This window comes from Paraglaciecola aquimarina (assembly GCF_032464635.1).
In the GTDB taxonomy this organism is placed as follows: domain Bacteria; phylum Pseudomonadota; class Gammaproteobacteria; order Enterobacterales; family Alteromonadaceae; genus Paraglaciecola; species Paraglaciecola aquimarina.
On record NZ_JAWDIO010000002.1, the window covers coordinates 1,557,130 to 1,614,800 of the forward strand.

Here is a 57,671-nt window from a genome sequence, read left to right on the forward strand (position 1 = left end):
CAATTGAGTTTGTTATGCACACGCTGGGCTGCACCGTCCATTGCGGCGTTTGCGCGACAGCATCCAAGTGGTACAGGAAACTGATTGTTAATAAAATTTTAGACCATTTAGCTGTCATTAAAAACGATATGCAGCACCTATAAAAACACGTTGTATGGACGATTCTTCTACGATCGGACTTGATGTCATGGCAGAAGGCAATTTCTTGTAACTCATGTTAGCCAAAAGCGACCAGTCTTGGGTAATGGGTTTTAACAAATGCAAAGACAAATAGGGTTCAAGGCTAGCAGTTCCTTGATAATGGGTAGTGTCATCGCTATTGTCTCTGTCACTAATACCGTAATAGTAATCAATTAATTTTTCACTTTTCCAATCGGTACCTAGTTGAAGTTTCAATTGGGTTTTATTGAGCAACCATTTGTGGCTGTAACTTAAAGAAATAACATACCCTTGATGAACATTGCTTATGTCGTTTTCTATGCTGGCTTGCCATTCTGAACTTTCTGAGTAGTAGTGCCCGCGGATCCCGCCATTGATCGCCCACTTACGTTTAGCAATATTATTTATTGAGATTTTTTGGCTGCTGGGGTATTTGAGTTTTTCTTCGCCGCTTCTATCGAATTCTTCGTCAGATTCATCTGGTGTCTCGGGCAATAAAGGCTGAAGTGAACTAACATCTTGGCTTGGGTTTAGAATATTGGCAGGGTGATAAAAACTAAAAAGTGCTCTTTGTTGGTCGAGCCGAATAAATGTCTCAAAGGAATAGTGATTGTTAACCTGCCATTGATAGCCCAACTCGCCGTTGTCAAAATAGCTGTTTTTTGCATACCAAGCTATATCCGGTAAAATGACCAAAGGGATATTATCGCCATCTACCAATGGATTTGAGCGTATACCGATCCCTATTGCTACTCCTAACTGCCAGCTGTTTTCTTCAATGCAATTTTGTTGGCTGCAGGCATAGGCTCCATTCATGGCAAATGCGAACAAAACAAAGGCTAAATAGCGTAACAGTGGGTACAACTTTGGGCTCCGAAGATTAGAATACGCCTATAGCCTAACAGAGTTTTTAGTTGACTGAAGTGGCAGTTACAATTATTCACATTTAGTGGCAAATTGTCGCACAAATTCGATAGTTGCTTCACTACACTTGTTAGGTACTTTAATTGAATGGATATAACACTATGCAACCCGTACAGAAAAATATCGGTAACCAACTTTGTTTAGTTGTCATTGTTTTGATTATATTTACCTTAGTCGCTTGCTCTAGTGATGACAAAAATGCGTCGACCTCTGGTCAACAAAAGCCGACGGAAGTACCCGAGCTAAATGCTGCTACTACATTTAATGGTCCTTTGACGAAGGCAGGCGCAACCTCTGTATCTCAATTTATCAAAAATGGTATTTATTCGGCAACGTATGAGTATTCTACTAACCAACGACTTGAAGATAGCGCTTCGCCGACCGTTAATGACAGTGATTCTGCTCCTGGATTTTCTACGACCAATACTCAAGAGGCTGGAGTCGATGAGGCGGATCGCCTTAAGTATAATGGCGGCACTATGTTTTTGGCGGCTCATGCAGAATGGCAAAGCGATCATTACAAGCCCGCACATGTGCGAATATTAGAAAGACAAAATGATTTCTCGCTTTCTGAGACTGCAGAAATTTTAGTTGAGGAAGCGTTTCCCGAAGTGGCAGGTATTTACCAGCATAATGAGAGGTTGGCGATACTAAGCAATAGCATACAAATGTATAGAATAGATGATTTTTCCCCAGAGCCTTGGATACCACACGAAGAAAAGTGGTCGTTACAAATATATGATACGAGTGTGCCAACGACCCCTGTTGTCAGTAGTCAAATAGAAATAGATGGCACTATGTTGTCCAGTCGCAGAATAGGTGACAACCTATTTATCGTCAATGGCTATACAGCTGCCGTCAATGGGTTGAGTCCAACAGCCAGTACCGATAAAGAATTGTTAGATAATTACTTAACGATCATTAATACACCTATGTCTGAGTTAATGCCTAAAATCTACTTTGATGGGGCTGATGGTGTCCTGTTGAATCAAGCCGCTGATTGTTCAATGCCGGCAGCAGCCACAGACAAAGATGGTTATGCGCACTTGTTAACTGTGGTACGGATCAATTTACTTGACGTCTCGGATTATAGTGCCAGCTGTATTAGCTCTGTTGCTGATGTTATGTACATGTCTACGGATAATTTGTATTTAACAGCTTCTGTGAATAATCAAACCGTGATCCATAAAGTGTCGTTAGACGAAAACTTAAGTTACCAAGCAACTGGAGTCGTAGATGGCGTGATTGGGTGGCGCAGCTCGCCCAATCTTCGCTTGAGCGAATATGACAATCATTTACGAATAATGTCAAGCGACTACACCAGTGGCGAGCCCGTACACAGATTATCTGTGCTCGCTCAGCAAGGCAGTCAGCTCAATGTTGTTGGTCAGTTGCCTAACGACACGTCGCCTGAACCGATTGGTAAACCTGGTGAAGACATTTATGGGGTGCGATTTTTCGCCGACCGAGGATATGTTGTTACATTTGAGCGCATTGACCCTTTGTATGTGTTTGACTTATCTATACCCACCGCACCACAAATGTTAGGAGAGCTGGAGATCCCAGGTTTTTCTAATTATTTACATCCTTTGGATAATGGTTATTTGTTAGGTGTAGGGCAACAAGTAAACATTGAAGACATATTAGAAAATGGCTCTGATGCTGTCGCGCCCGTAGCACAAAATGGCATGAAAGTGAGTTTATTTGATATAACCGATCCGACTCAGCCCTTAGAAGTGAATAGTATTGTTACACCAGATAGCTATACGCCAGTAGAGTATGATTATCATGCATTGACAGTGTTGAACACGAACGGTCGTTATCAATTCGCCTTACCGATAGAAAAGTGGGGGAGTAATATCACTGGCGTAGCAACTAGGCGGTGGTCTCAAAATAGTCTCGCGTTGCTTGAAGTTGACACTAATGCTGCGCAACCAGAGCTTGTTAAAAGGGCAGAGATAGTGGCCCCTATCAACGACGAGCAATATATTTATGGTGGCCAAGATCGCAGCGTGATCCATGGAAGTACTGTTTACTATATTCATGGCAATCAAGTGTGGCGCTCGTTATGGGCTGAAAATGCCGACATATTTGGCCCGTATTGATTGTATTAAGTGGGGGGAATACTTGAGAGTGAAATACGCTATGCTTTGGCCCGTTCTAGTCTATTACATAGCAACAAAAAGGTGGATATTATGAAATTTACACTGTTCATTGCCTACTGTATCGCCTTGGCTTTTGCGCCAAAGGCATTGGCGCAAAGTGATGTCGAGGTTAACTGGGATAATCCTGCCGAATATAGAGATGTTCGGCCGGCAAATGGTTCTAAACAGAAATTTATGCAATCCACTTTCACTAACATTGATAAGTATATTGTTAAATTAGCCAAGGCTTTGCCGAAAGATCATAAACTAGTGCTAACTGTTAATGATCTAGATTTAGCGGGGCAGGTGTGGCCCGCTTCATTCGCTGGTATAGGTAGAAGTATGTCTGAAATTCGAGTGGTCAAATCTGTCGATATTCCTAGCATGGCATTTAGTTATCAATTACTCGACCAAGATGGCGCAGTTGTGCAGCAAGCCGAAGTGAAACTTAAAGACATGTTATTTATGCAAAGAGCGCACTCACGATTTCATAATGACAGCTTACGCTATGAGAAGAACATGTTGAAACAATGGTTTGATCAAGAGTTTAAACCATTGTTAGGCCAAGTATCCGCAGGTTGATAGAGTGAAAAAAACGCGATGAGTTAAATCGCGTTTTTATTTGTGCTACCAACAGTAAGTGTTAAAGGTCAATAATTGTTTGTTGTTGTTCCTTTAGCTTCTCTATTTGCATCGTCATGTCTGTTAGCTTGCTTTGTTCTTTTTCAATGACAGCGGCAGGTGCATTGCTAACAAACTTCTCATTAGATAACTTACCGGTAGTGCGGGCAAAGTCTTTGTCTAGTTTATCTAACGCCTTAGCTATGCGAGCTAATTCTGCGTCTTTATCAATTAAACCGGCCATAGGGATCATGATTTCTAATGAACCTAATAAAGACGTTGCACAAGCAGGGGCTTGTTGGTCTGTTGTTAACGGCGTAACGGCTTCTAATTTGGCTATCGATTGCAAGAACAGTTGATTCTCTGCTAAGCGTCGATTGTCTTCGGCAGAAGCATTTTTTAACAACACTGATAAAGGCTTGCTTGGCGCAATATCCATCTCGCCTCGAATGGTTCTTATCGCGAGAACAAAACCTTTAACCCATTCTAAATCAGCCATCGCGGCTGCATCGACTTTACTTGCATCATATTCAGGGTAAGCCTGATTCATAATAGTGGCTGCTTGGCAATTGGCTAGTGGTGACACACTTTGCCAAATGGTTTCGGTGATAAATGGCATGATGGGGTGCATCAATCTAAGTAAAGACTCTAATACCGTTACTAAGGTATGACGAGTGCCTCGTTGCTGTTGTGCGTTACCTTTAAGTATCACAGGTTTAGTTAATTCTATATACCAGCCGCAGAATTGATCCCAGGTGAATTTATAAAGTATTTGCGCGGCAATATCGAAACGATAAGTGTCCATCGCTTCACGATAGGCTTTAATGGTTTGCTGGTACTCGCCAACAATCCATTTGTCAGCTAACGATAATTCCATTGCCGTCTCAGAATCAAAGCCACAATCTTGCTGTTGGGTATTCATTAAGACAAAGTTACTGGCGTTCCACAATTTATTACAGAAATTACGATAACCTTCTAAACGCTTCATATCCCAATTGATATCACGGCCAGTAGAGGCTAGCGCTGCTAGAGTGAATCGTAGGGCGTCAGTACCATGAGATTCAATACCATCAGGAAATTGTTTAGAGGTTTGTTTTTTGATTTTTTCAGCCAACTTAGGCTGCATCATATTTCCCGTACGTTTTTCCAATAAGTCGTCGAGAGAAATACCGTCAATCATATCCAAAGGATCAATCACGTTACCTTTAGACTTAGACATTTTGTTGCCTTCGTCATCACGAATAAGGCCGGTGACATAAACCGTTTTGAATGGTACTTGAGGTTTGCCATTTTCATCTTTAATAAAATGCATGGTCATCATGATCATTCTGGCTACCCAGAAGAAAATAATGTCAAAGCCTGTAACTAGTACGTCTGTTGGATGGAAGGTTTTTAAATCTTCGGTATTTTCTGGCCAACCCAAGGTAGAGAATGTCCACAGAGCTGACGAGAACCAAGGTGTCGAGTACATCGTCATCTTGCCTCAGTTTTATTTCGGCAGCTAAATTATTTTTTGCGCGTACTTCGGCTTCATCGCGGCCTACATAAACCTTGCCATTTTCGTCGTACCATGCGGGTATTCTGTGTCCCCACCATAATTGACGAGAAATGCACCAATCTTGAATGTCGTTCATCCAAGAAAAGTACATGTTTTCGTACTGCTTTGGAACGAACTGAATGTCGCCATTGGTGACTGCTTCTGTGGCAACTTTGGCAAGAGGTGCTGCCCGCACGTACCATTGATCAGTTAACATAGGTTCAATTACTACACCGCCTCTATCGCCATAAGGGACGGTGAGATCGTGATCTTTGATTTCGTCTAGTAAGCCAATTTCTTCAAATTTGGCGACAATAGCTTTACGCGCTGCGAATCGTTCTAACCCTTGAAATGCTTCAGGTAATGCCGCGCTCGCGGCGTCACTTGGTTCACCGTTAGTATCAAATACTTCGGCTTGTTGACGGATTTCTGCGGTAAAAGTCAGAATGTTAATCATAGGTAATTTATGACGTTTACCTACTTCATAATCGTTAAAGTCATGGGCAGGGGTGATTTTTACGCAACCTGTGCCTTTTTCCATGTCAGCATGTTCATCGCCTACTATTGGAATACGACGATCTACTAAAGGTAAATCAATGAATTTACCAATCAGGTCTTTGTATCTGGGATCTTCCGGGTTAACGGCCACGCCTGTGTCGCCTAGCACGGTTTCTGGACGTGTAGTGGCGACAACTAGATAGTTCTTTCCATCGGCTGTCGTTACGCCATCAGCAAGTGGATAGCGGAAATGCCACATGTGACCTTTCTTATCTTTGTTTTCGACTTCTAGATCAGAAATGGCTGTGTGTAATTTAGGATCCCAGTTGACCAAGCGTTTGCCGCGGTAAATCAAGTCTTCAGAGTAAAGGCGCACAAACACTTCTTGTACTGCGTTAGATAAGCCCTCATCCATAGTAAAGCGCTCACGATCCCAATCTACAGAGGCACCTAAGCGTCGCATTTGGTTGGTGATAGTGCCACCTGATTCGGCTTTCCAATCCCAAATCTTTTCAATAAATTTGTCGCGACCTAATTCTTTTCGAGTTGGACCATTTTCGGCGGCTAGCTTACGCTCTACAACCATTTGTGTCGCAATACCAGCGTGATCCGATCCCACTTGCCACAAAGTATTATTGCCCGACATGCGTTTATAACGAGTAAGAGCATCCATAATAGTTTGTTGAAAAGCGTGTCCCATGTGCAAGCTGCCAGTGACATTGGGCGGTGGGATCATGATGCAATAGGGCTCGCCTTCTCCAGACGGTTTAAATTGCCCGCTTTCTTCCCATTGTTGGTATATATTTCGTTCAATATTTTGTGGATTAAAAGTCTTATCCATCGTTACTCTCACTAATTATGGTACTGGCGGGTAGGGTATCTAATTGATTGCCGGCCGCTCTGTATTGTTTGTATCGTTCTCTTGCCTGAGCTTTAAGTGTTTCTAGCGCAGGCACAAAATCAATGACTTGTCTAAATCGTTGATGAAAAACGGGAATGGTGTCGGTTAAGTTGATTAGCAGTGGGCGATTAAATTGATTAGGTGGCTGCCAACATATTTCAACAGGAGCGCCTCCCACTGGGCCTTCGCCTGCCAAATTATGGGGAACAAAAGCATCATTGGGCAACTGCCATAACAATTCATCAAATTGTTCTGCTTGCTGTTGGTTTTGACAATAAATCAAACATTTTTGTTTTTGCCGATAACTACGGGTCGCTAATAAACAAGCCAGTGCAAAATGCGCTGGCTGGTTATGAGCTTCGGCTGTTTCATCTAGTAGGTAAAATACTACATTCGACATAGCAATTATTGGCCTTTATTAAGCTGTAAACTGGCGTTAATCTTCGGATTCGATGCCAGCACGATTCATCAAGAATTGCGACAACATAGGCACGGGCCTGCCTGTCGAGCCTTTATTCTTACCTCCAACCCAAGCTGTGCCAGCAATATCCATGTGGGCCCAATTGTACTTGCGGGTAAAGCGCGATAAGAAACAAGCGGCCGTGATGGTACCTGCACCTCGTCCACCTAGATTAGCCATATCGGCGAACGGGCTTTCAATTTGCTCTTGGTATTCGTCCCAAAGAGGTAAACGCCACGCTTTGTCGCCACTTTGCTCTGAGGCATTAATTAACTCATGAGCCAAAGGATTATGATTGCTCATCACTCCAGTTGCATGCTTACCTAAGGCAACAACACAGGCACCGGTTAAGGTGGCTACGTCTATCACTAATTCGGGATCAAATCGCTCTACGTAAGTTAAGGCGTCACATAATACCAATCGCCCTTCAGCGTCGGTATTAAGTACTTCTACTGTTTGCCCAGACATAGTGGTTAATATGTCACACAGGACGATATGCATTGGCATCGGGCATGTTTTCACAACCCGCTAGAACACCTACTATGTTAATCGGTAAATTCAATTCACAAACTGTATGCATTGCGCCTAACACACCTGCGGCTCCCCCCATATCGTATTTCATTTCATCCATCGCCTCTCCAGGCTTAATAGAAATACCACCGGAGTCAAAGGTTAAGCCTTTTCCAACCAGTACAACGGGAGCTTGGCCTGCGGGTCCGCCATTGTGTTCCATTATGGTCATAATAGATTCATTGGCTGAGCCCCGACCTACCGCTAGGTATGAATGCATTCCCAATGCATCCATCTGTTGCTCATTGACCGAGCTAACTTGTAGGTTTGAATACGTTTCTGCAAACTTTTCAGCCTGAGCGAGTAAATAAGCTGGATTGCAAATATTAGGTGGCATATTGGCCACGTCTTTCGCAGTTTTACTTCCGGCTGCTACGGCTAAGCCGTGCGCTAAGGCTTTCTCACCAGTAGGCAGTTCTCGACGAGTCGGCACGTTAAATACAATTTTACGCAAAGGACGGCGTAACTCATCCTTTTTGGTTTTAAGTTGTAAAAAGGTATATAAAGAATCTTGTGTGGCCTCTACTGCTTGACGGACTTTCCAGTAGGTATCGCGGCCTTTAACGTGTAGTTCAGTTAAAAAACTAACCGCTTCCATCGAACCTGTTTCATTCAGGGTTTTAATGGTTTTAGAAATTATCTGTTTGTATTGGCGTTCGTCTAACTCTCGTTCTTTGCCACAACCAACCAACAACACTCTTTCACTCAGAATATTAGGCACTTGATGGAGCAACAGCATTTGCCCAGCTCGACCTTCTAGATCGCCCCGTCTTAGTAAATTGCTAATGTAGCCTTCACTAATTATATCTAGTTGCTCAGCAACTGAAGTTAAACGTCTGGGTTCAAATACACCAACGACAATACATGCACTGCGTTGTTTTTCTGGGCTACCACTTTTAACGCTAAATTCCACTACTATTCCTCGGTATTGTGATGTGACAACTAACATTTCACTGCTTGGTTCAATATACCTATTACAATTTTTAGCAAGGCATGATTGGGTAATACAGCAATAATATTGTAAGATTGACTTTAGTCAGACTTAATCTGTAAATTAACAGAGATGTTAGACCCTAAATTCGGGCTATTTTTAAATTAAACTTGTGAAAACACTAAGTTTACTTAAAAATTCCTATTGTGCCACTAAAAATACTACTTTCCTATGGATGCATTGTGCTTATTTTCCGCTATTTAGTTGTAGAAACCTTAAAGTCTCAAGTAGCTGTTTTCATGTTACTGATGGCAATTTTTATTACTCAGAAGTTTGTTCGAGTGTTGGCTGAGGCCTCTAATGGCGAAATTCCCGCCGGTTTGGTGTTAGGTTTTTTGGCATTGAGCATGCCTGTGCTGGCGTCACTTATTTTACCCCTTAGCTTGTTTCTTGGCATCATGTTGGCACATGGCAGATTATACGTAGATAGTGAAATGAGTGTGATGCGAGCCTGTGGGATTAGCGAATGGTACATTACTCGCGTGATGATGGTGTTGGCTGTAACCATGTCTTTAGTCACTGCTTTGTTGACGATGTGGCTGGCACCTCTAGCGGTTGAAAGTGAATACCAATTAGAAGATGAATTAGGTGCGCAAAGTGGTTTAACCACGTTAATTCCTGAGCGATTTCAACAGACAGCCAATCAGCAAGCAGTAATCTTCGTGCATGATATTGATAATGGAGAAAACGCTTTGAGAAAGGTGTTTTTAGCGCAAAAAGAAGTGGACTCTGAAAATGTACATATTGTGTATGCTGATAATGGCGGTGTTTTAGCAGACAGTAATGGCTCTGAGAAGCTGATATTAAATCAGGGGAAACAGTATGAAGGTAAGTTGGGGCAACAAGATTATCGGGTGGTAGAGTTTGATGAGTATCAGATTCAAATCGCTGAGAAACAAGCGGAGAAAAAACGTCGCAAGTTAACAGCTTACTCTACCCAAGACCTGATGCAAGATGATTCAATTGAAGCCATTTCCGAACTACATTGGCGCATCGCCATTCCTTTGTCGTTGCCATTCTTAGTCTTAATTGCCGTACCCATGAGTGCGGCAGATCCAAGGCAAGGGCGATTTGGTAAAATGTTTCCGGCGTTGATGTTGTATCTGGGATATTTTTTATTGTTAATGGCGGGCCGAAAAGCCCTCGAAGAAGGCAACATTCCTGCGGAGCTAGGGCTTTGGTGGGTGCATGGTGTATTGCTGCTGATTGGTGGGATCTTGATCCTAAAAGGTCGGCCAATAGGCGTAAAATTGCGTGCCAGACTGCGAGGAGATGCCCGTGTTTAAAATTCTAGATCTGTATATCGCCCGCACGCTATTGGCAACTACCGCCTTAAGTTTGAGTGTGCTAGTGGGCCTAAGTGCACTGATAAAGTTTATCGAACAAATGAAGCAAGTAGGCCGTGGCAGTTATGATATGACGACGGCTGGCATCTATGTGCTGCTAAGTTTGCCTAGAGAAGTAGAGCAGTTTTTTCCAATGGCGACCTTGATTGGCGGTTTGATTGGCATGGGGATTCTAGCTAGCAATAGTGAACTTGTTGTTATGCAATCAGCAGGGCAGAGTCGGTGGAATATCATTACATCGGCGATGAAATCGGCTTTGCTGATGGTGTTGTTTGTGATGTCAATTGGTGAATGGGTGGCCCCTTTGACTGAAACCAAAGCCAAAGAAATTCGCACCCAGGCAATATCTGGCGGTAGTTTATTTGCCGCTGATAAACTAACTTGGGCTAAAGATGGGGATGACTTTGTCAGTATTGGTGAGGTAGTTGACCGAGATAATTTACGGGACATAAATATTTATGAATTCGACAACAAGCTCGTACTGAGACAAATAACCACCGCTGAAAAAGCCCATTACGGCGGTGATGGTTGGGAGCTGGAGCAGGTTAAGTATACTTTTATCGGCCACCAAAAAATACGTTCTGAACAAATTGACAAAGGCATTTGGAATTCTACTCTTACGCCGGATAAATTAGGAGTAGTAAAAGTAAAACCTGAAGCACTATCTATCCGAGGGTTAGTTGAGTATGTTAACTATCGCAAAAACAATAGCTTAGATCCTAGTCGCTATGAATTGGCATTATGGCGTAAGATCCTGCAACCGATATCGGTTGGGGTGATGCTGCTGATGGCGTTGTCTTTTATTTTTGGCCCATTGCGCAGTGTGACTATGGGCGCAAGAATAATATTAGGTGTACTAACGGGCTTTGGTTTTTTCGTTAGCAATGAAGTGTTTGGTTCGATAAGTTTAGTATATAGCCTCCCGCCCATTGTCGGAGCTGCATTACCTAGTGCTGTGTTTGCTGTTATGTCTGTGTACCTGTTACAGAAAAAAGGCTAAGCTCAAGCTTGCTATTGAGCTACTCTTGTAATTCTTTCCAAGCCGCATGATGGTTAGCATCTTTACTCAGGGCTAAAATTTCTGTTTGGCAGATTCTATCTTGTAAAGATTGCTTGTGTTTCCAGTCAAGCAAGACCAAAAGAGTGCCTAAACCACCCAGTGAGCATACGAGTCGTAATAACGCTCGACCATAGCCGAATGGCTTGTCATTAGTGCTAAATAATCGTAGACGCTGAGACGCGCATACCAATAGTTTGCCCACCGTTTCGCCAAAACCACAAAAAGAAAGTGACGATCCAAAGGCTCACCCAAATTTGCAAAATAGTTTTGTATAGAAGAGACTGCTGAAAAAGTCCATGAAATGCTGGTACTCACCGCCACCGACTAATTCATTGCTGAATGCCACAAGGAGCACTACCATATAAAGCAGTGCTGCACACATACCAATCGCTACAGCAACGAGTAGATCATATATCATTGCTGCAAGACGGCGAAAAAAGCTGGCTCGCGGGAAAGAGGCAGAGGTAGAATTAGTCAAAATAATCACTTCGTAAAATAAAAGCAATTCTATCAGTTATTTAACTCAGATAAAAAACTTTGGCGTAGCCTATTTAGCTAATCCCGACAATTTACTACTTAAAAGTACTAAATTACAGGCGGTAGTGAAGTACGTTTAAGTGGTAAGACAGGGAGGATAAAAATTTAACAACTTATCGCTGTTGAATACTCAAATCTTCTTGGGTTTACATTTTGTTAACAGTTTTTTATTTTCATTAAAGTTATTTGGTATTACCAAATGTAAATAATTGGTTGACAACACTTTATCTATTGGTTACTTTTGTCGGGCAAACTTGATTGGTCTTGATCTGTATAGGCGGCGCTGAATGTCTGTTGGTTACCAGTTATAAGTTTAATTTTATCTATCAATTTGAATATTCATCGGAGAACGTTATGACAATGAAGGGCAAAGTAGCAATCGTAGCAGGCGGCGGTAGAGATATTGGCCGAGCTAGTGCAATTGAATTGGCAAGTAAAGGTGCTAATGTTGTAATTACCTACCATTCAAGTGGCGCAACTGCAGAAAGTGCAGTGAAAGAAATAGAAGCATTAGGCGCTAAAGCGGTAGCCATTCAAGCTGACTTAACGACAGTTGAAGGCGTTAAGAAAACAGTAGACACGACGCTTGAAGCATTTGGCAAAATTGATGTGCTAGTGCATGTTTCTGGTGGTTTATTAGCACGTGTAACTATTGACGAAATGACTAATGAACATTGGGATAACGTTATGGATGTTAACCTTAAATCATTGTTTATGATGTGCCATGCTGTGATTCCACATTTATCAGCAGGTAGCTCAATTGTTACCTTTTCATCACAAGCTGCCCGTGATGGCGGTGGCCCTGGTTCAGTTGCTTATGCTGCATCTAAGGGCGCAGTTACAAGTTTCACTCGTGGTTTGGCAAAAGAGTTGGGACCTAAAGGCATTCGAGTTAACTCACTGTGCCCAGGTATGATCAGTACTGGTTTCCACGATACATTTACTAAAGACGCGGTACGTACAGCAGTGGCTGGTATGACTGCCCTTAAACGTGAAGGCACATCTGAAGAAGTGGCTAAACTAGTTGGTTTCTTAGCTAGCGATGACGCATCTTACATGACCGGCACCAACGTTGATATTAATGCTGGCTTAATTTTCTCTTAACAGTTAATGATAGTTTAATAATAAAAGTAGATAACGCTAACTACTGTACCCTGCGAAAGGCCCTAATTGGGCCTTTTTATATTTTAGGGAACTATATAACCTGAATCCTGAATAAGCCGGACCTCTGGATAACGCTCTTTTTATATCTAGCGCGTTGGACTTGTTTAGTAATAACACCTTATGACGTACAACAATCCGCCTTGCTATACATGAGAAATTTCGTTACCGAATAATATTTAGCTGAGGTTATGTAGACAAAAATTTATTAAGCCATTGAATTATATTGATATTGCTTAGCATAAACTAGTGTGTAGCTTAAACGATACTTCTTATCCAGAATTTAGGTTAAATATCTTAATTGGTTCGATAAAGGAATGTTACTCATTATTAGAGTGTTTGGTTTATTGTTTTGGAGAGAGCAAGAGTGGAAGTTCACTCAGAAAACCCTAAAGATTGTCTGAGTGAAAAATGAATCAATACAATGATTTTTAAGACACTAAATGACTTAATGAATATAAATCACGCGTCTGGCTTGTTTGTTTACGTACTTCTTCTAATGCTTTCTTTTCATTTGCTTCGAATAGAGCGTTAATTAAACGATTGAAGTGATGATGCATGGCTGCTCTAGCAGCTTGTGAATCACGGTCTGCCAAAGCTTGATAGATACTAGTGTGCTCTGCCAGCCTTTTTTCATCACTTTGGCTACACACATCTTTATAAGCGGCTTTAACCAATGGGCTCGTTTCTCGTAATTTCCACAAGTCATTGACAGCCATTAAAATAGCATTATTCCGTGTGGCGCTAGAAATAATCGAATGGAACTCTTTATCAGCTAGTTCTGGATTTATTCCTTTGCCCATTTCTACTAAGGTTTGCTTTAATCGCACCAACTCTTCTTCGGTAATAGTAGTGGCAGCTAATGCGGCGGCCTCACCTTCTACTAACGCACGTGCTTGAGTTAGTTCAAATGCGCTGATAGACAGGCTTGAGCACGGTTTAGTGTGCTCTAATACATAAACGCCTGAGCCCGTTTTAACTTCAACCCGTTCTAGCACTTCTAGCGCTATAATTGCTTCACGAATAGTTGGGCGGCTCACTGCAAAGTTCTCTGCTAATTCCCGTTCAGGTGGCAAGCGACTACCTGGCGGATACTGCCCTGAATCAATTAATTCCTCAATTTTGGCTACTATATTCCAAAACAGTCGACGGTTTTTCATCCTCAATTCCTCTACTAAACGGTACCTGTCTTTATTTCAAAGTTGGTCCGAAGATACAACGATAAACAAGGGTACTTACATATTATGCTGTTCGTTATAGCATGATTTTAACAAAATTAAAATTGGTTACATTGTCTCGCTGTTTTTTGGTAATTCCAATTTGTTGGATATTGGTAATAATAAAAATGTTAAATTGGTTAATATTTATTTGACAAGTCGTTGAGCTATTGGTTACATTGTGTTGTCTCCACCTAAAAAGTCACGCGAGAAATAACACATGTTAACAACGCCAAAACTAAATAAAATAAACCGTGGAATAGTGGCATATTATGCAAGACGTAATATTGCTCATTCACTCTTTGCCTCATCATTAGTATGCATGATGGCAACGCCAGTATTAGCCCAAGAAACGCCTTCAGCCGACACCAGTAATGACGATAGAGTTGAAGTCATAGAGGTGTCTGGTTTGCGAGGAACAATTACGCGTTCTTTGAATGAAAAGAAAAATAACACTTCTATTGTTGATGCGATCGCCGCTGCAGATTTTGGAGAACTGCCGGGGTTGTCTCTATCGGATATAATTGAAAATATTGCTGGTGCTTCTGGTCATAGATTGAAAGGGAGCCAAAACGAAATTTCGATTCGTGGTTTAGGTTCTTATTGGGGGTATTCAACCTTTAATGGTCGAACTATCACCAATGCTGGCCCCGGTCGAGCGGTTAACTTTAAGAAATTCCCATCTGATTTAGTCGACAAAGTCGTTATATATAAATCACAACAAGCTAATTTAGTTGAAGGGGGCACGTCGGGAACAATTGACGTGACTTCTTTACGTCCAATTGATTACGGAAAAAGTTTAACCACCGTTGAAGCGAGTGGGATTTACAACAGTTATTACAACGATGTTGATGGTGGTGACACTAATCCGTGGGGATCAAAATTTGTGATTTCGACTGTAAGACAGTGGGAAACAGATGATTTCGGCGCCATGGGTTTTAGTTTGGGGTATGTAGACAATAACGACTCCAATCCAGAAGAAAACTACGGTGGTAGCTCACAAATGCGTGTTTGTGCGTTGCGTGGGGCTGACGGTTCGGTTTTAGATGGAGAAAATGGCGACCTAGTAAAGGGTGGTCGCGATTGTGATGATACCGCGCAAGGTGTTTCAGCCGGTCGCCAAGGTAGTTCCCCCATCATTGGTAATCATACTGATCTCGCTGACTTTGATGAAAGCTCTGTGTTTTATGTGCCAAGCAACCTGTATTGGCGTACAGGGGAAGATACGGATGATCGAGAAAATGTGGTTGCCACTTTTCAATGGCAACCTAATGATGAATGGGATATCAATTTTGATTTTGAATACAGTCATTTATTCTATGAAGAAAAACGTATGGAACTGGGACTTTCAAATAATTTAGAAAACCTAACCAATCATGTTATTGGCGACGATCATACTTTACTTTATGTTGAAGGTAGAACCGAAGCACAGTTAAATGGCGAAAACCGTACCCAAAAAGACGTGTATAAGGGCGGCGGTTTTAATGTCGCTTATTTGCCAAATGATGACTTAACAATCGAAGCAGACTTTTCATACTCTGAATCTTACCGTTACAGATTGCGTCATAGAAGCCAAATGCGCTCTAAAGATTTTCATGATTACTCATTGGATCGCAGAGATACCAACGTTGGCACGTTGACGTTTACCGATGGCTTTGATCCGAGCGATATGAGCAATTTTGTAAATGACAACGGCGTGGCTCGACTTGACTACAGACGTACTCATGAAGAACGAAATGATGATATTTGGGCGTTTAAATTAGACGGCGAATATGCTCTCGAACATGATATTTTTTCTTCGCTTACGGCTGGTTTTCGTTATTCAGAAGAAAGTCTATACGACGAACAAACGACAGATAATTCGATTACTTTCGAAGGCGTACAAAGAAACGGCAATACTGATACCGACGATAATAGTTGGGGCAATAATAACCCCGAGACACATGCTGCTTTGACAGCTAGCATTGTCAATAATTGTGGAAATGATCACAATAACAGCGGTTTGTTTGATGAAGAAAATGCCGGATCGGCAAGCAACTTTGCTACCTACGATACTAAGTGTTTCATCGGGGAAATATTAAATATTATTCCTAGCTCCCAAGGCAATGGATTTTACGATATTGGTGAGCGTCCAGATTTACGAGATGGCGCCGACCGTTATGTTGACGAAGATATTTTCTCTGCCTATGTGATGGCAAACATTGATACTGAAATTGGCAATGTTGGTGTGACAGGGAATCTTGGCTTGCGCATGGTGCAAACTACGACTCATTCTGATGGTTTTGGTGATAAAGCCTATGTGACCACGGAAGATGATGGCACATTCAGCACGACCACAGTCAGCCCTAATGGTGATTCTATTTCGGAATTAACCTTAGATTCTAAATATACCGAATGGTTACCGAGTTTGAATTTGAGCTTTGCTGTTACAGACGAGTTTATCGTTCGTACAGCAGCCTACCAAGCAATCTCACGTTTTCAATTAAATGCGATGTCTGCTGGGGTTTCACTTAACACCTGTGGCGTCGACAATGATGACTGTAATACTGACTTTAATCAGGCCGTATTATCAAGCTCAGCAAGCGGCAACCATTTACAACCATACCGCTCTGATAACTATGATTTATCTTTAGAATACTATCCAAGCGAAGATGCGGCCGTCACCTTAGCGTTTTATTGGAAAGACTTTACCGGTGGCTATGTGTCTACCACTGAACTACGAGATATTGTCGTTAGTTTAGACGGTGTCGATACGGTGATTCCTAATGTGGGTACCACGGTAAATCAAACTGCAGATGAATCTTCAACAATAAAAGGGTATGAATTCACCGCTCAGAAAGCGTTCACTGAATTGCCAGCACCATTTGATGGCTTAGGTGCAAGTGTGGCGTACAACCATGCTATCTCCGATTTTGTTTCGCCAGAAGTGGGTAGCCCAGGCATTGTACCTGATGCAAACTTATTTGGATTTTCTAAAGATGTGGCATCGGCCTCGGTGTATTGGGAAGGTGATGATGTGACGTTACGTTTACTATTTAAACATCGTTCTAAGTATTTCCAACCGAATAACTTGCCGTTCCCGAGTCGCTCTCATCGATATGTTCAAGAGCAAAACTATGTGGATTTTTCGGCCAAATATAAAATCTCCAAAAAAGTATCGGTGTCTTTTAAAGCGCTTAACTTGCTAAACGAACCACAAGTGATGACGCGAGGCAATGACACGACAGTATCTGATTACTCTCGTACCGGTGCTAAGTTTAATTTGGGAATTAAAGCTAAGTTTTAAGAGCAAAAGCTAAGTTGTTGATTTTTTTGTCTACACTTAGTTCGTTTAAAAGCTCTCTATGACCGCACTTGTAGGGAGCTTTTACCTTTAATTTAATCTTCAGTAACACAAGTAGAAAAATATGCAGCCTAACTCAAATTCTGTTTTCTTCACGCTAACTAGTGTGTTTTTAATGTTGTTAATGGTGGGATGTTCCTCATCTACACCTAATGTACAGTCTGTGACTAATGAGTACTTAGTCTCCACCCCCGAAGAGTATCGAATTGCGCTGAATAATATTAAACCTGGTGGCAGCATCGTGCTAAAAAATGGCACTTGGCGCGACTTCGAAATAGTATTCAAAGGTAAAGGAAGTGAGTCATCTCCTATCACTTTACGAGCGCAGACTCCGGGGAAAGTTATTTTATCTGGGCAATCCAATTTAAGTTTAGGCGGGGAGTATTTAGTTGTTTCTGGCTTAGTGTTTAAAAATGGTTATACGCCTACAGGCGAGGTCATTTCATTTCGACTAAACGAAGATGAATTAGCTTACCACAGCAGAGTAACTGAAGTGGTGATAGACAACTACAGTAACCCAGAGAAATTTGAGCAAGATAAATGGGTCGTCATGTATGGCCAACATAACCGCTTTGATCACAGCAATTTAGTCGGTAAACGTAATGCAGGTGTCACTATGACAGTGCGTTTGAATACCGAATCTAGTCAGCAAAATTTCCATAGAATCGATCACAACTATTTTGGGCCTCGTCCAACTTTGGGGTCAAACGGTGGCGAAACTTTGCGTATTGGTACTAGCCATTATTCACTAACAGATTCTTTGACCACTATCGAAAACAACTATTTTGACCGTTGCGATGGTGAGGTAGAGATTATTTCCAATAAATCTGGAAAAAATAAAATACTCAATAATGTCTTTTACGAATCTCGTGGCACACTGACTTTGCGCCACGGAAATGGCAACCTAGTAGAAGGTAATGTGTTTTTTGGCAATGGCGTTGATCACACGGGTGGTATTCGAATCATCAATAGTGATCAAATTGTACGCAACAACTATATGGAAGGTTTAACCGGTTACAGGTTTGGTAGTGGCTTTACTGTAATGAATGGTGTGCCCAATTCTAGTATCAATCGATACCACCAAGTCAATAACGCATTAATTGAAAACAACAGTTTATTCAACGTCGACCACTTCCACCTGGCTGCAGGCAGTGATGCGGAACGCACAGCTGCGCCAATTAATTCTAGAATGATCAATAACCTAATGGTGAATGAGAACGGCAGTGATGGAATTAGTATTTTCGATGATATTAGTGGTATTAATTTTGTAGGTAACGTTTTACCTACTGGCACTAAACCTACAATCGAGAATGGATTTAGCGTACAAGACGTTGAACTAAAACGCGCCGAAAATGGACTGTTGTATCCCACGTCAACCAGCTTAGCAGATAAAGGTGTGAGCAGAGATATTCAGCCAATTAGCAAAGATCAAGTAGGCGCTCCATGGTATCCAAAAACAGAATCAGAGGTGGACTTTGATTCAGGTAAAACGATTAATGTTGCTAACCAAAAAGGCGCATTGCTTGACGGGATTCAACAAGCTCAATCTGGTGATGTTTTACTTCTAGCCGATGGTGACTACCAAGTGAGTAAAGTTATTAAGCTCACTAAAACCCTTACGATAAAAGCAAGTCATCCAGGAAAAGTGACACTTTATCCTCAACGCTCTACGTTTGTGGATATTGCAGATTTTGGTAATTTGAAACTAGTAGATTTAATTATTGACGGTAAACAAGCGCCAGATTCTGCGGGCAATACCCTAATCCGAACGTCTCGTATTCCAATGCAACGTAATTATCGGTTGGAATTACTAGGAAACGAAGTGACCAATCTAGATGTTAATCACTCTTTTCACGTGTTTGACGCCGGCTTTAGAAGCTTTGCTGACAACATTGTTTTCAATGCTAATACCTTCTCGAATATCACAGGTGACATTCTTAGGTTAAATAAAGAAACTGACGATTTAGGCATTTATAATGCAGAGTATATTTATGTAAAAGGTAATGTTTTCAATAATGTAGAAGGTGCAATCGCCAAAGTTTATCGTGGCGGAACTGATGAAAGTACATTTGGACCTCATTTGCTTATGAGCAAAAACATCCTGAAAAATGTGGGTAAAGGCAAACGAAATACCAGTCAAGCAGCGGTGAAATTGCACGGAGTGCAAGTTGCGACTATAGAACAAAATCAATTCAACCAATCAGCGCCAGTGGACGTTGAGCACACCGTTGGGCAACCTATTACTAAAATTATTGATAATGATTTTAGTCAAACAGCGGCACCCAAAATTGTTGAGTTGAGAGTTGCTGGCCAGCACACAGCTATTCTCAAAAATAACAAAGTACATTGATGATTTGGCACCCTGCGGTAAGTTTAGACTGGTTTCTAAATGGATATTAGGGGCTTCAGCATTAGCTGTTGCTATAAAGCTTTTAGCTCTTTAGCCATATCAAGAGCAACAATGAGTTATGTAAGTGCGGAGTTGGCGGGAAATTGAGTCGTTAACAAGAGATTTTTAATCTGGCAATGATGCTAGGTAAACAAGAGTACAAAAATATGAAAATGAAAAACTTACGCTGGTGGATAGTCTTTTTAGTCGCCTTAGCAACTGTAATCAACTACATTGACCGCTCGGCGCTCAGTGTGTTGTGGCCTGATATTGTAGAAGATTTGTTTCCCGATGAAACCGCTTTAGAGCGTAAACAAATTTACGCCAATATCTCGATTGTTTTCATATTATCTTATGCATTTGGTCAGGCTATTTTTGGAAAAATATTCGACTGGGTCGGGACTAGACTTGGCTTTGTGCTGTCTATTGGTGTGTGGTCTTTGGCTACCGCAGCTCATGCTTTTGCTCAGGGCGTTTTGAGCTTCAGTATTTTCCGAGCGGTATTGGGTGTTGCCGAAGCTGGTAACTGGCCTGGAGCAGCTAAGAGCAATGCTGATTGGTTTCCTACTAAAGAGCGTGCTCTAGCGCAAGGTATTTTTAATTCCGGTGCGGCAATTGGCGGTATTATTGCTATCCCTTTAATTGCCTTAATGACGGTTTACTTTAGCTGGCAAATGGTATTTGTCATTATTGGTTTAGTGGGGCTGTTATGGCTCATTCCTTGGATTATTCTCGTTAAAGCGCCACCTAAATCTCACCCTTGGATCACTGAAGAAGAGCGTGAATACATTTTAACCGGCCAGAGAACTGTTGATGCAAAAGAGTCTGATGGTGATGAAGATGAATACAACCCTTCGACCGGCGAGCTACTTTCTCGCAAACAAAGCTGGGGAGTCATTATTGCGTCAGCGGCGATTGATCCTATTTGGTGGTTATTTGTGTTCTGGATCCCTATCTACCTGAATGAAGTTTATGGCATGGACGTTAAAGCCATTGGCATATACGGATGGGTTCCTTACGTCGGAGCTATGCTTGGTGCGTGGTTTGGCGGACTGCTAGCCCAAAACAGACTTAAAGCTGGCTGGAACGTCAATAAAACTCGTAAACTAATTATCACTTTAGGTTGTTTGATTATGTTGCCTGCACTGTTAGCGATGGCAAACCCAGGTGGACCTACTACGGCTGTGATTATTATGGCTGTGATCTTATTTGGATTCCAAACTGTAATTGGTAACGTACAAACCTTACCAAGCGATCTTTACGGTAAAAAAGCAGTAGGCACCTTGTCTGGATTTTCAGGCATGGCCGCGAAGTTAGGGGCTTTGGGTTTAACCGCGTTAGTGCCTATTTTGACTGCAGACGGTAACTATACTCCTGCATTTATTATTGGCGCGTCGTTAGCTGTGATAGCCATGTTAGCGGTTTGGATTTTGATTCCTAACGTTGAACGATTGAAAAGCCTCAAATAACATTTTGATTTAGTCTTAATTAACTGTTCATCGACCTACGGCCAAGTTCGTTGGAATTACACGGCGGCAGATCGCTGCTGCCGCCAAGTGTCAACTTTCAAAGGGGAATATAGATGAACGACAACCAAGGTTGCTTATGCAAAAAGTAGTACTATTTGGCGAATGCATGCTTGAACTAAGACAAGGTGGCACACATTCAATGAGCCACTCTTTTGCAGGCGATGCGTTCAATACAGCCGTATATCTTAAACGATTGTTTGGCAACATGGACGTTAGCTTTATGACTGCAATTGGTGATGACAGTATCAGTAAACAAATGCATGAGAACTGCCTAAATGAAGGGCTCAACAACCAATTTGTTTTCACCGATAATGAACGAGCGCTAGGGATCTATTTGGTACAAACCGATGAACAAGGAGAGCGTTCATTTGTATACTGGCGTGAAAATTCTGCTGCTCGGCATGTAATGCAACACGTGACGCAAAATGTCATCGATCAGCTTTCGACCGCCGATTTATTTTTCTTTTCAGGAATAAGTTTGGCCGTCATAGTGCCAGAGCAGCGTGCCGTTTTTTGGGATATGTTAAAACAGCTGAAACAAGCGGGCGTTAAAATTGTGTTCGATCCTAACTATCGAGCAAGATTGTGGCGCAGTGAAGATGAAGCAAAAGTTGAGTTTGAACAAGCTTGCGTGTTATCTAATCTATTGCTACCGGGAATCGAAGACTTCAGCCAACTCTATCAACTGACAACGGCAGAGCAAATCGTTGAATTTTGCAAACCGTTTCAAATTGAAGAAATGATAATCAAGCATGGTGCTGAATCACTTTATATTGTAGAGCAAGAGCATATAGAAGAAGTTAAGATAACCCCTAGCACAAAGGTTATTGATACCACCTCGGCTGGCGATTCATTTAATGGCGTATATCTTGGCGCTAGTCTAGCCGGATATGAGGCTAGACGCGCGGTAGAACTTGCTTCTGCAGCCGCTTCTTGCGTAATTCAACATCCAGGCGCCATTGCCCCGGCACAGGCTTTTGGCCATTATATGAGACAGCGTTTTGGGGAATTATCGTTTGCTGGCTAAAATTTCATCAAACTAACATCTAGTTGTGATAAAAAACTTGCAAGCCAAGCGCTGATAGCTATAATGCCTGCCTCTTGAAGATTGCTTGAGTTACTAAGCACTTCAATTAAATGCCAGTGTGATGGAATTGGTAGACATGACGGATTCAAAATCCGTTGCAGCAATGCGTGGCGGTTCGAGTCCGCCCACTGGTACCATCTACTAATCGTTGAGATTAGAAGATTAAATAAACCTGCTAATAGCAGGTTTTTTTGTATCTGGGGTTTGTGGAGCGATAAACGAAGTATAGTCATATACACACCCTCGATGATCGGCACCCAATCTCAGCGTCCTTGCTAAGATGTTAAAACAAACGGAGCTGTGCTCCTAAAAGCCTCGTTTTAGCGCACTGGTACCACTTCTATTTGTTAAGATTAACATCAATTGAGACACCCATAACTGTAGACATTACCTTTTAGAAACTGCCACCGAATTCAATTATGGGTGTCTTTGTTATTCAGTTCATTAATCAAGGGTGTCTCAATTGAGTACAATATGAAAAAATGCGCAGGATATTTAATCTTGAATTTAGGCTAGAAGCAGCTTAATTGCGTGATGTGCTAGGAGGTAGTTTGAAAAAGTTTCTTTATTTACTCGTTTCTTTGACTGTGATTTCAGGATGCTCTGTGTCGCCGAAATCAAGTTTTGTTTACTACAAAAGTTTGGAGCCAACATCATGTAACTTGGTCGTTGGATTGAGGCAAGAAGGTAACCAACTAATATACAAAGTTTCTACGGATGCTCGTTCTGCTAACGGTACTTTTGTGCAAAGGGGTCAACAAATTATATTCTCGGGGCTATACGCTTCAGAATCGTCCGGTAATTCCAAACTTGAAATAAGTGCGATGCAGCAAGGTGATAAATTAACAATCCAAAATTACGGCAATAGCATGAATTTCTTCACGCTTTTCTCTGAGTGCGAAAACAAATATCTCTCCTTAGTTAAAGTACGCACATAGCAAGTAATAGAGCTTAGGCTAAAGGACGCTAATTGAGACTTGGATAACCGCCCTCGAGCTTAATGGCAAAATTACAGACCGACACTAAAGCTAGCCATGAATGGTAAATTCTAAATTACCATTAACCTAAAACACCGTCATTCCTGCATGTAGTTAGCAGGAATCAGCCCTTATGGTCTAAACACCAATTGAGACACCCATAACAAACATCAATTGAGACACCCATAACTGTGGACCTAACTTTATAGAGACCGCCATAGAGTTCAATCGTGGGTGTCTTTGTTATTCTTTCATTGCATTAAATTATCGGCAAAGTTGGTAATAGCAGTGAAATTAAGTATGTAAATTATGTTTCAGTTTTAAATATGCCTAGCTAGCCTAGGCTCAGAAGGATATTTTAGCCGTTATTTTACTTAGTTAATCGTTTGATTTTGTGCGAAACATTGCTTGTTTGCATAATGTTCTGCATTATACTTAATCGTTTAACTATACTTCCCGTGATATAAATTATAATGAGTTCAAAAGTAAAACCTGTAATGACACTTAAAAGTGTGGCTAAAACACTTAGTGTTTCTACTGCAACGATTTCTAATGCCTTTAGTCGTCCAGATCAATTATCAAAGTCGTTACGGGAAAAGATATTGAAAGAATGTAGTACTTTGGGTTATCACGGCCCAAATATTACAGCTCGCTCTTTACGAAAAGGTAAGTCTGGGGTATTAGGGGTACTATTAAGTGATCCTTTGAGTTATTACTTTAACGATCCTGTGGCTAACCAGTTCTTGTCTGGAATTGCAGAAACAGTAGAGCAGCATCAAAAACAATTACTTATGTTGTCAGGCGCTGACTCAGGCAAAACCAATACTGGTATTGAGTCATTGCCAGATTCATTTATTGTATATGGCAGCCAAGAACATAACCCTTTGTACAATCGAATCATCCAAACTGGGAAGCCTATAGTTACAGTAGATTTTGATGCACCGGAATTTGGTTCAATTAACGTTGATAATCAAGCGGCTGCTTATGAAGTGGCAAGTTATGCTTTAAAGAAGAGAAGTGCTCCTCATGCTGCAATATTAGGCTTAAGGTTGATTCATTCTGAAAGAGTGTGTCGCATAACTGATGACGAGCTATACGATGAAAGTGAGTCTGTTGCTCGAAGAAGACTAAACGGTTATAAACAGGCTGCTGAAGAAAGTAACATTGCATTGTCTTCTGAACTGATTTGGCATATTCCGCATAACACTTTTGCATTAGCTAAACGAGCTGCCAAGGAGTTACTTTCTGTCACGCCTCGGCCAAATATCATTTTATGTATGAGTGACGTTATCGCGAGCGCGGTATTGAACGTTGCTGCTGAAATGGGGGTATCTGTGCCTGCCGAGATAGGGGTAGTTGGCTTTGATGACATTCCAGAAGCGAGTAGAACGTCTCCACCACTCACAACTATTTGTCAAAAAAGTAAGGAAAAAGGTAAACAAGCTGTACTGATGTTAGTAAAAGGTGACACTAGTAGTAAAATATTAATGCCTACTGAGCTTATTGTGCGAGATAGTGCTTAATATGTTGTTTTTTGTATAAATAATTTAATAAATCGGGCGTAATTGAATTATTTCCACTCTTTATTTTTCTCCTTTTTATATAACCAATTTAAGTAAATGTTAATTAATTTAAGATCTTCTGTTGATCTTTTGCTAAAAACCGTACACAATTACTTAAACGTTTAAGTTGAATGCTTTCTTGTGCAGTTTATGTGAGTGAACATCCAATTTAATTAAAGTGTGAAGGTTTTCTCCATTAGTTTTAAAAATAAAGTTAATCTGTGGTTGAGACTTAAATTTAAACGATTTAGTTAAGGAGCTATTTAAATAATGAATAATAAAGTGCAACTAATTACATACATTGACCGGCTGAGTTCTGGCAATGTACAAGATATGAATGCCATTCTTAACAAGCAATTAGCTGGTTTGTTTGGAGGTGTGCATTGTTTACCATTTTACTATCCAATTGATGGCTCTGACGCAGGGTTTGATCCTATTGACCATACTAAAGTAGATGAAAGGCTAGGTGATTGGTCTGATGTTAAGGCTCTAGGATCACAATTTGAAGTCATGGCTGACATGATAGTTAATCATATGTCAGCCGAGTCTCCCCAGTTTCAAGATGTTTTGGCTAAGGGGAAAGCTTCGAAATATTACCCACTATTTTTGACTAAAGAAAAAGTATTCGGTGAAAATCCTAGCAAGGATGATTTACAGAAAATCTATCGTCCACGGCCAACACCTTGTTTTAGTCAATACGATTTGGCTGGTGGTGAGGTAGAGAACTTTTGGACAACCTTTACTTCAAATCAAATAGATGTTGATGTGCAGTCATCTGCAGGAGAAGCGTATTTAGATGACATTATGACTCAGTTTGCTGAAGCAAATGTCTCTTTTATAAGATTAGATGCTGCTGGATATGCTATTAAAAAGCCGGGCACAAATTGTTTCATGCTAGATGAGACATTTGAATTTATTCAAGATTTATCTAAAAAAGCCAAAGATAAAGGTATGAAGTGTCTGGTAGAAATCCATTCTCACTTTCAAACTCAAGTAAAAATCGCCCAAAAAGTGGATCTAGTGTATGACTTTGCATTACCACCATTAATCCTGCATTTCTTATTTACCAAAAATGCCGCTCCATTAGTAAAGTGGTTAGATGTTTCACCTCGAAACTGTGTCACTGTGCTGGATACCCATGATGGCATTGGGATAATTGATGTGGGTAAGTATGACGGAAAACCAGGCTTACTTGATGATGATTCTATTGACCAATTAGTTGAGAAGATTCATCTAAACAGTCATGGGCAAAGTCAAAAGGCAACGGGAACTGCGGCTAGTAACGTTGACTTATATCAGGTTAATTGTACTTACTATGACGCATTAGGTGCTAATGATAAATCCTATTTATTAGCTCGTGCCATTCAGTTCTTTTGCCCTTAGTATTCCCCAAGTCTATTACATGGGTTTATTAAGTATTCAGAATGATATGGCATTACTCGAAAAAACTAACGTAGGTCGAGATATTAATCGTGGCTACTTAAATGCAGAAATTATTGAGTCACAAATAGCTAAACCAGTAGTTAGAGCCTTGTGTAATTTGATTAAGTTAAGAAATAACTCTTCAGCCTTCAACGGTCAATTCACTCATACGTTAAATGATGAATATGTAACCTTGAGTTGGTTAAATGATAAAAACTCAGCTGAATTGCAAATTGACTTATGCGAGTTAACTGCGGATTTAACTTTTAATGAAAATGGTAATACTTCCAAATATACCTTAGAAGGCTTATTGACAGCATGAGATCATTAATGTGCTTTAACGTTAAAGAAAAAACTGCAACACAGAACTCTACTAAATGTGATATAAAAGTACATTTTTTGTTAATTAAATGCACTTCTATGTTGCAAGTTGGGTTTTTTTAGATATCATAACTTAAACGATTAAGTTTCATTATTGAGTGGGAAAACATAGAAATTTAGTCAATTTTAAAAAGTGTTTAGACACTGATATAAATCAATTGAGGCGAGTAAAAATGAACACATTCAAAAAACTTAGTAAACTTTCTTTGGCTGTATCAATTTCCTTGGCGGCTAGTAATAGTTTCGCGCAAGAAGAAGAGTCAGATACCTTAGGGTTTGAACAAATTATTGTGACTGGTACACCCCAAGCCACCACAAAAATGAAGTCTAGTGTGTCAGTCAGTACAGTTGTTGCTGGAGATATTCAAGTTGCTACTCCGCGTACAACCGCTGAAATATTCAGAACGATTCCAGGTATTCGCTCTGAATCAACTGGCGGAGATGGTAATGCAAATATTGCAGTACGTGGATTGCCGGTAGCGGCCGGTGGTGCAAAGTTTTTACAATTGCAAGAAGATGGTTTACCTATAGTTCAGTTCGGTGATATTGCTTTTGGCAATGCGGATATTTTCTTACGTGCCGATTCTACTGTTGAGAGTATTCAGGCCATTCGTGGTGGTTCTGCATCTACTACAGCGAGTAATGCGCCAGGCGGTATTATCAACTTTTTAAGTAAGACCGGTGAGTCTGAAGGTGGTAGTGTTTCAGCTACTTTTGGGGTTGATTATGATTCCCTAAGAACCGATTTCGAATATGGTTCAGAATTGGCTGACGACTTAAGGTTTCACGTCGGTGGATTTGTACGAGAAGGTGAAGGGGCAAGAGACACCGGTTATTCTGGACAGTCTGGTGGTCAAATTAAGGCTAACATCACTAAGGATCTAGATAATGGATACGTGAGATTGTATTTCAAACATTTAGATGACAAAAGTACCGGATACTTACCCATGCCAATGTACGCCGATGGCTCGTCAATTCCAGGTTTTGATGCACAACAAGATACGCCACATTCAGTTTATCTATTAAACATGACTCGTTTAGATGGTGACAACAACATCAGTCGTTCAGACTTACGTGATGGTATGAACCCTGTGGTCAATGCTTTAGGTTTTGAAGCTGTTGTTGAACTTTCTGACGACTGGACCTTTGAAAATAGATTTAGAATCTCTGACATATCAGGCTCATTTGTTTCATTGTTTCCTGCTGAAGTTGTAAGCGCAGATGCTATGGCTGCTTCATTTGGCGAAGGTTCAAGCCTAAGTTATGCAAATGGCCCTATGGCAGGTCAAGCGTTCACTTCAAGCGCTAATGGTAATGGCTTAGCTATGCGCATTCATACTTTTGATGTGGACTTAAATGACATGGGTTCTCTAGTGAATGACATGAAGTTAACTCGCAATTTTGACAACATCTCAGTAAGCGCGGGTTATTATAAAGCTCGCCAAGAAATAAGTATGTCTTGGTTATGGAACTCTTACTTGATGGAAGTAAAAGGAGATAATGCCGCATTGTTAAACGTTTCAGATGCCGATGGAAATAGCCTAAGCGATAACGGTTTATACGCTTACGGTACGCCAGTTTGGGGTAACTGCTGTCAACGTAACTATGACTTAACTTATAATATTACCGCGCCTTACGTGGCTGTTTCTGCTGACTTAGGTGACCTCACTTTTGATGCGAGTTTCCGTCGTGACCAAGGTGATGCTGTAGGTACCTATGCCGGAGCTGTCACACAAACATTAGATATGAATGGTGATGGTGTTATTTCTGTTCCTGAGCAAAGTGTTGCAGGAATAGATAATGCTAACCCTTCTGTCGCCAACTATGACTGGAGTTACAATTCTTACTCAGTCGGTGCAAACTATTCATTTGATCGCGATAACTCAGTTTTCGCAAGGTTAAGCCGTGGTGGTCGCGCCAATGCAGACAGATTGGCATTTGGTAAAATTGCAGCCGATGGCAGCGTATCTAAAGAAGATACAATTGATTTAGTTGACCAAATAGAAATCGGTTACAAATATAGACAAAAAGATCTAGGTATATTTGTGACTGCATTTATGGCTGAAACCGAAGAGCAAAACTTCGAAGCTACTAGTCAAAAATTCTTTGACCGTGTTTATGAAGCAAGTGGCGTAGAAGTCGAGTTCGCTTATGATATTGATGCGTTGAGTTTCCAAGGTGGCTTTACTTGGACAGATGCTGAAATTACTCAAGATGCAGTAACTCCGGAAGTTGTAGGTAATACACCTCGTCGCCAAGCTGACCTTATTTATACATTAACAAGTACTTATAAACTGGATGAAGCCACAGTTGGTGTGAACTTAATTGGTACAACAGGCGCATATGCTCAAGACAGTAACGAGTTGAAATTTGATGCTTATACCCAAGTCAATGCTTTTGCTCAATACTTTATCACAGATGACTTTACCGTTAGTTTAAACGTTAATAATTTGTTTGATGTTGTAGGTATCACCGAAGCAGAAGAAGGTGCGGCGAGCCCAACAGATGTTATCCGTGCTAGAACGATTAACGGTCGCACGACGTCTGTAAATTTACGTTATAACTTCTAACCAATAACATTCGTTAAGCTACCAACCTGTAAAGTTAAGGTTGGTAGCGCTTTCAAGTGATTATACAAGAGTAACTGTAATGAATAATTCAAACGCTAATTTGTCTACCATAAAAATCTTGACCTATATGATGTTTATGATGTTCGCCATGACTACAGATGCAGTAGGAGTGATTATTCCCGAGATTATTAAGGAATTTAATCTATCCATGACTGCGGCTGGGGCTTTTCATTATGGACCTATGGCGGCTATTGCCATAAGTGGAATAGGTTTAGGCTTTTTGGCTGATAAATTTGGCCGCAAAGTAACCATTATTGCAGGCTTGGTGTTGTTTGCCGCGGCATGTGGCTTGTTTGCTTTGGGTCACTCATTTGGATTTTTCTTATTTTTATTAGTCATTTCTGGGTTAGCTATAGGTATTTTTAAGACCGGAGCGCTAGCGCTTATAGGCGATATATCTGACTCGACAGCAAGTCATACAAAAACTATGAATTTAGCGGAAGGTTTTTTTGGAATTGGCGCGATAATTGGGCCATTTATTGTGACCTATTTATTAACATCTGGTGTGAGTTGGAAGTATTTGTATGTGTTTGCCGGTGGCGTCTGCATAGTCTTATGTTTGATCGCCGCTAAAGTGAATTACCCTAAGACAGTGATTGAGTCCTCAGAGCCGATCAATTTATCTCGCACATTTGCATTACTTAAAGATCCATTTGCTCTCGGCTTTTCTGTAGTGATTATGTTGTACGTGGCTGCTGAAGCTGCCATATATGTTTGGATGCCTTTGCTGTTATCAGAATATACAGGCTCATTTGCTTGGGCTGCGACTTGGTCTCTGACGTTATTTTTTACTCTTAGGGCTGTCGGTCGTTTTTTAGCCGTTTGGCTTTTGAGTAAAATGAGTTGGGAAGTGGCTATGTTGCTGTTTTCTGGTGCTATATGTTTTTGTTATGTACTAAGTATGACTTTGGGCTTAGAAATTGCCGTGTTTTTACTGCCATTGTCTGGGTTATTTATGTCCATGATTTATCCTACTCTCAATTCAAAAGGTATTAGTTGCTTTCATAAATCTGAGCATGGTGCGATAGCGGGGGTTATTTTGTTCTTTACTGCTGCTGCTGCATCATTCGGCCCTCTATTGATGGGCGTATTTAGTGACATAATGGGAGGCCATGCAAAATATGGATTTTATATGGCTACCGTTTTTGCAGGATTACTTTTTGTAGCTATGATCTATAACTGGCTTAAAAAACCTGCGACCCAAAGACTTGCGCAGCAAAATATCTCTCAATATGGCAACCAATAGTTTAAGGTCATTAATCAATGGAAAATATACAGGTAGCAGTATTTGGTGAAGCGCTCATTGATATGATAAGTCAAGAGTCAGGCGTGTTCACTTCTCTTGTTGGTGGTTCGCCATTTAATGTTTGTCGGGCCTTGAGTCGCCAAAGTATTAATAGTTGGTATATGGCTCCAGTTTCGAGTGACACCTTAGGTAAAAAAATTGAAGCAGTTATCCTTAATGAAGGGGTTCATGCCCCTTTTTTAGGTCAATCAAATAAACCTACATCTATTGCCATTGTTACTCAAAGCAGCAGGGGATTACCGGCTTATACCTTATATCGAGATCAGGTAGCTGATTTCGATATTTCTGCATCAGAGATTATTCGTCACTTACCTACAAATCTCGGATTATTTCATACAGGCTCTTTGGTTCTAGTGCCTGAAAAACGAGAATTTTTGTTGACTATCTTTGCCTATTTGAAAGACAAAAATATACCAATTAGCATTGATATTAACATGCGTAAGATGACGACTGTGGACTTAAGGAGTTATCACGATACTGTTTTAGAAGTGATGCAATATGCTGACTACTTGAAGGTCAGTGATGAAGATTTGGAGACTTTGGGCATAAAAGATAATCACGAAGAGTATTGTCAAACATTAGCTAAAGACAAAGGTATGCGTTTAATTGCGCTAACCAAAGGTGAATTAGGAGCGTGTTTAATCAGCCAAGACTATAGTTTCGTAAGTCCTGTAATAAAGCCCGCTAATTTTGTGGATACTGTAGGGGCAGGAGACACTTTTTTTGCATCCTTAATTAGTTATGTGTTGCGTAATAAATTACAAACAGAAAATCTGACCGTTAGCACTCACTCGCTGTTTGAATCTGCGTTAAATTATGCACAAGTTGCCGCCAGTATTAATATTTCAAAGCAGGGGTGTCAGCCGCCGAATATTGATGAAATAAGTGTGTTTGCTAAATCACAAGATATTCCAATTTAAAACCTACCTTTTGAGTAAAAAGCTCAATCTATTTGAGGTAGGGTTTTTGTTGAATTTTTCTATCTTTCGAAACAAAGGGATAGTATAACAGTCCATGTTGATAAGTGGTCTATTAGAATGTGTTTAGCGGTTTTTGAACAAGCCGTCTGGAACCTAATTGAGACCCCCATGATTAGAAATTTGGTTCTAATGACGAGCGGCTAGATTACGTGCTTCTGAATCAAGCGCTAAAAACAAACCGATTAGGGCTAAAAAGGCTACCGGAATGACTGACTAGAAAGACGCCATTCCTGCATGCTGTTAGTAGAGTTCAGCATCCCAACACCGTCATGTCTGCATGCTGTTACCAAGTATCTATTCTTTAGCTATTAACTATAGGCTAGCTACTATTTACTGTTCCTACAGCCCTGGGTTTCGGGCCAAAAAATTCACCAGAATGAGGTGATGCAGGCTGTCGGTATATGGTAACTTGGATATTGCTGTGTATCGCGGTAAATCAAAAAAGCATTAATACAGAAACTATTAGCGCGAGTCATGAATGGTAAATTCTAAATTACCACTAACCTAAAACACCGTCATTCCTGCATGTAGTTAGCAGGAATCCAGCCCTTATGGTCTAAACATCAATTGAGACACCCATAACTGTGGACCTAACTTTATAGAGACCGCCATAGAGTTCAATCGTGGGTGTCTTTGTTATTCGTCTTTGTTATTCGGTGTCTTTGTTATTTTTTATTGCGAAATAATAGGTAGCTTGACTTTATATAGATGATGTTTAAAATCATCATATGTTTAAAACTTGGTAACGGAATGTAAATTTTATGTTCTTGCGCCTTGTTTTTTTAACTTGAAAGTCAAACGTTTGACTTTTGCGTTGTTTACGATAATAGAGTTCATTTAGGAGTTTGGAATATAATGGTATTAAAAAATATTCAAGCTGTAACAACGGGCCTCACACTTAGTGCGGCTTTGTTTGCAGGTCAGGCGTTAGCCGTAGATGCGGAAGGTTTAATCGGTAAAACGATTAAAATTGAATACGTAAAAAGCCCCGGTAGCTATCTTTGGACAACCAGTGGTGAAGCCGATATTTATATGACAGGTGATGGGTCCAGCGATAGTTTGTTTACCATACATGCTGGTAGCACTGAAGATAGTATTGCACTTTTTCATGTTAATAGTGGTAAGTATCTAAGCTGTCTTTGCGATATATTCAATGCTCCTATAAGACCTGTAAGTGATTCAATAGGTGAAAACGAATCCTTTGTGGTCACTGATCTAATAGATAAGATAGATTGGTCCCTAATCCTCAAGATATCTTTTCTCTCACAGCGGAAAACGACCGTGCACTGGTGAGAGGAAATAAGGTATTTAGAGCATTTGATTGGAATGCTGATCGTTATAATTGGAATGCAGCCGTTCGATACGAAGAAGCGGAAATACGCTTAGAAGATGAAATGTCGAACCTTGCGACAGATACTCAACAAAATTCATCGGATGTTGTTGAGTTTACAATGTCGGCAACGGTTACTGAAAGTCGCGACATACATTTCGATTTATATTCTTCTGATACGAATGAACTGGTTGCTAGCTTTGTCGAAACGATTGACTCGTCGGGGGCTAAGTCGTTTTCGTTTGAATTACCTCAAATTTACAGCGGTGACTATATTTGGTCTGTTTATATGACAGCCCAAGCAGATAACGCTCCCCTGACAGATGTTACAAAAATCGCTGTACAGATAGCTGGAGTAACAAAAGGTGACTTCGATTTTGATAATGACGTTGATTTAAACGACATTACATTATTTGAAGAAATGCTAGCATCGGGACAACTAATTGATGCTAAGTACGATTTTAATCTAGATGGTGAATTCTCTTCAGAAGACGTAACCGCACTTCGAGAGTTATGCACTTATGATAGTTGCGAAATCATACTGACATACCAAGAAAGAGTTGAGCAAAAAGTAGCTCAGTTACGCACGTTAATTGAAAAAGTTGAAAGTAAAGGGATTGACGTTACTCGCGACAAAATGGCTTTACATACTGCAGAAACGTTTGTCATTTGGGCTAACTGGGATGAAAAAAACAAAGTAGATATCGCTAAGTTTTATGAAAAACATCCACAAACTAAAGACGATACAGAGGCTGCGGCAGACGCTTTAGTAGTGAGGGAACGAGAAGGCGTTGAGGCAATACTAGACCAAGCCTTAGCAGAGTTAACTGCTGTTGATTTAGGTGAATTATCTAGGAAACCTGTTGTTTTAACCGATACGACCAAGGTTACAATTCAAGATGGAAAATTCATTCAAGATGGTCAGCCAGTCTTTTTAGGGGCTTACACTTGGAAGCCAGATGAAGAAGAAACCAACCAATACTGGGGCAACCTTAATAGTCACTATATTAGTCCTAATTTATTCACCAACAGTGATTGGGACTATTCTAGTTGGACATTTAATAACTATATTGATGCCGACAGCGATCATAGAATTGGTCAAACATTCATTGACCAAAATTTTCCTAAATGGATTGCGGATCTATATCCAGAAATTGACGATGCTCCGCGAATTTTCCACAACCATGATATCGATCATCCCTTTACAAAAACCGTTTACAGAAAATTATTCGAAACCGTCTTACCTGATTTAAAGGACAAGCGTAGCACTGAATTAGGCTACATGTTGTTTAATGAGCCGACTTACATCACGCAAAAAGACCACTGGAATAACGGAGTGCAGAAGATTAGACAGAATATCGATGATGCCAATTCTGCTACCAAGTCTGTTACTGAAGAAACCTTTAAGCGATTTAGGAATTGGTTAGAAAACAGACATGGCGATATCGCTACGTTAAATGAATTATGGGGGACTCATTTTACCAGTTTCGCCGACGTGTCAATTACGATCCCGATTGATGTGGCACTACAAGGCACACCTAAATGGTACGACTGGTGTCTGTTTAATATGTGGCGTGTAACCGACTGGTTTACTTTCATGAATAATGAAATTAAAGCCATCGACACTGATGCAAAAACCCACATTAAGCTAATGCCATGGTTGTGGAATGAAGATGGACGCCATCACGGAATGGACTTCGAGACCTTACTACGAATGGGCGACATTATCGGCTTCGATGCAGAGGCAGCCTACAGTGATATTTGGGGGCGTGAGGTTGAATGGGATGATGAATACTCCTTTGATTGGCAAAGTGCAATGATGAGCTTCGATTTCTTCAGCTCGGTACAGCCTGAGCAACTGTTATGGGATTCTGAAAACCACTTCTTCCATAGCTCTAAGTTCATGGAGCTCGACATCAACCCAGATTATGTCAAATCTATTTACTGGATGGCATTTACCCATGGTTTAACAGGGTCTTCTACATGGGTATGGACCCGCGAGGCGGACGGTAACTTTAGCAGTAATATACAAAGAGCGATGTCCAATGGTAACTATGACAAAGAATATATTGTTGATGTTACCCATCAACCCAAGGGATTACACGCGTTAACCAGAACCATGTTGGAAGCAAATGCGCATGCTAATGACTTAGTCTTGTTACAACGCCAAGAAAAACCAATCCGTGTTTTTTATTCAGAAACCAGTGCAATCAATCAGCCGGACCATATGAAGTACGTGCGTGATGCATACAAAGGACTTTACTTTGAGGGGATAGGATTAGGGTTTGCAACTGAGCGTATTTTAAATGAGCAAGATGCATGGGAAATGGTAGTAGTGTCAGGAGCAAAATATGTGACAGATACTGAATTTTCAGCGTTACAAAACTATTTGAACGAAGGGGGGACGGTGTTCATTGATGCAGATAGTCTGCAGTTTAACGAATACGGCGGGGCCCGTGATACTCAGTTATTTGTATCTAATGGCACATTAGTTTCTTTTAATAGTCATGAGGATTTGTTAGCAAAAGTACAATCGAGTGCCATAGCAAAAGAAATAGTGCCGAGTATAACCTTGTTAGAAGGAGCAGGGGCGACCTCTCACAAAACATTGGCTTGGAGAACCACTCAACGGGCTGATGGGTCTCACATTGTGTCGGTCACGAACACTGGTTATGCAGCTGTATCTTTCGGGTTTACGCCAAAAGTAGGAACCAGCATTGCTGGGGGGACGAACTTATTTACTGGAAATCAAGTCGATTTCAGTACGTTGAGTCTTGAGCCAATGGAAACAACATTTTTGCATGTAACACAAGAGATTGATTCAGGTGGCGGTTCAACGGTTGAGCTAGGAGATTGGGATGAAGACGGTGATGTGGATATTGATGATGTCAGAGGATTAATCGGCGCTATTCAAGCTCGGGAACAAGTTGACTTAGCGTTTGATGTAAATCAGGACGGCATTGTTAACGTACTTGATGCTCGTGTAATTATGAGTTTGTGTACTCGCGCTCGTTGTTCAACTCATTAATCAACTATTAGGAATGAAAATGAAAAGACTATTAGCAATACTGACTTTGTTTGTTGGACTTAACGTTCAAGCGGGAATAATCAGCCTCAATATAAGCGATGAGAATGTTAAATTAGACGATAGTGTCTTAGTGACACTGTCAGGTAGTGGCTTTGATCCATTTGACTCATTGTCTTTAGATATTGAGTTTGATACAAGCGTATTCAAGTTCGATGCACTATCTGTAGAAGGTGACTTACTTAATGCAGCGCCACTTATATTTGAGGTTACGGAACAGATGTTTGGTGTCGCCTTGACATTTGTGGATTTTGTCCCTTTTGCTGGCGGAAACTTCACGTTAGCGACATTTAATTTAACCGCCAATGCAGTGGGCAGTACACACTTTGTTTTGACCAATGCTATTGCCAGTGACTTTTTATCCGGACCTGTTCAGGCTGATGTCGTTAGCCGCTCAGCTTCAGCGGCGGTGGTCTCGGCACCGGCTACGGTCAGTTTGTTTATTATCGCATTGTTGTCCTTAGTTATTTTTAGAGCTAGAAATTAATTGCGTAAATAAAAGCTACTCGAATACTACCCATTAGTATTGAAAAGTAGCCGCTTAGCGAAAGTCTAATGGCATTGGCATAAAAGCGATGAAAGCAGTGATGATCCATCACTGCTTTTTTTGGGGCGCTGTGCCTGATACTGAAATACGTTAATATAAAGAGGATTTCTATATGGAAACATCACGTCCCAAAAACGCTAGGCGCTTGCAACGAGCATAAACGTTAGGTTTTGCACTGAGTGTTGTAGTGCGGGTTGGAATTAATCGCTAGCCAGTTGCTGTTTAATCTTCTCTATCAATTCTAGCATGGCTCGGTCAAACAGAGTTAACTGCTCAATGAAATCTAGGTTGTTTTCTTGCTTGTTATTGTAGATAACGGTTTCTACTGATTTAGCGAGCTTTGCTAAGTTATAGGCGCCGATATAGGTTAATGCGGGTAGGGTATCGTGAGTCAGTTTATAAATATTTTGATAGTTGCTGTGTTCAATTAGGGTGGTTAGGTTTTTAATTGCCGATTCTTTTTCAACAAAGTCTTTTAACAAGCTGGCGTAGGTTTCTTCATCAATAAACAACTTTTGCATGGCAAGTTGTTGATCCATTATTAACAGCGCATCGATAGGTAGTAAGTTTGTTTGCTGTTTATTGTTTTCTTGTAAAATAGCAGCATCAGGTGTACATGCCTTAGCCGTGGTCAGTAAGATTTCTTTAAGTACCTGATAAAAATATTCGGGGTCGATAGGTTTGGTGATGTAGGCGGTCATACCCATAGCCGTGCTTTTCTCTATGTCTTTTTTCATTGCGTTGGCGGTCATAGCAATAATCGGCTGGGTGAAACCTAAGTCATCGTGCAATATAGAGGTGGCCGTGAAACCGTCCATTTCAGGCATTTGTATGTCCATTAAAATACAATCAAAATATCCTTGAGACTTAACCGCATTAACTACCTCTAGGCCATTTTCAACCAAAACGACTTGCGCGTTTGTAAATTTCAAAAAACCTAACGCTACTTTTTGATTTAACTTGTTATCTTCGGCCAATAAAATACGTTTATTGCTTAAGTCAGGCACATTCTTCAGTGCGGACAATTGAGCAGGTGGTTTGGGGGTAACGTTTAATGCCACTTCCTGTAATTTATTAAGTAACTGGTTAGCACTAAAGGGTTTTTCGATAAAGCCTTTAATGCCCAAGTGATTAGCTTGTTGTTGCATATGTGCAAAGTCAAATGCAGACAACATAATGATTTTGGGTTTGTTAGTATTGAACTCTTGATTGATAATTGCGGTGACCTGAAGGCCATCAATGTCTGGCATTTTCCAGTCTAGTATTAATACATCATAAGGATTGTGTTTAGATGCAGCTAGTCGCAATTTGTTTAATGTTTCTTGTCCTCCATTTGCTAAATCAGGGGTTATATTCGCTTCTAGTAAACTCTCGGCTATTACTTGACGAGACAAGTTAACATCGTCTGCGACCAATACTCGTAGTTTAGACAATTGTTCAGAAAGCGGCTCATTGTATTGGTTTTTATCTTCTTTTGTTGGCCAAGTAAAATAGAAGGTTGAACCCGTTCCAATTTGACTTTCCACCCAGATATTGCCGCCCATCAATTCGACAAGTTGTTTGCAAATTGTCAGTCCTAGCCCGGTCCCACCGTACTTACGAGAAATAGATTCATCCACTTGAGCGAAAGATTTAAACAAGCCGTCTATTTGACTTTGACTGAGCCCAATGCCGGTATCTTTGACCGCAAACTCTAGAAACTCTGTTTGTCCGATAACTTTGTTTTTGACGGTGACAGAAACTAAGCCTTGCTCGGTAAATTTAACGGCGTTGCTGAGTAAGTTAACCAGCACTTGTTGTATTCTTAACTCGTCGCCTTGCAAGTGAATAGGCACATCTCGCGCAATATGTTGGATCAGTTCGATGTTTTTTTGCTGAGCCCTAATCGATTGCAATCGAATAGATTGACTAACGATTTTGTCTAACTGGAAACTAGTGGTTTCAATGTCTAACTTGCCAGCTTCAATTTTAGAAAAATCCAAAATGTCGTTTATAACACCAAGTAAAGAATTTGAAGCTTCGTCTATTTGCTGCAAATTTGTGATGTCTTCATTGGATTCTGCTGACCTTTGCATCAACTTTGTTAAGCCCGATATAGCATTGATTGGGGTGCGAATTTCGTGGCTCATACGGGCTAAAAAGTCTGATTTGGCTTGAGTTGCCAATTTAAGTTCTTGGGCGTTGCGATTAAGTTGTGCTCTTTGCTTACGAGTGCGAATTAATAACACTATGACGAGCAGCAAAGCAGCAAAAACAGTTAAGGTAAAATAAAGTTGATAAAGGTTATGTTGATTTTGGATTAGGCTTTTCTGTAGTTGTAACTCGTTTTCCTTTTGCAATAACTTAATGGCTTTGTTTTTCTCGAATACCTCAAGTCGGACGTTATTGATTGCCAATAATTGCGCTTGTTTCTGATTAAAACTTTGTTTGTACATGGCGTTGTATTGTTTTAAAAACTTAAGTTCAGAATCACTATTTCCGGTTTTATCGCTGAGTTCAATAAGTTTCTCTAAAATTTGTAAATATTGGATTTTATCTTTTTTGAGGGGCTCACTTTCTAAGCTTTTTTCTAATTCGGCTACTGCTGCATTAATATTGTCTTGTAGTTGATAAATGTCGGCCCGCAGTAATAAACGAGGGACTTCATTTTGTAAATAATCTATCTTTCTGTCAGCTTTTATTGACTGACTTATTCTTTTCAATCCACCCTCTACATCGCCTTGTGCGACATTTATTTGTGCAATTAAAAGGTAAAGTACGCCAATAAATGGGAAGTCAGCTTGTTCTAGTATTTTTTCTGAAATAGCAGTGTTAACAATAGCGTCTTGCATTTGGTTTAACTTAGATTGAGCAAATGCAATCCGAAAATAGGCTAGCCCTTCATGGGTTGTATTTTCATATTTTTGGGCAGCTGAAAGCAGCAGGTAGGCATTGTGAAGGATACTTTGATAATCATTCAATGAGGTGTAAACGTTGATCAGAGAGCTATATACTCTTAGCACCTCGGGGCTTTGTAATTCATCAAAAATCTCAAACGATTTATTTAGTGCCGCTAATGCCCTGCCGTACTCACCTATTATATCGAGGACAGCGCCTTCTAACCGATAAGATTCTGCTATTTGCAGCATATTTTTAGTATTACTGGCCTTTAAGCGTGCAGCCAACAGTTTTTCATAAGTGTCTTTTAGATCGAGTGCTAACAAACTCTTGTAGGCGAGTAAATTTAAAAACGTACTTTCGTAGTAATCATCGGGGTGACTAGCAAAATGACTGGTGAAGTATTCAATTTTGGCCGTTGCCGCCGAGGAGTTACTTTGTAGGTGGGCTGACAATTCTTTCAGTTCTTCAGTTAAGTTCTCATCATATCCTGCATAAATATGAGGTGAACTTAGGCAAAAAACAAAGAAGCTGCAGCGCACCGCAAATTTTAGTCGTTTTGTAAAAGTACTCGTCTTCATTTTCTAATAAGATTGGGTCTTAATGGCTTTGCCAGAATCTTCATATCGCTTTCGTACTGCGTCCCAATCTTTAGTTTTGATAATTTCAATGTCTTCTTCAGCAAGGCCATAATCTGTCGCTGTGGCTACGGGGTTCGCCAGATACGCTTCTTTAAGCTGTGCGTTAGTATCTAACTCGTGTAAAAAATCTAGTAATGAATTTGACATTTTATACTCCTTTTTGTGGGTTTTATGTTGGTATATTCTTATTGTTTCGGTAACTATCTACTTTTTCTTGAGATAATCCAAGCTTTTCTAAACGGCTTTGGTTATAACGGGGTAAGCCTAGGGATGGTATGACTAGCGTTGATATTAGCGTGGGCTTGCAATTTACTAACTCGCGTAATGCAAAACGCTCAATTCTTGGAGCATACAGTGGCATAGTTGCGGCTTCATATAAGATAACTTCATGTTCGCTAGGGTACCTTTGCAATAGTATTTCTTGGTAGAGCGTTAAACCTGCTTGGCAATGTTCTGCGTTTAGAATACTCAGTGAGGGGACGCCCGCTAAGCCAATTTGCCAAATAATTTGCGTCATGTGGGGGTCGAGCTGATAGTCTCGAAACAAAAATTGTGTGGCTTCATAGGATTGGCAACCAAATTGCGCTGGGTCGATGCCTAAGTCTGCAATTAGGCAATCTTCTGCAGATATGCCCGGTAGCATTTCGGCCCGTAAACCTAACGCTTGTACTTGTTTAATGGCAGCATGAGATGGGTTAACGAATACCTCTGGTGACCATAAAAGGCGGCACATACTTTATGCCCTGCTTTAACCGCATTGACAATACGGTCGGTCATTTGTTGGTAAGTCGTCGCTCGTGATTTTCCGGCCTGATAGAGGTCATCTAATCCTACTGTATTAGCATTTAGTTTTTGAACGACATTTTCGCCAATTATATTGCTAATTCCGGTAAATACAATATCCGCATTTTCAATATAACTCTGAGCCATTAGGGTCATCTGGCCCGCAACACTAATGCCTGTTCCTACTACGACTAATGAGCCTTGTTGTTTTGCTGACATAAAGCTTTTGTTCAGTTTTTCAGTGTAGTTGACAATACCAGTACTGAGTTGTCAAAAATAGTGAATTTTTACAGTAGGTTAACTAAATCAAAAATTTTAGCTAAGTGTGGCCAATTCGAAACCAATGAATATTAAATGACATCACTACTTGATAAGTAACGCGTAATACACATGGCCTACAGGCAATGGTGCTGGTATCAAGGGTAGCGAATGTAACAAATGTAAAAGTACTACTATTCTGGATTAAACTTAATGAGAATGTTTCTTATTTGCAATATTGATAACTAATAGGAACTTTTCTTGAAAAAACTCGTATTCGTCGGTGCCATTTGCACATTACCCACTACTACTTTATTTGCTGAAACTGTTGATGCTGAAGATAGTGTATTGGTGGAAAAAATTTCGGTTGTAGGTGCCGCCACCAACTTAAGTATTACCGCAGAAGATCTCGAACAGTATCAAGCCAATGATCTAGCCGGTATTTTCAAGCATTCACCTTCTGTGAGCGTCGGCGGCTCGGTGGGTGTTGCACAGAAAATTTACATACGTGGTTTAGAGGATTCGTTCTTAAACGTAACGGTCGATGGGGCACAACAAACCTCTACCTTGTTTCATCATATTGGGCGGGTGACGATTGACCCTGATTTACTGCAGCAAATAGATGTTCAAGCCGGTGCTGGTGAAGCCACTAGTGGACCTGGAGCTATTGGTGGCTCAATCCGATTTAAGACTAAAGATGCGAATGACTTACTGCAAGACGAAGAGAGATTCGGTGGCAGAGTTAAAGCGAGTTACTTTTCAAATGACGGGACTCGCTATAGCGGCAGTGTGTATGGCAAATTAAGCGATTCATGGGGTGTTTTAGGTTACTACAGCACAATTAATCGTAATAACATGGAAGATGGTGACGGTAATGAAATTTACGGCACCGCGGCAGACCAAGATATGCTATTTGTCAAAGTCAGCGGTGATATTGGCGATAATCACTTTTTGTCACTGAGTGTGGAACAGCGTGATGAAAAAGGCGAGTTTTCTGCCCGTCCTAACTGGGTGGTGTTAGAAGGAGCTGCACTTTATCCTAGCGCAGCGCAGCGCGATACTTACGTTGCAAATTATCGTTTTGACTACAATGCAATGCTCAATCTTGAAGCAACGGCCTATCAAACAACGTCCTCTTTTCGTGGTGGCCGTTTTGACTGGTTAGCTGATATCGATACTTATGGTTTTGATTTGCGCAACACCAGCGAAACCTCGCAGCACAAGTTTGTGTACGGGGTCGATTATCGTAGCGATGAAGTGACAAGTGGCTCAGCTGCAGGACCTGTTGAAAATGCTGAAGAAGGAAGTGTTTTGGGGATCTACGCCCAAGGTTACAGTGACCTTACAGCTGATTTATTGCTAAGTTACGGCGTACGTTTTGATGACTATGACTTTCAACAAAGAATACTGATTGATGAATATTATGGCGATCCGGTAACCGATGAGCCTGCTTCATTAAAAGATTCTGAGATCAGCTTCAACGTTGGTCTTGCCTATGAACTAAGCGAAGATTGGACATTAGGTTTAGGCTATGCCCAAGCCGCGCGTGGCAAACAAATTGGTGATGGTTTTACGATCGATGGTTATCTTTACGACGGCTCGGATATCCCTGTTGTTGCTGAAGATTTAGTTCCAGAAACAGTGGAAAATATAGAAGCCTCTATCGAATACCATGGCAATCATTTAAACGCCAAATTGAGTATTTATGACTCGTCACTTGACGACGTGATTTTTGAAGGTTACGAAGGCAATTCGGTATTCAATAACATTGGAACACTAGATACAAACGGGGTGGAGTTTGATCTGGCTTATACTTGGAAACGGGTAGAATTGTTCCTAGGTTTCTCTAGTGCTGATACAGAGTTAGTGCCAAGGGATGGTTTGTATGATGTAGATTATTCTTCTATTGCAATTAATGGCTATGAGTTTGTTGGCTTAGGTAATAGCCGAGGCAATACTTGGGTTGCTGGTGTCGATTATGAATTGAATTCAGCTACATCTTTTGGCGTAAACATCACAAAAGTGGACTCGATTGACATAGATACATTGCACCAAGCTGTTGACTTGCAGTGGACGGATTCGATATATCGATTAAATAAACCGAGCTACACCACAGTTGATGCGTATGCCCAATGGCAAGCGACGAATAGCATACTGGTTAATTTTGCCGTGGCTAACTTATTTAACGAGCAATACATCGATCATTCCAGCGTAGGTGATTACAGTGAAGTATTTCCCTCTGTTATAGGTCCACATGAAGCAGGTAGGGACATTAGACTATCTGTGTCTTATGACTTCTAAGATTAATCAGTAGTCATGACTTTACAATCATTTAAAAGATGGGTCTTTTGGGCCCATCTTGTGACGGGAATAGTTGCTGGTTTATTTATATTTTTCATGTCTTTTAGTGGCGTGCTATTGACGTATGAAAGACAAATAAAAGAGCTAAGTGAGATGCGCTATACGGTGGCACCCTCGTCATCATCTTCTTCTTCGCGTATTACGACTGATAGGGTAGTCGATATTTTACAGCAGTTAAAACCCGAACAACCTCATATTTATGTGCGTTGGGTCAATCGAGAGGGCGCGGCAATACCTGCTTGGGCAGGAAAATATAGCTATTTACTGCACCCTTATACGGGCGAAATACTGCGCCAAGGCGAAGGAATGGCTGCCGATTTTTTTCATGTTATTACCGACTTTCATCGTTATTTGTTACTTGAAGGAGGCGCGCGTAGCATAGGCAAAAATATAACCGCTTATGCCAATCTTGTATTTATATTCTTACTAGTGAGTGGTGCCTATTTATGGTTGCCAAAGCGTTTCAGTTTTACTGCTCTTAAACAGTATTTAATCTTGCCTCGTCGATACAGCAACGCGCACCACCGCAATCGCCAGTGGCACTTAGTGTTCGGAATTTGGTCTTTCCCCCTTTTGTTGGTGATTGCCTTGACCGCCACCATTTTCCATTTTTCTTGGGCTAACAAAGCCTTGTATGGTGCATTTGGTGAAACCGTGCCCCAGCGAGAAAAGCATGCAGAAGTCACGACCTTGGCGGCAGGTCTTACCCCTTATGAAACGCTGTTTAACAAAGCAAAATTACACGCTAATCATAATGGTTATAGTGATTGGTATTCTATGTGGATGGAAATAGGGGAAGAAAAAATGAAGCCCGTTTTTATATCGACAAAAGTATTGGCCATAGGCAAGAGTTAGCGTATTCCTTGTATTTTGATACCGTTAGTGGAGATGCGATCAAGGTGTTACGTAAAGAGGATTGGTCGAAAGGGGGACAAGCTTGGGGCACCGCTAGGTTTTTACACACGGGAGAATACTTTGGTTTCATTGGTCAGACAGTTGCAGGCTTGGTTTCGCTGCTGGCTTGCATCTTAGTGTACACAGGCATCATTCTCGCTTGGCGACGTTTAGTTACTTTACCGTTGCAGCGTCGTCGAGAGAACGAAGCGTAGATTGGGCCAAAAACCAATTAAAATGGAAGTTCAATTATAATTTGCAAGCCTGCACACTTATCTAGATCACTGTGGTAGTTTACCGCTCTTATCGTGCCTCCCACAGCCTCGACTTGTCTTTGAGCTAAGGCCAAGCCCAGACCGAAACCATTGGTATTGGAGCTATTAGCCAATGGTTGTTCTGAGGCTCTGGTTTTATCTACGCGGAAAAAGGGCTTGAATATATCAGCTAACATTTCTTCAGGCACACCTGACCCCTGATCCTTAATGAGCAAATGGTAGTGTTGCGCTTGTCTGCTGAGTATAACTGCTACTTGTTGTTTTTCTGGGGTGTAGCGTAGTGCATTGCGTATAATGTTTTCTATGGCTTGGCCTAGTGCGAGCTGGCTACTTTGCTTTACTAAACCTTGTTCTGGCAACTGGGTGATGAGTTCTCGGTCTGGGTATTCAAAGCGAGCGTCTTCACAAATGACTTGGATTAGTTCGACTAAATCAAAATTGTCGGTATTTAACTGAGGTGACTCGGTATTTAGCCAAACAAGGGTTAATGAATCTTCAACTAAGCTGCGCATAGTCGAAGCTTCGTAACGCAATCGCTCTAGTGCTTGTTTTGGATTAATTTGTTGGTCGACAAAATCAACCGCCATGTCAATTCTGGTGAGCGGAGTTCGTAATTCATGGGATAAATCAGCCAGTAACTGCCGTTGATTATAAATGAGTTGGCTTATTCGTTCCGCCATATGATCAAATGTAGTGGCAAGGCGAGTGAACTCGTCATTTCTCTCTGGTAATGAAGGGGTGATTCTTGCTTCAAGCTTTCCTGCGCTAAATGCTTTAGTGACATTTTCTAATCTACGTAGCGGGGTCATGACGTGTTGGTAAAGAACGAAACTGAATATGCTCAACAAGATTAACGGCAGAGCGATTTGCAACAGTACTTTTGCGTAAATCAGAAATGCCCCCGGACGCATCCGTTGAGGAAGTCGAATTAACAAATGGCTTGATGCATCAGAAAATGGAATTTCCATGGTTGGATTTTCTTCAAAGTACAAGTGGATTTTCCACTCAACACTTCGCCCCAGTTGAAACCTATCAATATATTTACTCGGTAAAACTGTACCGGCAAAAGCCGTGATATTTGACTTCACTACCGCGACCCAGGTGTTTTCTTTTCGCTGCAGCTCTTGTAACCAGATAGCTAAAGCGGCTTCGCCTTCTTGCTGCAAAATCAGTTCTGCTTGTTTTCCATATTCGAGTAGTTGCTGCTGATGCTCTTGTGCGATAAAACTCATGCTGGTTTCGGTGTGATCAGTTAGCCAGCTTAGTGCTAAAAACAACAATACCGTGCCTACGCCAATAAACGCACACAGGCGCCAAAATAGTTTGTTTTTCATGTAAAACGGTAACCTTTGCCGTGTAAGGTCACTAACCGCTCAGGCGACATGCCTGCTGCAACTAGTTTTTTTCTTACTCGACTAAGGTGCATGTCTAGGCTTCTATCGTAAAGACTAAAGGGTCTTACTAATACGGTCTGATAAAGAAAGGCTTTACTCATTATTTCGTGGCGATTCTCAAGCATAACCCATAGTAATTTAAATTGTAGCGGGGTAAATTCTAACTCTTTGTCGTCAAACAGCACTTGTTGGGTTCTGCGGTTAAGCGTTAGTGGGTCCACTATCAGTTGGCTGCTTTGCTGTGTTCGTTCGGTTTGTATACGACTGCGGCGCAACAATGCCTCAATTCGCAACATCATTTCGGTAAAATTAAAGGGTTTAGGTAAATAATCATCAGCCCCTTTCCGATATCCTTCAATGCGCTCTTGCTCGGCTCCTGATGCGGTAATCATCATCACGGGTGTGTTTTTTACTTGCCTTAGTTGATTTAAGATCGAAAAACCATTTAATGAAGGCAGTAATAAGTCTAGTAAAATAAGATCGAAACTTTCCTGTAAAGCGGTGAGTAGCCCTTTTTGCCCATCAAGACATTGTTTGGTATTAAAGCCCTTTTCTTCAAGTAGTCTAGCAACCTGATCACTGAGGGTTAGATCATCTTCAATAATTAAAATGCGGGGGCGCGACATAGCAACGAGAGTAATAGTTGGTCATATCTAATAGTATTGATAATCATTCTTGTTTTCAAGTGCAGGGGTGCTGAATTGTGCAAGGTCAGAACATCGGTTCAAGATGCAAGCTTGTAATTGCTGCCCGTCAGCTAACAGAATGCGTTACTTATTAAAAGGTAACGACATTCATAATTGGTTTGGTATGGAGCCACCTTGGAGGCGCTAATTCTCCATGACTATGGGTTGAGGTAGCGTTACTTTACTTTTTCATCTTCGCAGTTTTCTTTGCATTCGCCATAGAGATACAAACTATGATTGGTCAATTTCATATTACTACTTTGGGCAATATCTTTTTGACGCTGTTCGATGATGCTGTCTTCAAATTCAACCACTTTTCCGCAATTTAAACAAACTAAGTGATCGTGATGCTTTTTATTACTCAATTCGAATAAGGATTTTCCGCCTTCAAAATGATGACGCTCAACAACACCAGCTTCGTCAAACTGGTTGAGCACTCGATAAACAGTGGCTAAGCCAATGTCTTCTCCGGTTTCAATTAACACTTTATATATATCTTCAGCACTGACATGTTGATTTGCTGGATCTTGTAAAATTTCTAAAATCAACATACGTGGGTGAGTGACTTTTAAACCTGCTTTTTTTAATTCTTTATTTTGATTCATTGTTATGACCTATTGGTTTGACTCGTTTCTGCTGGTTAATAGTTAAATACTAACGTGTTAATGCACTTGAATGGGAAAATCATTTGCTACAGTGTTTAATTCGAAACCTTCGATATAAAACTTTATTTTCTCTATGCATTGCATTATAAAATCTTGCCTTGAATGATTATCTCGTTCCTTTGCTGCGGCGTCTTGTAATTTTTGTTCGGCATGACACAGAATTAATTTACTAATATTGAGTGTGTTCAATTGCCTGAAGCTCTCGGATAATAATACAGCCAACGAAGTTAACCGCCTCACCAAAAAAGATTGCTGGGATTGCTGGAGTGTCATTAATATTTCAGTGGCTTCAAATGCACACCCCAAAAATGCCGAAGCCTTCTGCCAGTTTTTTTGTTGTAGATAAACCTCGCCTTCTTTCTGACTATCTTCAATATACAGCAACGCCTTTTGAGGGTTGAAGTAAACCCAATCTCTATGGGTAGGACACAAAAAAGTAGGTGACATATTATTCCTTCAATTCATTTTTGCTATGAACAGAAAGATAAATCAATATTAAATTAGTTGCAAATGATAATTGTTATCATTACAGTATTGGTGTGCTTTGAATCAATCAGAGGTCTTGATGAGATACTGAAAAGTATACAAGGCTTTAGCGAGGTGATGAATCATGTATAAGGTCAAAATGTGTTGTTTTTTTATATTATTATTCTGCAGTAGTTTTTATTCCCAAGCCAGTGGCGACGAGGGTGGGGGGCGCTCAACAGCACTTACTTTTATTACATTACTTTTGATCTGGTGTTGATTGTTTCACTTTGGTTGGCTTTTAAAGTTGGGCCTTGGGTTATGAGAATAATCGAAAAGCACAGTGTGCCAACCAAGCAACGCCCCAAAAAATTCAGCTAGCTGTATTTGTAACTAGCATCTCTACAGGGTTATTACTTTAGCTTAGATTATTTTTATAGGCCATTTCTAACGAGCTAGGTGCGTAGAGGGGCATAGTCTTGACTCTCTCTGAGCTATTTTTTAAATGACTAATCAACGCAAAGTACGTTCGGCTCACTCCCCACAGGAGTGCGTCCATGCGAGGTGAGTTAGGCTCGGCTTCATGTAATGACAGTAAGAGCTTTTGGTGAATTGTGCGCAGTTCTAGCTCAGCTAAATCAATATTGCCTTCCTTCAAAAATAGATCGGCTAAGTTATGGTGGCTAATTAACATAGTTGAAATAGCAGATTGAATGTCTTCCCAACTCTTAAAAAGTTGTTCAGATATAGTGATTGCTTTTTGATAATAGGCAATGGCTACTATGGTTTGTTGACCATAAAAACTGCTATTGCCTGCCTTAATGAACATTTTCCATTTGGCTATTTTATCGGTTTGTGTCTGTTGCTCTACAATGTTGTTCATCACTTAACTGCCTATATAAAATGACTCAATGACAATGATTGAAGTCTGCTCTAACGGAAGCGCCATGGGAATTCATAAGACGCATACGCAAATATACTGCTAGCTGGCAAAAGAGGAATGCTTGTGACATAGCTCTTGCGCATGAAATTGCCTCGCTGAATTGGACAATTGATATTGAATACTTCTCAACTCTGCCCACTCTTGCTCCGTTTTTGACAGACGCTTAAGTTGGAGAATGGGCTTGTAAATATTATCGACGCATAGCTCTCGCCACTGTATGTCCACTCTTTGATCGTAGATTACGTCTAAAAGTGTTTGGCTGACACGAACAAAAATAAACCACTTTTGCTGCGGAATAAGTTGTGACGAAACCATACTTTCAGCGATATCGAAATAGTAGGAAAGTACAGAAGGCGAGTCAGGGTAAACTCCATTTCGTACCAGTGTTTCAATATTATTCAGGTCGGTTTTGATACTCATCTTATTATGTAAATGATAATGATTCGTATTATTATATTGTGGCTCTATTTGATTTTTGTCAAGCCTAGTGGAGGTAAATAAATTTATTTTTGTTATTGATAATCATTATCGTTTGCGTTAACCTGTTTGGGTCAAGTTAATTGGTCTTTTCTTGGCACCGCTCTGGGGCGGGTACCTATAAGCGTAGATACCCGCCTAACTTTACAAAAGCACACTCGGGTAATCGTTCATTCCACTTTATTGCCCTGAGAATAATCACTCTACATCACCAGTCGTTGTTTTGAACACAAAAGCTAATTCACTTGTATGCCTTTCACCCAGTGCAAAAATTGTTGTTTGCGCTGTTCTGTTATGTTTGCAGATTTTGTAAGCAAATCGTCGACTTCTCTAGCGAGTGTTTCGTCCTCAAAACTGGGAATGAAACGTTGCAAATTGTCTATCCCCGTAAAGTCGTTCTGGTCGGCAAACTCTAGAAGTGCGGCCAAAGTGACTAAATTCTCTTCTTTGATATGGGTATTAGAAGCAATATTACGCATGGCAAGATAGCGGGCTCGATTGACGTAACGCTTAATACTTCGTGGGGTGTGGCTTGATGTGCCGAGCGCTTTTGCCCAAACAGCAATAGCTGCAATAAATGGCGCAGAATCTTGCTCCACAATATGTTTATGCTGTTTGTAGCGTTCAAGCCTAATAATTAATGCAATTAAGCCTACAAACAAGAAAGGCAAAATGACGTTTATAAATTGGTATTCTGGTTGCGGTTTTTCGAAGGTCCACGTAGGTGTGTTAGATGATGAAGCGCCCTGCACTGTGGGCTCGGCTTCAACAGTCTCAAGCGTTGGTCCGCCTTGTACTTTGGGGGCGGCAACACTAGATGGTTGTGTCTGATTAGTCGTGTTTATGGATATCACGCCGGCAAAATAGCTACCTAAAATAATGCTGCTTAATAACGCCGCAAAAAACAAAACAGGTGCTAACCATTTCCATTTTTTGGTAGTTAAACTTGTTGGGTGCTCGTCGCTGACTATTAAAGAACTGACTTGCGACGATTTTGCAGTTGGCACAGGGATCTCGATGTTGATGATTTTTTCTAAGTATCGACGGGCTTTTCGCTGCAACTCTTCGTTGGACAAGTCTTGATGTGTGTTGCGATAGTAATTAATGATGGCTTTTTCGATTGGCTCTCGTTCTATGCCGAGTATGATATAACAATCGCCACTACAGACTAAATAATTGAGGGTTTCCATCACATCCATAATGCGCGATTCTTTGCATCGATCCAAATCGTCGATAAAAATGGTTAAGGTGGTATCACCCAGTGCGCGACAAAGCATGTGGAACTCTTTGGCAAATTTTTGTCGTAAGCCAACGTTAGAACGTAAGTCCAAACTATTGCCCGGCGACCCTAGCAACATTTTGAGTGGATTGTTGGAGCCCACCATGCTTGATAAGTTATTCATACTGGCCAGAATTAAAGGCACACCGCCCATCAAAGTGGTCAGCAGCACTGTGATATTTTGCCATCTATCTTCATCCGTAGATTCTTGGATAACGTGAAAATTAAGGTCTTGCAATGTTAGCCAATAGCTCATTGAGCCAAAGAAAAATAACGAGGCGATAACGTAGACCAAAGGTGATTCAGAGCAACGCATTTTGAATAAATTCCAACGGTACAATAGTCCGGCAGATGTCCAAATTTCGGGAATGGCATGAGCTTGCACTGCACTCAACAGCCCAGCCAAAAACTGCGCTTCATTTTGATGATGCCATAGGCATTTATCCAGACAGGTCTGATTCTATAGGTTTCTAAGTTTTGTTTTAGAAAATACATTAAGGATGATTTTCCACTGCCCCATACGCCTGAAATGGCAATGGTGAGTGGTGCTTTGGTACCAATGTTGCGCAAAAAGCTAGATAATGCTTGGGATATTTCCACAAAGCCTAGTTTGTCCTGACTTTTATCATTGGCGGGGGCATCGGAAATAAAGTTGTCGATTATTTTTTGTTCGTTAACCACATCAAGATCATCATCTTTGTCATTGCTACCCAAAGCGCGCAGCGACAAAAAGCTAAAGCCTATCAAAATGATGATCGACAAGGCTGACGGATAAATTTGCGGCGAAGGTAAAACGGTTTTCTCTAATTGTGAAGGTCGAGCTGCACTAATTTTAATAACATCTGGGTCAGCGGCATTAAAAGCCGTTGCTAACGCGGCTACCGTATGTCGATTGTTCTGCCTGTCGATTCTGTTGAATAACTGGCCGTTTACAATTTCCCAGTTAGTAATATCAGCTGAATCTTGGCTAGTGGCAACGGTGATGTTTGGCATGTCTTCGCTGGCATTTTGCCAATTAACGGCGCGGATTTGGTAGTCGATCTCGACGAGTACGCCGCTGGTGTTGCCGGCTCCCATCTTCCAGCCATTTAAATAGTGACGTTCAACTCCATAGCTCACTACTTCAATTTGAACATTAGTGATGGTATTTTCAATATACTTTTTGACAGTTGTGACCGGGTTAATTGGATCTGTAGGTGGCAAACTATAAGCTACTTGTTGCTGTTGTTGCTGTTGTTGCTGTTGTTGCTGCTGTTGGTATTGTTGTTTCGAATATTGAGCTTCAGACTTAACAGGCTCAAGGACACGATTGGCACTGCCACTGGAATAGCTACTTAGTAAGATTTTTATTAGGTCGGCATTGTCTGGCAGTGAATTTAACAGTTGCTCAATGTCTCTTTTCGTCGCGTCATCAAGATCGCCGTTACCATTACTGAACCTAATGTTTTGGGCGCTACTAAAGGTTTCTCCTTGCTCTTGGCTTAAATGACTAATGACCCCTAGAGGAGTAATGCTGTTACCTCCTCCATCAGTAAACTTTAAGGCTAGTTGTTCACCAATTACGGCGTATTGACTGATAGATGAAGTGGTATCAACCAGAGATACTCGATAGATGCCATTACGTTCAATGGGCTGAACCCAGCTTTTAAAACTGAGTAAATTAAATTTACTGTCAAAAGGCGTAGGGTTGGGACTGGCTAAGCTGGTGGCTAGGTAAGTTAAAACAATACCAATCAGTAATAGACTCACCGACCAGAGGAATTTTTTCCGAGGAAAGTTGCTCTTTATTGAGATGGGTCGCTTAGTATCTGGCGCACTCTTAGTTTGAGCTTGTGAACCGTAGGACGAATTTTCAGTGGCTGCTTTCTTACTGGTTGGTTGTTGCATTCCTTTACCCCAATTGTTTGCTCCTTCTGGTCAATTTAGGATAGCTTTGCCAACAAGGTTAGTAAAGTAGGTATAAATGAATAACCAAGGGGATTTTCAGTTGGAAAAACTCTACTTCGTTTTTATTGTTTAATGCAACGGTAAGCTCTTGCAATGAGCGTTCGCTTTTATTAGGTTTAAATTACCTTCCTATATTTTTTTAAGATCATCCAATGAAGTCTTTATTTTGTTACTCGCTAGTTTTAGGCGTTTTCATCTCCGCTTGTTCTTTGCAAACAGACCATCAAGAGCCGTCGAAAACTGCGCTTATGGATACTAATTTTCAGGCCTCTGGATTGATATCAGCTAGTTTGCCAAAAATAGTGGCAGCACTTGAAAGTGGTGAAGTGAGTTCGGAAAAATTGGTGAACTTGTACCTTCAGCGTATTCAACATATTGATAAGAACGGGCCTAACTTACAGTCTGTGTTGTCGCTAAACCCAGATGCGTTATCGCAGGCTAGGGCGCTGGATAAACAGCGTGCAGCGGGGCAAGTGTTGGGGCCCTTACATGGTGTACCAATTTTACTGAAAGATAATATTGAGTCTAAAGACAAATTAGCCACCACCGCAGGTGCTCTCGCTTTGAAAGATAATATTACTGGGCGCGACAGTCCACTTGTAGCTGGTTTACGAGCCCAAGGGGCAATTATTTTAGGTAAAACTAATTTAAGTCAGTGGGCTAATTTTCGCTCTGAAAGCTCGATGAGTGGTTGGAGTACCTTGGGTGGCCAAGTCAAAAATCCTCATATGCTTGACCGTAACCCATGTGGTTCAAGTTCCGGCTCTGGCGCAGCGACAGCGGCTTCACTGGCAGCAGCCTCGGTGGGCACAGAAACCAATGGTTCGATTATTTGCCCATCTAACGCGAATGGCATAGTGGGCTTTAAGCCAACTGTTGGCGTAGTACCGCAACAATACATTATTCCTATTTCAGTCTCGCAAGATACAGCCGGTCCTATGACTAAAACGGTAATGGGCGCGGCTATGATGATGAATGCTATGGCAACAATGACTCCTGATATCGATTATACTACAGGCCTAAACAAACAGGCCCTATCAGGCGTACGTGTTGGGGTGTTGAATTTTGCTAAGGGCAAGTCAAAATCGATACAAGGATTGTTTAGCCAAGCGCTGCTCGATCTCGAAGCGGCAGGCGCCATCCTGGTTAATATTGAAGAGCGTCCAACTACCCCTGAGCAGTATGGCAAAATGAGTTACGACATTTTAAAATACGAATTCAAAGACGGCTTAAATAAGTACTTAGCCTCCACATCACCTAAACAAGTGACTACCCGTAACTTGCAGCAGCTTATCGCTTTTAATGAATATCATCAGGCCCATGAATTAGCGTTATTCGATCAAAGCATTTTTGTTGCCTCACAAAGCTTGGGTGGCCTTGAAAGCGAAGACTACCAAGAGGCAATAACCACAGTGCAAAAAGCAACACGAGAAGATGGTATTGATAAGTTGCTGACTGAATACAATGTGCAAGTGCTGGTGGCCCCGTCTGGTCCAATAGTGCCACGCATCGACCCCATTAATGGTGATGTATGGCCTAGTGATTGGCCGGGCTATGGTAGCCATGCTGCGCGAGCGGGTTATCCTCATGTCACTGTACCTATGGGCGAGATTCATCATTTATCTGTTGGCTTGTCATTGATTGGCGGTAAAAACAGCGATGCAAAGATGCTTGCTTATGCCTATGGCTACGAGCAACACTCTATGCGTAGAATTGAACCTCAGTATTTAAAGTCTGCAGAAGCTATACCCGCTATTAATCAGGCCTTAACGGCCAGTGACCCCAAATAGACCAATTGCTCGCAATCTAGAAATGTAGTTACCGCCTTTTTGTTATCCTTGCCAATCCGGAGTATGTGCTCTGGCTTGGCTGTTTTTGCGGCTTAAGGAACTCAGGTTACTTAAGAGGGTTTATGTTATGGGGGGCTTTGATCGCGATATCGATATCGAAACGGATGGGGTATGCATGGGTAATACTTGTGACATTCCTTAACCCTCGCATTTGGCTGTAATTTCAAGGTGGTGAAATTATTGGTTGCAACCAAAGTATAACTCCTGTCATTTTTTACACTCAATAATTTCATCTTACTCCTGCCATATATTTCACTTCGTTTTTTAATTGTTATAAATCAATGGTTTGCGGCTTGGCATGTGACTTGCTACAAGAGAGGTAGTTCTATATTAATTAGACTGTCAATAGCAGTCGAATCCAATTTCAGCTTCAACTTAATTTAAAGGTAAGTTAGATATGAGACAAAAATTTAACAAACACAGCGTTTGGCTGTTGGTAGCGTTGATGGGCTTTAGTGCATTCGCTACTGCCGGTTCAAGAAATAAAGAAGGGAACGCGCACAATATAGTGAGAGGGATCACCTCTACAGTCGAAAAAAGTAGTTTAGGCGCATCAAAGCTAGTTAAAAATGTGACTAGTACACTAGCGCTTAATAATGAAGTGATTTTGCAAGGGCCTGCAATTGATATTCTAAAGAAAGCCGTAGACAGTGTAGGTGGTGTAGTGACTCATGAGTTGCCACTAGTAGAAGGTATTGGAGTACGGGTAAGCGACGCACAACTATTAATACTCAAGAAATTACCTCTATTAATAAAAGTGTCTAAAAACGAAGTGGTATATACCTCTGGCTCGTTGAATAATTGCTTGGTTTATGGAAGCCATGTAGCGGAGTTATCTGGTAATAGTATTCGCTGGAATCTATATAACGCTAGGGATATTCAAGCGAATATGCAAAGCATGTCGTTCACATGGCCTGAAGAATTAGGCCATGCTTATTCAGTTAAAGTTAATGGTGCTACGGTTTATTGGCGTTTATACAGTAGAGAATCAGGTGAGTTGTCTTTTGATGTTAAACGTTTAAAACGCTATGCCAGACTTGATGCTTTTGAAGGTGTGACGGTTGAAGTTTCATTCGCGCAAAGAGGTGTTGAAAATTACCAACAGCGGGATTTTTCAATGGACGTGCGGTTTAAAGAAAATTGTGACCGTAGTTTAGTAAAAGGTTATGACACCCAAGCTAACACAGGTGACAGTAATACCTACTATGTAGATAACATCGGTGCTGATGAATTACATAATCAAGGTATCACAGGTAAAGACGTTACCGTTGCCGTTATTGATAGTGGTTTGTGGGCTGCACATGGTGCGTTAAGCCAAGACACTAAAAGCCAGTCTAGAATTAAGGCTGCCTACAATGCCATAGAAGATACTGAAATCAGCGTGGATAGTCTAACTGACGAGAATAGCCATGGTACGCACATTACAGGTATTATCGCCAACAGTTCACCAGCTGTTGTTGATGGCCAGTTACAAAATCATTACCAAGGTGTAGCGCCAGACGCCAATTTAGTCGTAATCAAAGCGTTTTATGAAGACGGTCACAGCACCTATCTAGATGCTTTGCGAGCGTTGCAATATGTTGCTGACAATCATAAAGCTTTAAACATACGCGTCGTCAACTTATCTTTTGGTGCGCCACCTCGTTCTAATTATTGGGACGATCCTATTAACCAAGCGGTAATGGCGTTATGGGAGCAAGACGTAATCGTCGTCACTTCTGCTGGCAATACTGGGCCAAGTGCGATGACTGTGGGTGTGCCGGCAAATGTGCCATACGTCATAAGCGTAGGGGCAATTAGCGATAATTACACCCAAGACAATGCAAATGACGACACCTTATTGTCTTTCTCATCACAAGGTCCAACTCATGAAGCTTTCATTAAACCAGACATGGTTGCGCCAGGTGGGCACATGTTTAGTTTAGCCAGTCCTAACATGTATGTGCCAAGTAAGTTTCCTCAATACATGGTAGGGCAAGACCGTTTTATCATGTCAGGGACATCTCAATCATCAGGTGTGGTGAGTGGCGTAGTAGCATTGATGTTACAAAACGATCCTAGCTTGACCGCTAACGATGTGAAATGTCGTTTAATGAGCAGTACTACCATGGCACAAGCCAATGGTAAATTGGCATACAGCCCGTTCCAGCAAGGATCAGGCAGTGTAAATGCAATCAAAGCAGTAGAATCAAACGAACTAGGCTGTGCCAATAATGGCATGGATATTACGGCTGATATCAGCGGTGATCAGCATTATATGGGCGCGGCTCGCCAAGATGACGATGGTAACTATTACATCAAAGGGTTTGAGTTTGAAGTGTGGGACGAAGCCTTCATGTGGGACGAAGCTTTCATGTGGGATGAAGCTTTCATGTGGGATGAAGCCTTCATGTGGGATGAAGCCTTCATGTGGGACGAAGCCTTCATGTGGGACGAAGCTTTCATGTGGGATGAAGCCTTCATGTGGGATGAAGCTTTCATGTGGGATGAAGCCTTCATGTGGGACGAAGCGCACACCAACCAAGAAAACTTTATGCTACAAGAGTAACAAAAAATGACTCCCGTTATGTTGTGAACCAATCTTCACGATTGCGGGAGCTCACCATTATTATAGTGGCAAATTAATGCTTAGTTGCTGAGCTGGATAGTGACTGCCCTGAGCATTTTTTGCCACGCTTTGTCAATTTATTAGCCTACGGCTCTTCAATTAAAGATACTAATCCGTGTTCATCGACCACCGCTAAGTAAGATAGTCCAAAATCTGCGCTACATAGGTTTATATTATTGTTTTCGACGCTTAACTCAGAGCAGTTATGCACGCTGAAATAGTCTGATACTTCGCCTTTATCAGTGATAAATGAACTAGCATTACTTCCATCGATGAAAACGGCATAACGGTCATTGGCGAAGATACGTACTCGAATAACATCCGCCATATTTGATTTCCTTTTTTGAAATACAGATATGTCGTAATCTCGATTATCCAGCCATGCTACAACCCAATAACTTCGTTTGTCTCTTAAGTTGGTTGAAATATAAACCTGCTCGCTGCGGGTGTTGGTATCTTCAACGCCAATGTAACTCTTTTCGTAGCTAAACCAATCATGTTCGATGTCGTAACTGGCCTCACCAGATAATAGACTAATAGTTCTATAGTCACTGTCATATATGTCACGATCGTT

38 protein-coding genes, 1 tRNA gene and 4 pseudogenes (2 of these 43 only partly in view) are annotated in these 57,671 nt (G+C 41.0%); 23 read left to right on the forward strand and 20 right to left on the reverse strand.

The features are described from left to right. Nucleotides 1–118, reverse strand: the beginning of a protein-coding gene (locus RS130_RS08075) for a DUF3019 domain-containing protein (RefSeq protein ID WP_316025528.1). The gene continues 263 nt to the left of window position 1, outside the view; only the first 118 of its 381 coding nucleotides appear in the window; the start codon lies at nucleotides 116–118; its stop codon lies off the left edge, out of view. Continuing rightward, nucleotides 118–1,023: a MipA/OmpV family protein gene (locus RS130_RS08080; protein WP_316025529.1), complete on the reverse strand. Its 906-nt coding sequence runs from the start codon at nucleotides 1,021–1,023 to the stop codon at nucleotides 118–120. Before RS130_RS08080 ends, RS130_RS08075 begins: the two co-directional genes overlap by 1 nt. A gap of 161 nt (nucleotides 1,024–1,184) precedes the next feature. On the opposite strand from RS130_RS08080, the gene RS130_RS08085 reads away from it, so the two are divergent. Together RS130_RS08085 and RS130_RS08090 are read left to right on the forward strand one after the other, a co-directional pair. Then, the gene (locus tag RS130_RS08085) at nucleotides 1,185–3,188 is read left to right on the forward strand and encodes a beta-propeller domain-containing protein (protein WP_316025530.1); all 2,004 of its coding nucleotides are present in this window, start codon (nucleotides 1,185–1,187) and stop codon (nucleotides 3,186–3,188) included. Nucleotides 3,189–3,278: 90 nt separating this feature from the next. Then, complete coding sequence (locus RS130_RS08090) at nucleotides 3,279–3,809, forward strand: DUF3016 domain-containing protein (RefSeq protein ID WP_316025531.1); 531 nt, start codon at nucleotides 3,279–3,281, stop codon at nucleotides 3,807–3,809. A gap of 61 nt (nucleotides 3,810–3,870) precedes the next feature. Here RS130_RS08090 and RS130_RS08095 read toward each other — a convergent pair. From RS130_RS08095 to pepA, 3 genes and pseudogenes are all read right to left on the reverse strand, one after another. Then, nucleotides 3,871–6,724, reverse strand: a pseudogene (locus RS130_RS08095) (valine--tRNA ligase). Beyond that, entirely contained in the window at nucleotides 6,717–7,184 is a 468-nt protein-coding gene (locus RS130_RS08100; protein ID WP_316025532.1) for a DNA polymerase III subunit chi, read from the reverse strand. Before RS130_RS08100 ends, RS130_RS08095 begins: the two are co-directional and overlap by 8 nt. Before the next feature lie 36 nt (nucleotides 7,185–7,220). Further along, a pseudogene (gene pepA, locus RS130_RS08105) lies at nucleotides 7,221–8,727 on the reverse strand (leucyl aminopeptidase). A 260-nt stretch (nucleotides 8,728–8,987) separates the two neighbouring features. On the opposite strand from pepA, the gene lptF reads away from it, so the two are divergent. Together lptF and lptG are read left to right on the forward strand one after the other, a co-directional pair. Next, on the forward strand, nucleotides 8,988–10,091 hold the full coding sequence (lptF, locus tag RS130_RS08110; RefSeq protein WP_316025533.1) for an LPS export ABC transporter permease LptF: 1,104 nt from the start codon (nucleotides 8,988–8,990) through the stop codon (nucleotides 10,089–10,091). Next, a complete protein-coding gene (gene lptG / locus RS130_RS08115; RefSeq protein ID WP_316025534.1) occupies nucleotides 10,084–11,151 on the forward strand; it encodes an LPS export ABC transporter permease LptG in 1,068 nt (355 codons plus the stop codon). The genes lptF and lptG overlap by 8 nt, the downstream gene beginning before the upstream one ends. Before the next feature lie 19 nt (nucleotides 11,152–11,170). Here the strand turns inward: lptG and RS130_RS08120 are convergent, their stop codons facing one another. Further along, complete coding sequence (locus tag RS130_RS08120; RefSeq protein ID WP_316025535.1) at nucleotides 11,171–11,413, reverse strand: hypothetical protein; 243 nt, start codon at nucleotides 11,411–11,413, stop codon at nucleotides 11,171–11,173. Between the two features lie 689 nt (nucleotides 11,414–12,102). On the opposite strand from RS130_RS08120, the gene RS130_RS08125 reads away from it, so the two are divergent. Further along, entirely contained in the window at nucleotides 12,103–12,852 is a 750-nt protein-coding gene (locus tag RS130_RS08125; protein WP_316025536.1) for an SDR family NAD(P)-dependent oxidoreductase, read from the forward strand. 488 nt (nucleotides 12,853–13,340) lie between these two features. Here RS130_RS08125 and RS130_RS08130 read toward each other — a convergent pair whose 3' ends face one another. Beyond that, nucleotides 13,341–14,069, reverse strand: a complete 729-nt coding sequence (locus RS130_RS08130; RefSeq protein ID WP_316025537.1) for a FadR/GntR family transcriptional regulator — start codon at nucleotides 14,067–14,069, stop codon at nucleotides 13,341–13,343. Between the two features lie 277 nt (nucleotides 14,070–14,346). Here RS130_RS08130 and RS130_RS08135 point away from each other — a divergent pair, with 277 nt between their 5' ends. The 14 genes and pseudogenes from RS130_RS08135 (at nucleotide 14,347) to RS130_RS08200 (ending at nucleotide 36,634) form a co-directional block, all read left to right on the forward strand. Beyond that, entirely contained in the window at nucleotides 14,347–17,412 is a 3,066-nt protein-coding gene (locus RS130_RS08135; protein ID WP_316025538.1) for a TonB-dependent receptor, read from the forward strand. A gap of 121 nt (nucleotides 17,413–17,533) precedes the next feature. After that, the gene (locus tag RS130_RS08140) at nucleotides 17,534–19,819 is read left to right on the forward strand and encodes a polysaccharide lyase 6 family protein (RefSeq protein ID WP_428982745.1); all 2,286 of its coding nucleotides are present in this window, start codon (nucleotides 17,534–17,536) and stop codon (nucleotides 19,817–19,819) included. A gap of 206 nt (nucleotides 19,820–20,025) precedes the next feature. Beyond that, nucleotides 20,026–21,327: an MFS transporter gene (locus tag RS130_RS08145; protein WP_316025539.1), complete on the forward strand. Its 1,302-nt coding sequence runs from the start codon at nucleotides 20,026–20,028 to the stop codon at nucleotides 21,325–21,327. 136 nt (nucleotides 21,328–21,463) lie between these two features. Then, nucleotides 21,464–22,414, forward strand: coding sequence for a sugar kinase (locus RS130_RS08150; protein ID WP_316025540.1), 951 nt, complete (start codon nucleotides 21,464–21,466; stop codon nucleotides 22,412–22,414). A 112-nt stretch (nucleotides 22,415–22,526) separates the two neighbouring features. Continuing rightward, nucleotides 22,527–22,611: transfer RNA gene (locus RS130_RS08155), tRNA-Leu, on the forward strand. 414 nt (nucleotides 22,612–23,025) lie between these two features. Continuing rightward, nucleotides 23,026–23,412 (forward strand): hypothetical protein, encoded by a 387-nt coding sequence (locus RS130_RS08160; RefSeq protein ID WP_316025541.1) that lies wholly within the window; start codon nucleotides 23,026–23,028, stop codon nucleotides 23,410–23,412. A 536-nt stretch (nucleotides 23,413–23,948) separates the two neighbouring features. Continuing rightward, nucleotides 23,949–24,974: a LacI family DNA-binding transcriptional regulator gene (locus tag RS130_RS08165; protein WP_316025542.1), complete on the forward strand. Its 1,026-nt coding sequence runs from the start codon at nucleotides 23,949–23,951 to the stop codon at nucleotides 24,972–24,974. A gap of 309 nt (nucleotides 24,975–25,283) precedes the next feature. After that, nucleotides 25,284–26,757: pseudogene (gene gtfA, locus RS130_RS08170) on the forward strand (sucrose phosphorylase). Between the two features lie 232 nt (nucleotides 26,758–26,989). Then, nucleotides 26,990–29,386, forward strand: a complete 2,397-nt coding sequence (locus tag RS130_RS08175; RefSeq protein ID WP_316025543.1) for a TonB-dependent receptor domain-containing protein — start codon at nucleotides 26,990–26,992, stop codon at nucleotides 29,384–29,386. Nucleotides 29,387–29,465: 79 nt separating this feature from the next. Next, on the forward strand, nucleotides 29,466–30,692 hold the full coding sequence (locus tag RS130_RS08180) for an MFS transporter (protein ID WP_316025544.1): 1,227 nt from the start codon (nucleotides 29,466–29,468) through the stop codon (nucleotides 30,690–30,692). Nucleotides 30,693–30,709: 17 nt separating this feature from the next. Then, entirely contained in the window at nucleotides 30,710–31,672 is a 963-nt protein-coding gene (locus tag RS130_RS08185) for a PfkB family carbohydrate kinase (protein WP_316025545.1), read from the forward strand. 915 nt (nucleotides 31,673–32,587) lie between these two features. Next, nucleotides 32,588–33,025 carry a hypothetical protein gene (locus RS130_RS08190; RefSeq protein WP_316025546.1) on the forward strand — a complete coding sequence of 146 codons (438 nt, stop codon included), beginning with the start codon at nucleotides 32,588–32,590 and terminating at the stop codon, nucleotides 33,023–33,025. Beyond that, nucleotides 32,965–36,090 (forward strand): alpha-amylase family protein, encoded by a 3,126-nt coding sequence (locus tag RS130_RS08195; RefSeq protein ID WP_316025547.1) that lies wholly within the window; start codon nucleotides 32,965–32,967, stop codon nucleotides 36,088–36,090. The genes RS130_RS08190 and RS130_RS08195 overlap by 61 nt, the downstream gene beginning before the upstream one ends. Nucleotides 36,091–36,109: 19 nt before the next feature. Continuing rightward, nucleotides 36,110–36,634: a hypothetical protein gene (locus RS130_RS08200; RefSeq protein ID WP_316025548.1), complete on the forward strand. Its 525-nt coding sequence runs from the start codon at nucleotides 36,110–36,112 to the stop codon at nucleotides 36,632–36,634. 260 nt (nucleotides 36,635–36,894) lie between these two features. On the opposite strand, the gene RS130_RS08205 is transcribed toward RS130_RS08200, so the two are convergent. Genes RS130_RS08205 through RS130_RS08220 form a run of 4 tightly spaced genes read right to left on the reverse strand, consistent with a single transcriptional unit; the run spans nucleotide 36,895 to nucleotide 41,214 of the window. After that, a complete protein-coding gene (locus RS130_RS08205; RefSeq protein ID WP_316025549.1) occupies nucleotides 36,895–40,152 on the reverse strand; it encodes a tetratricopeptide repeat-containing hybrid sensor histidine kinase/response regulator in 3,258 nt (1,085 codons plus the stop codon). A gap of 3 nt (nucleotides 40,153–40,155) precedes the next feature. Continuing rightward, on the reverse strand, nucleotides 40,156–40,359 hold the full coding sequence (locus RS130_RS08210; protein WP_316025550.1) for a hypothetical protein: 204 nt from the start codon (nucleotides 40,357–40,359) through the stop codon (nucleotides 40,156–40,158). A 22-nt stretch (nucleotides 40,360–40,381) separates the two neighbouring features. Next, nucleotides 40,382–40,945 carry an SAM-dependent methyltransferase gene (locus tag RS130_RS08215; RefSeq protein WP_316025551.1) on the reverse strand — a complete coding sequence of 188 codons (564 nt, stop codon included), beginning with the start codon at nucleotides 40,943–40,945 and terminating at the stop codon, nucleotides 40,382–40,384. After that, on the reverse strand, nucleotides 40,870–41,214 hold the full coding sequence (locus RS130_RS08220; protein WP_316025552.1) for an SAM-dependent methyltransferase: 345 nt from the start codon (nucleotides 41,212–41,214) through the stop codon (nucleotides 40,870–40,872). Before RS130_RS08220 ends, RS130_RS08215 begins: the two co-directional genes overlap by 76 nt. A gap of 300 nt (nucleotides 41,215–41,514) precedes the next feature. Here RS130_RS08220 and RS130_RS08225 point away from each other — a divergent pair, with 300 nt between their 5' ends. Then, the gene (locus tag RS130_RS08225; protein WP_316025553.1) at nucleotides 41,515–43,554 is read left to right on the forward strand and encodes a TonB-dependent receptor domain-containing protein; all 2,040 of its coding nucleotides are present in this window, start codon (nucleotides 41,515–41,517) and stop codon (nucleotides 43,552–43,554) included. Nucleotides 43,555–43,569: 15 nt separating this feature from the next. Beyond that, nucleotides 43,570–44,723: pseudogene (locus RS130_RS08230) on the forward strand (PepSY-associated TM helix domain-containing protein). Between the two features lie 17 nt (nucleotides 44,724–44,740). On the opposite strand, the gene RS130_RS08235 reads toward RS130_RS08230, so the two are convergent. From RS130_RS08235 to RS130_RS08270, 8 genes are all read right to left on the reverse strand, one after another. Further along, nucleotides 44,741–46,117 carry a sensor histidine kinase gene (locus RS130_RS08235; protein ID WP_316025554.1) on the reverse strand — a complete coding sequence of 459 codons (1,377 nt, stop codon included), beginning with the start codon at nucleotides 46,115–46,117 and terminating at the stop codon, nucleotides 44,741–44,743. After that, nucleotides 46,114–46,803, reverse strand: a complete 690-nt coding sequence (locus RS130_RS08240) for a response regulator transcription factor (RefSeq protein ID WP_316025555.1) — start codon at nucleotides 46,801–46,803, stop codon at nucleotides 46,114–46,116. Before RS130_RS08240 ends, RS130_RS08235 begins: the two co-directional genes overlap by 4 nt. A gap of 236 nt (nucleotides 46,804–47,039) precedes the next feature. After that, on the reverse strand, nucleotides 47,040–47,468 hold the full coding sequence (fur, locus tag RS130_RS08245; RefSeq protein WP_316025556.1) for a ferric iron uptake transcriptional regulator: 429 nt from the start codon (nucleotides 47,466–47,468) through the stop codon (nucleotides 47,040–47,042). A gap of 57 nt (nucleotides 47,469–47,525) precedes the next feature. After that, nucleotides 47,526–47,975, reverse strand: a complete 450-nt coding sequence (locus RS130_RS08250; protein ID WP_316025557.1) for a hypothetical protein — start codon at nucleotides 47,973–47,975, stop codon at nucleotides 47,526–47,528. A 436-nt stretch (nucleotides 47,976–48,411) separates the two neighbouring features. Then, nucleotides 48,412–48,876, reverse strand: a complete 465-nt coding sequence (locus RS130_RS08255) for a DUF2753 family protein (protein ID WP_316025558.1) — start codon at nucleotides 48,874–48,876, stop codon at nucleotides 48,412–48,414. Nucleotides 48,877–48,975: 99 nt separating this feature from the next. After that, nucleotides 48,976–49,356, reverse strand: a complete 381-nt coding sequence (locus RS130_RS08260) for a hypothetical protein (protein ID WP_316025559.1) — start codon at nucleotides 49,354–49,356, stop codon at nucleotides 48,976–48,978. 293 nt (nucleotides 49,357–49,649) lie between these two features. Then, complete coding sequence (locus RS130_RS08265; protein WP_316025560.1) at nucleotides 49,650–51,098, reverse strand: P-loop NTPase fold protein; 1,449 nt, start codon at nucleotides 51,096–51,098, stop codon at nucleotides 49,650–49,652. Then, nucleotides 51,083–52,579 carry a P-loop NTPase fold protein gene (locus tag RS130_RS08270; protein WP_316025561.1) on the reverse strand — a complete coding sequence of 499 codons (1,497 nt, stop codon included), beginning with the start codon at nucleotides 52,577–52,579 and terminating at the stop codon, nucleotides 51,083–51,085. Before RS130_RS08270 ends, RS130_RS08265 begins: the two co-directional genes overlap by 16 nt. A 308-nt stretch (nucleotides 52,580–52,887) precedes the next feature. Between RS130_RS08270 and RS130_RS08275 the strand changes: the two genes are divergently transcribed. Together RS130_RS08275 and RS130_RS08280 are read left to right on the forward strand one after the other, a co-directional pair. Beyond that, nucleotides 52,888–54,429, forward strand: a complete 1,542-nt coding sequence (locus RS130_RS08275; RefSeq protein WP_316025562.1) for an amidase — start codon at nucleotides 52,888–52,890, stop codon at nucleotides 54,427–54,429. A gap of 457 nt (nucleotides 54,430–54,886) precedes the next feature. Next, the gene (locus RS130_RS08280; protein ID WP_316025563.1) at nucleotides 54,887–57,037 is read left to right on the forward strand and encodes a S8 family peptidase; all 2,151 of its coding nucleotides are present in this window, start codon (nucleotides 54,887–54,889) and stop codon (nucleotides 57,035–57,037) included. A 145-nt stretch (nucleotides 57,038–57,182) separates the two neighbouring features. On the opposite strand, the gene RS130_RS08285 is transcribed toward RS130_RS08280, so the two are convergent. Then, nucleotides 57,183–57,671, reverse strand: the 3' portion of a protein-coding gene (locus RS130_RS08285; protein ID WP_316025564.1) for a hypothetical protein. The gene runs 156 nt beyond the window's last position; the window shows 489 of its 645 coding nt (coding positions 157–645); its start codon lies off the right edge, out of view — the gene reads right to left on this strand; it ends in the stop codon at nucleotides 57,183–57,185.

Coding starts and splice junctions, on each gene's coding strand:
- RS130_RS08085 (WP_316025530.1), top strand. CDS start 1,185: ATGCAACCCGTACAGAAAAATATCGGTAACCAACTTTGTTTAGTTGTC.
- RS130_RS08090 (WP_316025531.1), top strand. CDS start 3,279: ATGAAATTTACACTGTTCATTGCCTACTGTATCGCCTTGGCTTTTGCG.
- RS130_RS08100 (WP_316025532.1), bottom strand. CDS start 7,184: ATGTCGAATGTAGTATTTTACCTACTAGATGAAACAGCCGAAGCTCAT.
- RS130_RS08125 (WP_316025536.1), top strand. CDS start 12,103: ATGACAATGAAGGGCAAAGTAGCAATCGTAGCAGGCGGCGGTAGAGAT.
- RS130_RS08130 (WP_316025537.1), bottom strand. CDS start 14,069: ATGAAAAACCGTCGACTGTTTTGGAATATAGTAGCCAAAATTGAGGAA.
- RS130_RS08135 (WP_316025538.1), top strand. CDS start 14,347: ATGTTAACAACGCCAAAACTAAATAAAATAAACCGTGGAATAGTGGCA.
- RS130_RS08140 (WP_428982745.1), top strand. CDS start 17,534: ATGCAGCCTAACTCAAATTCTGTTTTCTTCACGCTAACTAGTGTGTTT.
- RS130_RS08145 (WP_316025539.1), top strand. CDS start 20,026: ATGAAAATGAAAAACTTACGCTGGTGGATAGTCTTTTTAGTCGCCTTA.
- RS130_RS08150 (WP_316025540.1), top strand. CDS start 21,464: ATGCAAAAAGTAGTACTATTTGGCGAATGCATGCTTGAACTAAGACAA.
- RS130_RS08165 (WP_316025542.1), top strand. CDS start 23,949: ATGACACTTAAAAGTGTGGCTAAAACACTTAGTGTTTCTACTGCAACG.
- RS130_RS08175 (WP_316025543.1), top strand. CDS start 26,990: ATGAACACATTCAAAAAACTTAGTAAACTTTCTTTGGCTGTATCAATT.
- RS130_RS08180 (WP_316025544.1), top strand. CDS start 29,466: ATGAATAATTCAAACGCTAATTTGTCTACCATAAAAATCTTGACCTAT.
- RS130_RS08185 (WP_316025545.1), top strand. CDS start 30,710: ATGGAAAATATACAGGTAGCAGTATTTGGTGAAGCGCTCATTGATATG.
- RS130_RS08190 (WP_316025546.1), top strand. CDS start 32,588: ATGGTATTAAAAAATATTCAAGCTGTAACAACGGGCCTCACACTTAGT.
- RS130_RS08200 (WP_316025548.1), top strand. CDS start 36,110: ATGAAAAGACTATTAGCAATACTGACTTTGTTTGTTGGACTTAACGTT.
- RS130_RS08205 (WP_316025549.1), bottom strand. CDS start 40,152: ATGAAGACGAGTACTTTTACAAAACGACTAAAATTTGCGGTGCGCTGC.
- RS130_RS08210 (WP_316025550.1), bottom strand. CDS start 40,359: ATGTCAAATTCATTACTAGATTTTTTACACGAGTTAGATACTAACGCA.
- RS130_RS08215 (WP_316025551.1), bottom strand. CDS start 40,945: ATGTGCCGCCTTTTATGGTCACCAGAGGTATTCGTTAACCCATCTCAT.
- RS130_RS08220 (WP_316025552.1), bottom strand. CDS start 41,214: ATGTCAGCAAAACAACAAGGCTCATTAGTCGTAGTAGGAACAGGCATT.
- RS130_RS08235 (WP_316025554.1), bottom strand. CDS start 46,117: ATGAAAAACAAACTATTTTGGCGCCTGTGTGCGTTTATTGGCGTAGGC.
- RS130_RS08240 (WP_316025555.1), bottom strand. CDS start 46,803: ATGTCGCGCCCCCGCATTTTAATTATTGAAGATGATCTAACCCTCAGT.
- fur (WP_316025556.1), bottom strand. CDS start 47,468: ATGAATCAAAATAAAGAATTAAAAAAAGCAGGTTTAAAAGTCACTCAC.
- RS130_RS08250 (WP_316025557.1), bottom strand. CDS start 47,975: ATGTCACCTACTTTTTTGTGTCCTACCCATAGAGATTGGGTTTACTTC.
- RS130_RS08255 (WP_316025558.1), bottom strand. CDS start 48,876: ATGAACAACATTGTAGAGCAACAGACACAAACCGATAAAATAGCCAAA.
- RS130_RS08260 (WP_316025559.1), bottom strand. CDS start 49,356: ATGAGTATCAAAACCGACCTGAATAATATTGAAACACTGGTACGAAAT.
- RS130_RS08270 (WP_316025561.1), bottom strand. CDS start 52,579: ATGCAACAACCAACCAGTAAGAAAGCAGCCACTGAAAATTCGTCCTAC.
- RS130_RS08275 (WP_316025562.1), top strand. CDS start 52,888: ATGGATACTAATTTTCAGGCCTCTGGATTGATATCAGCTAGTTTGCCA.
- RS130_RS08280 (WP_316025563.1), top strand. CDS start 54,887: ATGAGACAAAAATTTAACAAACACAGCGTTTGGCTGTTGGTAGCGTTG.